The following is a 56,349-nucleotide window of genomic DNA, read 5'->3' as shown; positions in this document are numbered from 1 at the left end:
GGCCGCGATGGCGATCATGACCTTGCTCGACGCCCAGCTCGGGTTCGGGTTCTCGGCGGGGCTCATCGACCTGTTGCTGAACGCCAGCAAGTCGAACACCCAGAACCTGTGGGCGGTGCTCACGCTAGGGGTGATTTATGCCGTCATTTACTACTTCGTATTCAGCTTCCTGATCAAGCGGCTGAACATCCTCACCCCCGGGAGGGAGCCGGAGCCCGACGTGGACTCCGGCGAACCCTCGAAAATCACTTAGAGGCGCTGCCACAGAGCCGGCACGTTCGACGGCTCCCAGCCCGGAAGGGACGTGTGGGCCTGGATGCACCGGTAACTGGCTCCGCCGTACGTCACCGTGGAGCCGACCGCGTACGCGGTGTACGGCGCCCAGGTGCCGCCGGGGGGCGAGCCGGTCGGCGAGCTCGTCGGCGAGCTGGTCGGACCGCCGGTGCTGACCAGCGACAGGCCGTAGGTCTGCAGGATCTCGTTGACCGGCTGGTGGTAGGTGGTCCCGCCGGAGCTGCAGTTGCCCGAGCCGCCCGAGGTGACGCCCTGCGCCTGGCTGCCGGAGAAGAACGAACCACCCGAGTCGCCCGGCTCGGCGCAGACCGAGGTGCGGGTGACGCCGGAGACGGTGCCCTGCGGGTAGGTGACGCTGGTGCCGTGCTGGCCGATCGTGCCGCAGTGGTACTGCGTGGTCGAGCCGGAACGGCAGATCGAGGAGCCCACGGCCGCCTGCGTCGAGCCGGTGATCGTGATCAGGCCGGCGCTGTAGGCGTTGACCAGGCGCGTCGGCGTCCACTGGCTGTTGACCTCGACCCAGGCGTAGTCGTTGCCGGGGAACGAGGAACCGCGGAAGGTGCCCTGCGCGACCTGGTTGGAGCCCCTGGTCGTCGCGCCCGTCGAGCCGCAGTGGCCCGCCGTCACGAAGCCGCCCTGGCTGCCCGCGCGCTGCACCGGGAAGCCGACCGAGCAGCGGCTGCCGCTGCCGATGTAGTACGCGTCGCCGCCGCGCACGTCGTAGAACGGCACCGGCCGCTCGGTGGTGGACTGGACCAGCACCTTGCCGGCGTCGACGCCGCTGGCGTCGATGAACAGCTGGGTACGGCCGACGTCACGGGTGAGCACGACGACCTTGTTGGCCCGCACGTCCACGAACCACGAGGCGACGCCGCGCGGCAGCCTCAGCGAGTCGAGCCTGGCCTTGACGCCCTCCAGCGTGGTGAGCGGGTCGGCGACCAGGATCGGGGTGCCGCCCAGATCGCGGATGGCCGGCAACTGGGCCGCGTCGGTGGTGGCGATGGACAGCGTGGCCGTCGGTCCGGAGACCCACAGACCCGCGAACGACGCGCCGAGCTTGCCCGCGTACAGCGACTCGACCTGGGCCGCCGCGGCCTCGTTGACGAGCCGTACCTCGGCCTGGTCGGCGGTGATGCCCAGGTCACGGCTGACCGCCTCGACCAGCTTGGGGTCGGGGTCGGAGACGGCGCCGTGTTCCTGCTGGGCCTGGGTGTAAGGGTTGGGCGGTTCCGCGGTGGCCTGTGCCACCGCCGGAATCGCGGCGAGGACGAGGGCGAGGGTGACGCCCATCCCCGCGGCTTGCTTGCGGAGCATGTAGATCTCTCCTCGAATCGGGGGGTGCGCCGCAAACGTAACGAGAACGATCCCTCCGGCGGCCATATCACCTCACTCCCCACACCGTCTTATGGAGGGACGTCCGCCCAGGTCAGGCCCACTTTTCCGGGCCTGGGGCGCGGGCATAACACTTGACCAGAACCTGGTGCTATGCCTTGACAATCGGGGAAGGACTCCGGCATCCCCCTTCGGATTTCATCGAGGGGTTCTGGCATGAGCACAGCGGCCGTCGAAGGCGGCAAGTCGTTCCGGTCGTCGGCCTTCGCCGTGCTGCAGCGCATCGGCCGCTCGCTGATGCTGCCCATCGCCGTGCTGCCCGCGGCCGGTCTGCTGCTGCGCTTCGGCCAGCCCGACATGCTCGGCTCCAACGGGCCCGAGCCCGGCGGCCTGGCCGACGTCCCCGGCTTCGCCTGGTCGGCCAATGTCGCCGAGATCTTCGCGGCGGCCGGTGGAGCGCTCTTCGACAACCTGCCGATCCTGTTCGCGATCGGCGTGGCCATCGGCTTCGCCAAGAAGGCCGACGGCTCGACCGCGCTGGCCGCCCTCGTCGGCTACCTCGTCTTCGACCAGGTCACACGGCGCATGTTCTTCAACTCCGACGCCGCCTCTATCAAGCAGAAGGTCACGCTCACCCTCCAGGACGGCAGCACCGTCATCAACCAGGCCGCCTCCAGCCAGCCCACCGGCGTGCTCGGCGGCATCGCCATCGGCCTGCTCGCCGCCGTGTTGTGGCAGCGCTACTACCGCATCAAGCTGCCCACCTGGCTGGCCTTCTTCGGCGGGCGCCGCTTCGTGCCCATCGTCACCGCCGTGGCCGCCATGGCGCTCGCCGTGATCATCGGCCTCATCTGGCCGCCCATCGGCGAGGGACTGACCAGCTTCGGCGACTGGCTGGCGACCAACTCGGTCATCGGCGCGGGCGTCTACGGCGTGGCCAACCGGCTGCTGATCCCGCTCGGGCTGCACCACTTCATCAACTCGATCGTGTGGACCGTCATCCCCGAATGCACCGTCAACGGGGTGCACGCCGCCGGAGACCTCAAGTGCTACGCCATCGGGCAGCAGGGCGCGGGCATCTTCATGACCGGCTTCTTCCCCGTGCTCATGTTCGCCGTGCCCGCCGCGGCGCTGGCCATCTGGCGGGCCGCGCCCAAGCACCGGCGAGCCGCCGTGGGCAGCATCATGATCGGCGGCGCGCTGACCGCGTTCGTCACCGGCATCACCGAGCCGATCGAGTTCGCGTTCATCTTCGTCGCGCCGGTGCTGTTCATCGTGCACGCGCTGCTGACCGGGGTGTCGATGGCGCTGATGGCCTTCCTCGACACCAGGCTCGGCTTCAGCTTCTCCGCCGGCGGCATCGACATGCTGCTCAACGCGACCAAGTCCAACACGCAGGGATTGTTCCTGATCATCGTGATCGGGCTGGTGTACTTCGCCGTGTACTACGCGATCTTCAGCTTCCTGATCAGGAGGCTGAACATCATGACGCCCGGGCGCGAACCGGAAGAGGACCCGGAATCGTCCGCCGCCCAGAAGCCCGCCTGATTTCCGGGCATCCGCCCGCTCGCGGCCGACGACCTTAATGCCCGGCTCCTGAGGGATCTTCGTCACGTAACCGTCCCAACCCGCCGCGATCTCGGCTCCCACGTATCCGGCGAGGGCGGCCGAATCCTCTTAGCTGGTGACCGTCTCGAACGAGGAGGCACCTTGTCTTTCCCCCTTCCGCAGCACCTTGTGTGGACCCCCGCCGAGCCCGCCCCCGACGAGCGCCGGCTCAGGCACTTCGGGCAGGCCCTGGCCGAGGTCCTGGCCGGCCGCCGCCCGCCGGCGAGCCTCGCCGACCGGCTCAGCGACCGCGCCTACCGGGAGCTCGTGCGCGCCGGACGCATGCTCAGAACCGACCGGCCGCCCTTCGTGGGGGCGCCGCACGTGCAGGAGCCCCGGGACGGGGCGGTGGAGATGTGCGTGCTGGTGCACTGCGGCACCAGAAGCCACGCGCTTGCCGTACGGCTGGAGCGTCGCGGGGTCCAGTGGGTGTGCACGGACTTCGAGACCGCCTGAGGAACGGCGCTCAGGCCGGTTCCCCGGGCAGGGCGATCCGAGACCGTCGCCGAACCGATCCGGCGTGCGGCCCGCCCGCTCCCTCAGCGAACGCTCCGGTCCTCGGCGCGCGGCGGGTAGGCGAACGTCTGCGTACCCGCCCAGTCCTCCCCCACGACGCGATAGTCGTGCGAGACCTCGCTCACCGCGTGCCCTCGACCGACGTCCACCGTGTCGGCGACCGACCACACCCCGTCGACCTGGTGTTCCACGACGTAGAGGAACTCGTTGAACCCCGACGACGACACGCACGTATTGACCACGGTCAGCGAGCCGCGCCCCGCCGTCAGCCGCTGCGGGATGGCGACGACCTGGTCCCTCCACTTGTAGACCCCGTCCTCGACCAGCGGGCGCCACTCCGCGGCCTTCACGCCGTCGACGGTGATGACGGCGTGCTGCAGCCCGACGGCCGCGTCGAGCCGCCGGGTCAGCCGCACGCCGGTATGGGCGGGGTCGACGGTCACCGTGAAGCGGCTCGACCCTCCTCGCGGGAAGGCCCGGCCGTCGTCGGTGACGATCTGGGACTGGTCGGCGATCGTGTCGAGGGCTCTGATCTCCTGCGGCTCAGGCCGCCACACGAGAACGACGACGACTCCCAGCGTCACGAAGGCGGCCGCTCCGGCGAACAGCGCCACGCGCCGCCAGCGCCTCGTCTCGTCCGCGGGAGCCGGCGGGACGGGCTCGGAGACGGGCCCGGCCGCTGGGAGCTGGAACCCGGGCGGCGGGAACTGATGCCCGGCCGCCTGGAGTTGGTGCCCGGCCGCTGGGAGCTGGTACCCGGTCGCTGGGAGCTGGTGGACGCGCACTCGCTCCCAGGCCCGCTCCCACGCCGGAAGCTGGAGGTCGGGAACATGGCAGCCCCGCAGGAACGCCACCATGACGGCCTTCTTCGGAAAGCGTCGCCCGGCCAGCATGTCGGCGCAGGTGGTGCGCGGCAGGCGTGCGCCGTCGAGCTTGCCGGCCCGCGCCTCCAGCTCGCGCAGCGACACATCGGCCCGTGCGAACTGCTCGGCCAGCAGCTTCACGAGGTCCTCGTGGCGGGCGACCGACTCCAGCGCCTTGGAGATGTCTGGATGCCGTCCGCCGCCCGGGGCCTCACTCATCGTCTCATCCCTCTCCTGACCTGGCCGTTCAGCCTCGACAGTGTACAAGCGATCACTGAGCGTGTCCGGGATCGGCCGGAGATCGTCCGGGACTGGCCCAGTGTGGCCGCGGCCCTGTTGGACACGCTTCCGACCGGCTTACCTGATGCTCACCGACGGTGATCGGACGACCACGATCCACCGCACGAACCGAGCACAGGAGTCACCATGAACGCACCCGCCAAGCTCGCCGCGACGCTCACCACCGCCCTCGTGGCCGCGGGCTCGCTCCTGCTGGTAGCCCAGCCGGCCAGCGCCGACCCCGACTGGCCCTTCCCCAACGACTGCGACAGGAAGAACTACAGCAAGTACATGAGCTGGGGATGGCGGCAGGGCCGCGTCGACTTCACCTACGACCACACCGACAACGGCATCAACAACTACTACCGGAGCACCTGGCGGGACACCGGCGAGAAGGTCGGCAACGGCTGGGCCAGCTGCATCAACATCCACCAGGGCTGAGGAGCGCGCGAATGAACCCGCGAATCCTCATGATCGCGCCGTTGCTCGGGCTCGCCCTGTCCGTGCCCGCGCCGGCGACGGCCGACCCGCTCGGGCCCTGCTACGTGCTGACCATGGCGATCGGCGAACGGGAGGGCGCCCGGTCGATCTGCCCGCCGGCCACCTGGAGGCACTGGCACCAGGTGCACGTCACCTGCAGCTTCGCGGGCAGCACCTGGACCGAGTCAGGACCCATGGTCGGCGGCACCAGCGTGTCGGAGGTGCTGTGCGGCGACCGTGAGCTGCGACGCCGGGCCTGGAACACCCAGGGACCCGACGAATAGGGTCCGGGCACACGGGAACGGCCCGCCGGGGGAACTCCCCCGGCGGGCCGTTCTTCACGCGTCAGCGGCTACGCGGCGTGCTTCGGGTCGCCGTGGCAGCGCTTGTACTTCTTGCCCGACCCGCACGGGCAGGGCGCGTTGCGCTCGACGTTGCCGTACGCGGCCCGCTGCTCGGGCGTGGTCTGCACGCGCGTGTGCTCCACCTCGCCCGACTCGCCCGGCGCGCTGTAGTCGAGCTGGGCGGGACGGTCGGGACCGCGCAGCCCGCGAGCGATGATGCTCCGGGTCTCGGCGATCTCGGCCGACTCCTCCTCGACGATGGGCGACTCCTGCACCTCGACCTCGAGGTTGAACAGGAACCCGACCGTGTCCTCCTTGATGCCCTCGAGCATCGCCGAGAACATCTCGAAGCCCTCACGCTGGTACTCGATCTGCGGGTCCTTCTGCGCGTAGGCCCGCATGCCGATGCCCTCGCGCAGGTAGTCCATCTCGTAGAGGTGCTCGCGCCACTTGCGGTCGAGCACGGAGAGGATGACCCGGCGCTCCAGCTCGCGGACGGTCTCGGCGCCCAGCTCGGCCTCGCGGGCCTCGTAGGCGCGGAAGGCGTCGTCCTTGACCTTCTCGGCGAGAAGCTCGGCGGTGACGTCTTCGCGGCCGCCCGCGGCCTCGACGACGTCGTCGACGGTGATCTGGATCGGGAAGAGCTCCGCGAAGGCCTTCCACAGCTTGTCGAGGTCCCACTCCTCGGCGAAGCCCTCGGAGGTGGCGCCGGCCACGTAGCCGTCGATCACCTCGCCGATGAAGCCGCGGATCTGGTCGTGCAGGTCGGCGCCCTCGAGGACGCGCCGGCGCTCGGCGTAGATGACCTTGCGCTGGCGGTTCATGACCTCGTCGTACTTCAGAACTTCCTTGCGGATCTCGAAGTTCTGCTGCTCGACCTGGTGCTGGGCGGAGGCGACGGCCTTGGTGACGATGCCCGACTCGATGGGCTGGTCGTCGGGGATGTTCATGCGGATCATGATCGCCTCGACGCGGGGCGAGTTGAACAGGCGCATGAGGTCGTCGCCGAGCGACAGGTAGAAGCGCGACTCGCCCGGGTCACCCTGACGGCCGGAACGGCCGCGGAGCTGGTTGTCGATGCGGCGCGACTCGTGGCGCTCGGTGCCCAGGACGTAGAGGCCGCCGATCGCGACGACCTCCTCGTGCTCGGCCTGAACCGCGGCCTCCGCCTTGGTCAGCGCTTCGTCCCAGGCCCTCTCGTACTCCTCCGGCGTCTCGATCGGGTCAAGCCCACGGGACTTGAGCTCCAGGTCGGCGCGGAAGTCGGCGCTGCCGCCGAGCATGATGTCGGTGCCTCGACCGGCCATGTTGGTGGCGACGGTGATGGCGCCCTTGCGTCCGGCCTCGGCGACGATCGCCGCCTCACGGGCGTGGTTCTTGGCGTTGAGCACCTCGTGCGGGACGCCGCGGCGCTTGAGCATCTTCGACAGGCGCTCGGACTTCTCGACGCTCGTGGTGCCGACCAGGCAGGGCTGGCCGTTGCCGTAGCGCTCGACCAGGTCCTCGACGACGGCCATGAACTTGGCGTCCTCGGTGCGGTAGATCAGGTCGGGCTGGTCCTTGCGGATCATCGGCTTGTTGGTCGGGATGGGGACCACACCGATCTTGTACGTCTGGTGGAACTCGTTCGCCTCGGTCACGGCGGTGCCGGTCATGCCGGCGAGCTTGTCGTAGAGACGGAAGTAGTTCTGCAGGGTGACGGTGGCGAGAGTCTGGTTCTCGTCCTTGATCGCCACGCCTTCCTTGGCCTCGATGGCCTGGTGCATGCCCTCGTTGTAGCGGCGGCCGTGGAGGATGCGCCCGGTGAACTCGTCGACGATGAGGACCTCGCCGTTGGTGACGATGTAGTCCTTGTCCTTCTTGAACAGCTCCTTGGCCTTCAGGGCGTTGTTCAGGAAGCCGACGAGGTGGGTGTTCTCGGGCTTGTAGAGGTTGTCGATGCCCAGCCAGTCCTCGATCTTGGCCACACCGGCCTCGAGGATGCCGACCGTGCGCTTCTTCTCGTCGACGACGTAGTCGCCCGTCGACTCCTCGCCCGGGTTCTTCGCCTCGACGCCGCGGCGGAGGCGGGGAACCAGCTTGGCGAACTCGGCGTACCACTTGCCGGACTGCTCGCCGGGACCGGAGATGATCAGCGGGGTCCGCGCCTCGTCGATGAGGATGGAGTCGACCTCGTCGACGATCGCGTAGACGTGCCCGCGCTGCACGCACTCCTCGAGCGACCACGCCATGTTGTCGCGCAGGTAGTCGAAGCCGAACTCGTTGTTCGTGCCGTAGGTGACGTCGGCGGCGTACTGCTTGCGCCGCTCGTCGGGCGCCTGACCCGAAAGGATCATGCCGACTTCGAGACCGAGGAATCGGTAGATGCGGCCCATCTTCTCGGCGCCCACCTGGACCAGGTAGTCGTTGACCGTGATGACGTGTACGCCGCGGCCGGTCAGCGCGTTGAGGTAGGCGGGCAGGACACAGGTCAGGGTCTTGCCCTCACCGGTCTTCATCTCCGAGATGTTGCCCATGTGGAGGTTGGCGCCTCCCATGATCTGCACGTCGTACGGGCGCTGGTGCAGCACGCGACGGGCCGCCTCGCGCACGGTGGCGAACGCCTCGGGCAGCAGGTCGTCGAGGGACTCACCGTCGGCATAACGCTGCTTGAACTCGTCGGTCATCGCCCGGAGTTCGGCGTCGGACATGCCCTTGAAGTCGTCCTCGATGGAGTTGACCTGATCGGCGATCCGCTTCAGCTTGCGCAGGGTCTTGCCTTCGCCGGCGCGAAGGATTCTGTCCAGAATGGCTGCCACTTTATGTAAAGCTCCTCGCAGGTCTACCCCGGCGCGACCGCCAGGTGGAGAGGCCGAGACATACTTCCCCAGTGCCATCGTAGGCGGTTCAGCCACCAGACACAGCCACCGCGACGAGCGGTCCGCCGACCCGTTCTGCGAGAATGCCTTTCACAGCACTCGTAGGGGTAAAGGAGAAAAGGCCATGGCGGGCGAACAGAACCTCGGCAGCCACGGCGGCAGGGCGTCTTCGTGGCTCGCGGTCACCGTCATGTTCGCCGGAGTGGTCGTTGGCGGCTTCGGGTTGACCATGGCCAACTGGCTGGTCGTCTGGATCGGCGTCGGCATCATCGTCGTGGGCGGCATTCTGGCTCTGGTCTTCGACATCATGTCCGATGTCGTGATCGACGCGCCCCGGGCGGGCATGTCCGCGGACGACCATCGCTGAGCGATCGTTAACAACTGACGGAGCGGGCATCGCCGGTGACCACGGCGGTGCCCTTTCTGTCGGTGGCCCCCGCTACGCTTCGCGGACATGACGGAGTCGACGGTCGAGCTGACGGCTGACGAGGCGCGCCGCCTGGTCCTCAGCGCCCAGGGGTTCATCGGAGCCGATGCCCGGCGCGGCGGCGCCCACACCATGTTGCGCCGCCTCGGGGCGATCCAGCTCGACACCGTCTCCGTGCTGGCCCGCTCCCACGAGCTGGTCGCCTACTCCCGCTTGGGCGCGGTCGGCAGAGCGGCCGTCGAGCGCTCCTACTGGGACTCCCCTGCCCGCAGCTTCGAATACTGGTGCCACGCCGCCTGCATCCTGCCGATCGAGCACTGGCCCCTGTACGGCTTCCGCCGCCGCGCCTTCCGCGAGCGCGGGGCGCGCTGGCACAAGGTGCCCGACGGGGTCGAGAAGCTGCTCGACCAGGTGCGTGACAGCGGGCCCATCACCACCTCCGACGTGGGCGGCGCCAAGAACGGCGGGCCGTGGTGGGACTGGTCGGACTCCAAGATCGGGCTGGAGTGGCTGCTCGACATCGGCGAGCTGGTGTGCACCCGCCGGGTGGGCTGGCGCCGGGTCTACGACCTGGCCGAGCGGGTGGTTCCCGCCGAGGCGCTGGCGCAGGAGCTGACCGACGCCGAGTGCATCGTGCGGCTGGCGCGGATCGCCGGGCGTTCGCTGGGGGTGGCGACGCGGGGTGACCTGGTCGACTTCCTGCGCGTGCGGAACCAGTACGCTGCGCTGCTTGACGAGGCGCTGCTGAGCGGCGCGGCGGGCCTGGTGCCCGCGCACGTGACGGGCTGGCCGGAAGCCCGCCGCCCGGCGAAGAGCGTGGCGGCGAAGGGCGGCGCGGTGAAGGGCGTGGCTGCGAAGGGTGTGGCGGCGGAGGGCATGGCGGCGACGGGCGGGGCACTGAAGGGCGTGGCGGCGAAGGGCGTGGCGGCGGCGATGCCGAACGCGTGGGTGGATCCGGCGCTCCTGGAGTCCGAGGTGCGCGGACGGCACCGCTCCACGCTGGTGTCCCCCTTCGACTCCCTCATCTGGCACCGTGGCCGCACCTCACGCGTGTTCGGCTTCGACTACGTCCTGGAGCTCTACGTCCCCAAGGCCAAGCGGGTCCACGGCTACTTCACCATGCCCGTGCTCTCCGGCGGCCGCCTGATCGCCCGCGTCGACCCCGCCCGCGAGGGCACCACCTTCGTCGCCCGCCAGATCGGCCTCGAGCCGGGGATCAGCCCGGCTCGGGCCGTCGAGGGCGTCAGGGCCGCGTTGTGGGAGGCGGCCTCGTGGGTGGGGTGCGACTCGGTGCGGGTCGAGCGCGTCGACCCGCCTCAGCTGGCGGCGGAACTGGCGAGAGAGCCTCAGTAGATCTTGGTGAGCTTCCACCAGTTGAGGTTGAACCCGCCCGTCACCGCGTACACCCCGAACTGGTGGGTGCCGGCCGGCAGGTCGACCTCACGCGAGATCGTCCGGTAGCTCGCCCAGCTGCCCGTGTTCGGCACGCTGACGTTCCCGAGCGGTGTGGCGCCCGCCCCGATGTCGAGCGAGATCGTCGCCCCGTTGCCGGGCGACGACACCCGGTACTCCACCAGGTAGCGCCCGGCCGACGGGATGGTGACGCCGCCGAAGGCGATCCAGTCGGTGCTGTCGAACGAGCCGACGTTCTGCCCGCCCCCGGTGTCGGGTGTGGGCTCGGTGATGACGCCCTTCATGGCCGTGTAGCCCTCGGCCTGGAAGGTGCGGGTGTGGCAGCCGCCGGGCGCGAGCTCGCAGATGTCGGCCCTGCTGGTGGCGACCTTGAGGTCGTCGTACCAGATGTAGGAGTCGTTGGCGGGCGCGAAGGTGGTGGTGGCGCCGCCGAAGAAGGACGAGAAGTAGGCCCGGTCGATCAGGTCGCCGTTGCGCACGAAGCGCAGCCCGGTGACCTGGGCGGCGGAGACGCCGTTGTAGAAGATCTCGATCTCGCCGTCGGCGTTGGCGTTGCCGTTCGTGACGGTGTTGACCTTGAGCCGCTGGACGATGTTGAACCACTGCCCGCGCGGATAGAGGATGTCGGCACCGTCGCGCTTGAGCACGGCGTAGTCGCCGTATTGCCCGGCGTGACCCATGTGGTAGTAGTAGATCGCCGCCTGGCCGTTGTTGCGCCGCCAGATCATGCGCGAGCTGAACCCGTTGTAGCCGTCGCAGACCTGGCCGCCCGAGCATGACGCCCCGCCGGCCAGTCCGAGTCCGAGCTTGCCCGCGAACTCCGTGGTGCCCCAGCTGAAGTCGCTGCTGTAGCGCGCCCAGTACGACAGGTAGTACTCCCGGGCGGGGGTCAGGGCGAGCGGCGCCTGCGCGCCGGAGTCGGCGGGGCCGATCTTGCCCTTCGGGTAGAAGACGCGCAGTGATTTGCCGCCCGAGTGGCTGAAGTTGTAGCCGTCGATCCAGGTGCGGGTGCTCATGCCCTCTTCCCACGGCGCGTTCCAGCCGTCGGAGGCCCAGGCGGCCAGGGTGTAGGCGGTGCCCCTTTCCGGCCGTTCGAAGGTGTTGACGCGTGGCACGGCCAGGGCGGCCGTGCCGGGGATGAGGGTGAATAAGGAGACGAGTGCGGCGAGGACCTTTCCTCTCATGGGCTGGCTCCTGTCTCAGAGGTCGAGGACGAGCGTGCGTCCCCAGGGGTGACGCCGGGCTTCGGTGAAGCCCAGCGCGGCGTAGAAGGCCAGAGCCCTGCCGTTGGTCTCGGCGACGCCGAGGTGCAGGCCGGGCGCGTGCCGTTCGCGCAGTGACGTGGTGAGGGCGGACATGAGGCGGTGGCCCCAGCCCTGTCCCTGCAGCCGCGCCGCGAGCTTGATGTGCGCCTGGGCCGGGTGGCTGGTGAACCAGGGCTCGCGCACGTCCGGGTGGTCGTGGATCGCATCGACGTACCGGTGGTCGAGGGTGCCGTCGCCGGGGTCGGGGCGGCGAGGGTGGCGGGCGCGCAGCACCGGCCACCAGTGCTCGCGTGTCCAGTCGAGGAACGCGGGCGTGGAGGCGGTGCCGACGACGTAGCCGGCGACGCCGCGGGGGTCGGCGACGACGAAGCACAGGCCGGGCTCGGAGACCGCGTACGGCCCGGCGTAGAGGTGACCGGGCAGGTCGGGGTCGTGGAAGCGTGGTGCCTCCGCCCGGCCCGCCCCGTCGACCTCGTGGCACACCCGGTAGATCCCTGCCAGGTCGGAGGGGTGGTAGGGCCGCAGGTGCGCCGTCATGGGGTGCTCCTAGGAGATGGTGACGGCGACGGTGACCTTGTCGCCAGACCGGACGAATGACACTGATTCGCCATTCAGGGTGACATTACGGATTCCAGGGGCGTGGACGGACACCGAGTACCGCCCCGCCGTCCCTCTCGGCACGGTCAGCCGCAGGTCGGAGCCCGCGTAGGCGACGGAGGCCCGCTCGATCGGCTGCGAGACCGTGACCCATTCGACGCCGTCCACGGTCACCGACGAGCGCCGCATCAGGTCCACCCCGACCGGGGAGCCGCCCGAGGTGCGCCTCAGCAGCGCGTACCCGGAGTCGAAGAGCACGTCGTCGCGAAGCCCGCCGGCCAGGTCGACCTGGACGTGCCCGTCGGCGACGCGACGGGCGTCGTCCACGGCCGCCCGGTCGGCCCGCGACCGGGTCTCGATCAGCGTGGTGAAGCGGGTGCGCGCCTGTCCTTCCCGCCTGGCCAGCAGGAACGGGATCGGCTGCCCGGTGGTGGCCTCCCCCGGCCCGCTGGTGTGCAGGACCCCGGTCGAGACCGGCTCCAGCGACCGCAGCGACAGCACGGCCGTGTCGGAGGTCCACCGCGCCTGCCACCTGCCGTCGGCCGCCGTGCCCTCGGCGACGCGCTTGAGCCGGTGGTAGCCGAAGTCGGTGTCGGCCGGGTCGAGCACGCAGTCGCCGCACGGCGGCGGCGTCATCGCGGGCCCGCTCACCTCCAGCGTGCCCTGACCGTGCCACGACTGGTCGTAGCGGTGGGCGGTGCTGCCCGTGGCGTCGAACACGTCGAGGGTGTAGCGGTCGGTCATGAGGTCGGCGCGGCGGATCGCCACGTCGCCGTCCTTGGCCCCGGCGTCGACGACCCGCAGCCCGGGCGTGACGCCGAAGAACGTCAGCGACCCGCGCATGGCCCGGTCCTGGCTGCGGCCGTCGACGACGACCGTGTTGTGCGAGACAGTCTCGCGGTACCAGTTGTTGGTCAGGTCGGCGTTGTCGGAGCCGTAGACCATGCCCAGGTCGGTCGACTGCAGCCCGCCGCCGGTCACGTCGAGGTGCAGCTTGTCGGCATGGCCGTGGCTGCCGCCCGGGATGCCGTGGTCCAGCCGGAGCGCGTCGGCCTGGAAGGGGTCCACCGCCGAGCCGTACAGCAGGGCGACGTCATCGAAGAAGCCGGCGGCCCGGTCGGCCGCGAGGGTCACGCGTGCCGCGACGGCCTCGCGCGGCACGGCGGACTCGATGGCCAGGGCCTTCCAGCTGCCGGCGAAGGACCTGGTGACGGGGGTGGTGACCGAGCCGTCCTTGGTCACGAACGAGAGCTGGACGGTGCCGAGCCCCTGGGCGCGCGCTCGCAGCGCCACGGTCCCGACCAGGCCGCCGGTCACGGGGATATCGCTGCTCCAGCGTCCCCTGGCGGCCATCGCCGCCGAGTCGCCGCGGTGGGCGAGCGGGGAGATCGCGGTGTGGCCGCCGCGGGTCCAGCCCGCGCCGCCGTCCTCGAACCCGCCGTCGCGGGCCAGGTCGGCGGGCCACAGGTCCACCCGCTCGAAGGCGCCGTCGACCGCGAGCCGTACGGCACGCGTGCGCGTGGGCACGTCGAGGGTGACGTCGGCCCCGCCGTCGGCCGAGCCGACCGGCTTGCCCCGGGCGTCGAGGAAGGTCAGCTTGACCGTGCCGGTTCCCAGCGTCGTCAGCCGCAGGTGGGCCAGCCTGGTGCCGTCGACAGGGAAGACCTGGGTGGCCCGTCCCTTGACGGCGTGGCCGTCCCACGTGCCCTCCAGCTTCCAGAAGGCGGGCCGCTGCGCGGAGTCGAGCGCGGCCTCCTCGAGGTCTCCGTTGGGGACGAGGTTGGCCGGTTCCCCGCCGCGCAGCACCGTCTCGCCGAGTCCGCGGAAGGTGGTGCTGCGCTGCCTGGTTCCGGGGCCCTTGGGGATCTCGTCGGCGCCGAAGCGCAGCGCCCAGCGGTCGATCCGCGGCGTGCCGAGGTTGTGGTAGGCCAGGCCGAGCCCGGCGGCGAAGTCGGGGTCGCCGTAGGCGGCGTAGGCCCACTCGGCGAACATCGTGAAGTTCGGCCCGAACCTGCGTCCCCACGTGCCGCCGTCGCCCGCGGCGGGAACGGTCTGGTCGGGGTGGAGGTAGGGCAGGAGCGTGGTGTACATCGACTTGAAGCGCGGGTCGTTGCGGTAGTCGCGCTCGCGCGCCGAGATGGCGACCTGCGTGAGCGCCTGGAGCGCGTACACGTGGTAGCTGGCCGATCCCTCCCACCACCAGCCGTCGCTCACGATCGCCTTGTCGAGCAGGAACTCGGTGTCGGCCAGGGCCGCCGAGCGCAGCGTCTCGTCGTCGATCGCCGCGCCCGCCCCGTGCACCGCCGCCGCCGTCCAGGCCTGGAAGTTGGAGGTCGCCATGGGGCTGGAGATCAGCAGTTCGGCCAGCGGGCGCAGCAGGTTGCCCTCGACGTCGACCCGCTCGGCCTCGGTGAGGGTGTCGCGCACCAGGTCGTAGGCGTCGATCAGGCCGATGGCCGCGACCGCCTCGTCGAGCGACTGGTAGTGGATGCGCCCGTAGAGGGAGTTGAGCGGCACCGCCAGGAACCGGTCGGCGTAGTAGCGCAGGATGTCGCGGGCCTTGGCGGCGTACTCGGCCTTGCCGGTCATGCGGTAGGCGAGTGCGAGGTCGGAGGCGGCCTGGGCGGCGTTGTTGTGCCAGATCTCCACCCACGCGCTGTTGTACGGCTCGCCGCCGTAGGTCTTGCCGTCCAGCGGGCAGCGGTGCGCGGCCGGGCTGGAGTAGTCGAAGGTCAGCATGGTGTTGGTGCCGGGGCACTTGAAGTTGCCGCTCCAGCCGCCGTGGAAGACGGTCTGGTCCAGCGGCCTGGCCAGCCAGGCGTCGGCCTCGGCCCTGACGGTGGCGTCGAACGCCTTGGCCGCCCACGGCTGCCCGGCGATCCGCTCGCGCAGGGCGTCGAGCTCGGCGGGCGTCGCGTAGACGCGCGGCTCGCCGCCCTTCGCGGTGGCCTGCTCGACGGTGAGCGTGGCCCGCTGGGCGAGGGAGGCGTCGCCGCCGGGTGTCGCCGTCAGGACGGTGGAGGCCGGGGTTTTCACGGTGACCAGGGCGGACTCTCCTGGCTTGAGCTCGCCGGTCACCGCAGGGGTGACCGTGCCCTGGTCCACGGCGAGCCGCAGCGAGTCGGCCACGGCGCGCCGGTTGGTGACCGTGACGAGGAAGGTCGCCTCGCTCCCCTGGGCGGCCCGCTTCGTGGCGGCTTCCGGGTAGAGCCAGGCCGAGCCGGGTGTCACCCGCACGTCGTCGACCCACATGGTGCCGGTGGAGGTCTGGACGGTGTTGATGATCTGGACCCTGGTGGTCAGCGGCGGCACCTTGAAGGTGCCCTCCAGCGTGGTCCAGTCGCGGGTGCCGGTGAGGATGCCGCCGAGCAGGCCGGAGCCGGTGTAGACGGTCGTTCCCGCGCCGTTGACGTAGCTGAAGTTGAGCGAGACGCGGGCCGCGCCGGGGAAGTCGGTGTAGTCGGCCATGGTGATCGCGTCGAGCTTGACCTGGGCCGAGATGCGCACGATCGGGGTGGTGGCCTGGTTGAGGGGGACGGTGACGAAGCCGCCGATCTTCTTGGTCGGTGAGCCGTCGATCCGCATCGAGCGGCTCCCCTCGGCGGCCACGGTGGTGTCGATGGCGTAGGTGGAGCTCTGCCACGGGGTGCACCAGGCGGGCGCCGGGCAGGCCTCGGTGGAGGGGGTGGTGGTCTCGAAGCCGGGGTTGGCCACGAGGTTGACCCCGGCGGTGGCGGTCGCGGCGGACGCCGGGGTCGCGTGCACGGGAGCGGCGGCCACCAGCAGCGCGGCCAGGACGGCGATCGGGCGCCTCATGCCGCCGCCAGCCACGCGTCGCGGTGGCGGGCGACGAACTCGTCGTCCACGAGCTGCGGGTAGGCGGCGATGACGCGGTCGAGCTCGGCGGCCTGGCCGGGCGAGAGCCCTTCCGCCGGGTCCAGGAGCCTGACCTCGGCCAGCAGGCCCTGGCGGCGCAGGATCTCGTGCACGCCCGCGATGCAGCCCGCGAAGCCGTTGGCCACGTCGAAGACGGCGCCGTTGGCGTCGGTGAGCTGGGCGGCCAGGGTGAGCAGCGAGTTGTCGACGCGTCCTGTCCGCACCGCCTCGTGGGCCAGCCTCAGCAGTTCCACCGCGCGGCGAGTCCACACGGCCGTCTGGCCGAGCAGCCCGCCGACGATGCGCTTGGTGACGTCGCCCACGGAGTACTCCGTGAGCAGGTCGACCAGGATGTTGTCGTCGTTGCCCGTGTAGAGGGCGATCTCGTCGGCCCGTCCCGACTCGCACACCGCGCGGACCACGTCGAGGGTGCGGTAGCGGTCGAACGGGGCGATCTTCACCGCGCGCAGGGCGGGCAGCTGGGCGACCTCGCGCCAGAAGTCCACGCCGAGCACCCGGCCGCCGACGGCCGGCTGCAGGTAGAAGCCGCACAGCGGCAGCACCTCTCCGACCTCGGCCAGGTGGGCGACCAGCTCGCGGTCGGACAGGCGGTCCAGTCCGCGCAGGATGACCATGGCCAGGTCGTAGCCGAGAGAGGCGGCCAGCTCCGCCTCGCGCACGGCCTGTGCCGTACCGCCCGCCACGCCCGCGACCAGCACGGGGGCGCGACCGGCCGCCTCGTCGGCGGCCAGGGCGAGCACGGGTTCCAGCAGCCCCGCGTCGCGGATGCCGAACTGGGTGGTGTGCACGCCGACGGCGAGCCCGCCCGCTCCGGCGTCGAGGTAGTAGCGGGTCAGCGCCCGCTGGCGGCGCTCGTCGAGCGTGCCGCCGGGGGTGATGACGAGGGGGTGTGCGGGGATGATGACGCCTTCGAGCAGGGTGCGTTCCGCGGGGGGTGCCAGGATGGCCGGCATCAGTAGCGTCCTTCTCGTTCCTGGAAGTGGGTGTCCTTGCCGTGGACGGCCGCCCCTGACCGCACCCAGTCGGCGGTCAGGTCGAGCAGCCGGTGCAGCGGGACGGTGGGATGGCCGAAGAGCGCGGCGCAGCGTGCGGCGTTGGACAGCAGCGCCGTGGGTTCCTCGGTGCCGGTGAAGCGGGCCTCGGTGCCGAGCCGGGCGGCGAGCTGCCGGGCCAGCCAGCGCACCGAGGCGGTCTCCGGTCCTGCCACGTTGAGCACGTACGGCGGGGCCGCGCAGTGCTCGAACAGCCGGAGGGTCGTGGTGTTCACGTCGCCCTGCCAGACGACGTTGACGTTGCCGGTGGCCAGGTCGACGGGGTCTCCCCGGTGCACGGCGGTGGCCAGCTCCAGCAGCACCCCGTAGCGCGCTTCGACCGCGTAGTTGAGACGGACGATCGCGGCGGGGGTGCCGTTGGCCCTGGAGAAGTGCTCGATGATCCGTTCGCGGCCCAGGCAGGAGGCGGCGTACTCGCCGACAGGGCCGGGCGGGGTGTCCTCGTCGGCGCCGCCGCTGGTGACCGGGACCAGCGGGTAGACGTTGCCGGTGGAGAAGGCCACGACGCGGCTGTGCGGGAAGCGCTCCATGACCCGGCCTGGCAGGTAGGCGTTGAGCGCCCAGGTGCCGTGCTCGTCCCCCGAGGTGCCGAACTTGCGGCCGGCGAGGTAGACGATGCGGGAGGCGTCGGGCAGGCGATGCAGGCCGGTCATCAGGTCGGCGCGCTCGACGAGCACTCCTGCCCGCTTCAGGTAGAGGTCGGTGTCGTCCGGCAGCCCGCGGGCGACGCCGATGACCCGGGCCCGGCTGCCCGCCAGGTCGAGCGCCCTCCTGGCCATCACCGCGAGCTCGGGGCCGATCTTGCCGCCCACGCCGAGGAGCATGATGTCGCCCTCTCCACGTGCCAGGCTCTCGACGACCTCGGGCGAGGGGGTGGACAGGGAGTCGCGCAGCTCGGCGACGGCGTTCATCGCACGCGCTCCCTCATCAGCGCGCGGAAGGCCGGGAGCGCCTCGTCGAGCGCCGGCGCCTGCGGGTACCAGGCGGCCTCCCACTCCAGGCTGACCCAGCCGTCGTAGCCGATCCGCTCCAGCTCGGCCATGAACCCCTCCAGCGGCACCGCGCCCGTTCCGGGCACCACGGGCGCCAGTTCGCCGGTGGAGGCCACGTCCTTGACCTGCGCGTGCCGTAACCAGGGGCGCAGCAGGTCGGCGGTCTCGGCGAGCGGCTCCCCCGCCCGCCACGGGTTGACCACGTCCCACAACGCCCCCACCGACGGCGAGGCGACCCGGTCGAGCACGCCGGCGACCGCCCGCCCGGTGAGGAAGGCGTCGTGCGTCTCCAGCAGCACCGTGACCCCGGCCTCCTCGGCCGCGGGGACGCAGGCGGCGAGCCGTGCCGCCGCCCTGTCGGCCACGCCGGGATCGCCCGGCTCGCCGCCGAAGACCCGGACGAAGGAGGCGCCCACCTGGTCGGCCAGCTCGATGTGGCGGGCCAGCGACTCCTCCACGCCGTCGTCGGGGATGCCCGCCTGGACGTAGGTCGCCAGGCACACGACCCGCACGCCCGCTTCGGCCAGCCGGGAGCCGACGCGCCTGGCCGTGCGGTCGGAGGCGTCCGGGGGCAGCAGCTCCCCTGTCGCGCAGCGCAGCTCGACGCCCGCCAAGCCGTACGCGATGACCTGCTCGACCGGGGCGCCCGGGCAGCCGAGCGTGCTGAAGGCGGCCCTCATGACCCCGCCTCGTAGATCGCCAGCACGGTGGAGACCACCTGCCTGCCGTACTCTCCGCTGACGGCCGGAGGCGTGCCGGTCCTGCACGACTCGACGAAGGCGGCGAGCTGCGCCGCGAACGCGTCGGCGGTCTCCTCGTCGGGGTCGGCGAGCCGGGCCTCCGTCCCGCCGTCCCTGCTGACCCACAGGCCCTCGGTGGCCGACCAGCGCAGCGAGCCGTCCTCGCAGAGCACGAGCGTTTCGTCCATGTACGGCACGGCGGCCGTGGTGAAGGTGAAGCCCGCCTTGACCCCGCTCGACAGCTCGGCCACGCCGATGGCGTCGGTCTCGATCTCCAGCCCGCCCCGGTGCCACACGTGGGCGTGGACGGTCTCGATCTCGCCGCCGCCCAGCCATTGGATGCGGTCCAGGCCGTGGGTGCCGACGTTCATCACGATCCCGCCCCCGGCCAGCGCCGGGTCGAAGAACCAGGCGGGGCGCGAGTCGCGGCTGTAGCGCGCGGAGCGCCGGTGGGTGATGGCCCTGACGGGGCCGAGCTCGCCGGAGGAGACGACCTTCTCGGCCATCCTGGCGGTCTCGCTGAAGCGCATGACGTGGCCCACGGCGAGCGTCACGCCGGCCGTACGGCAGGCCTCGATCATGGCCGTGCAGTCCTCGACCGAGGTCCCCATGGGCTTTTCGACCAGCACGTGCACGCCCGCCGCCGCCACGTCCAGGGTCTGCTGGGCGTGCAGCGTGTGCGGCGAGGTCACGATGACGCCGTCCAGCCGCTCCGCCGCGAGCATCTCGCGATGCCCCGGGTAGGCGGCCGCCCCCGCGTCGGCGGCCATGGCTTCGGCCGCGTCGGTCCGGATGTCGCAGACCGCCGCCACCTCGACCTGGGGCAGCGTGCGGGCCGCCTTGACGTGGAGGGCGGCGACGATGCCGGAACCGATGATCCCGAGCCGGAAAGGCTCGTTGGTGTGCACTGAAAGATCTCCTTAAATCAGCCTTTGAGGCCGGCGGCCATCGCCCCGCGCACGAAATAGCGCTGGGCGATGAGGAAGAGCACGAGAATCGGCAGCAGCGACATCAAGGCCGCCGCCGTGACGAGCTGGTCGTTGCCGACGAACTGGCCGCGCAGGCCCATCACCCCGATCGGCAGGGTGAGCTTGTCGGGCGAGGTGAGGTAGACGGTCGGCTCCAGGACCGCACCCCACGAGCTCATGAAGGTGAACACGGTCAGCGTGGCCAGGGCCGGCTTGACCAGCGGCAGGTGGATCCGCGTGAACACGCGCCACGGACCCGCGCCGTCGATGGTCGCGGCCTCCTCGAACTCCTTGGGCACGGCCAGGAAGCTCTGCCGCATCAGGAAGATCCCGAACGGCGTGGCCAGCCAGAACGGCACGATCAGCGGCAGGAACGTGTCGAGCCAGCCGAACTCGCGGAACAGGATGAACGACGGGATGATCGTGACGACGGTCGGCAACATCATGGTCGCCAGCGCGGCGGTCAGGAGCGCGCCGCGGGCGGGCAGCTTCATCCTGGCCAGCGCGTGGCCGACCATCGCGCTGCTCAGCACGTTGCCGAAGGCGGCCAGCGAGGCGATCAGCAGGCTGTTGAGCGCGTAGATCCCGAACGGCGCCCGCTCCCAGACCTGCGTCCAGTTCGACCACTCGAACGGGTCGGGAAGCAAGCCCGGCGGCACGGCGATGTAGTCGGCGTAGGTCTTGAGCGAGTTGAACAACGAGGCGAGGAACGGCAGCAGCATGACCGCGGCCCCCGCGACGAGCACCAGGTAGGCCAGGCGCTTAGGCATAGTGCACCCACCGCCTCTGCAACCACATCTGGACGAGCGTGAAGAGCAGGATGATCGCGAACAGCACCCAGGCGATCGCCGCCGCGTAGCCGAGCTGGAAGAACTGGAAGCCCTGCCGGTACATGTAGAGCACGGTCAGCTCGCTGGCCCCGCTCGGTCCGCCGTCGGTCATGACGTAGACCTGCTCGAAGGCCTGCAGCGTGGTGATCGTGGACAGCACCAGCACCAGGAAGGTCGTGCCGGAGACGCCCGGCACGGTGATGTGGCGGAAGCGGTGCCAGGCGTTGCCGCCGTCGACCATGGCCGCCTCGTAACGTTCCTGCGGGATCGCCTGGAGGGCGGCCAGGAAGAGCACCATCATGTAGCCGACGCCCTTCCACACGGCCACCGCGGCCAGGGTTGGGATGACCAGCGCCGGGCTGTTCAGCCAGGCCTGTGGGTCGATCCCGAACCAGCCGAGCACGGTGTTGGCCGAGCCCGTGCGCGGGTTGAAGACCGAGTCGGCGACGTAGGCGATGACCACCCACGAGGAGACCACCGGGACGAAGTACGCACCGCGCAGCAGCGGGATGAAGCGGATCTTCTGGTTCAGCGCCACGGCCAGCACGAGCGCCAGCACCGTCTGGGCGGGCACGTACAGCAGGGCGAACACCCCGGTGTTGCCCAGGCTGGACCAGAAGGCCTCGTCACCCAGCAGCCGCGTGTAGTTGGCCAGCCCGACCCACTTCGGGTCGGACACCGTGTCGTAGTCGGTGAAGCTGAGGTAGGCCAGCGCGAGCACCGGCCAGGCCGTCAGCAGGATCAGATGGGCGAGGTACGGCGAGGCGAACAGGGTGGCCCACAACCGGTCCCTGAGGCTAGCCACCGGGGGTGAACCGGTCGATCGCCGCCTGGGCGTCGGCCTGGGCGGTCTTGAGCGCGGCGTCCACCGGCACCTCCTTCGACAGGGCCGAGGTGATCGGCTTGGCCAGCGCGCCGGTGTATTCGCTCCACACCGGGTTCAGCCCGAGGTCGTCGGCGACGGCCAGCGCGTCGAGGAAGACCTGGCGGCCCGCGGGAGGCTTGCCCGGCTCCAGGAAGGCGGGCGAGGCGGCGACCTTCTTGTTGATCGGCATGGCCTCGCCGATCTGGGTCCAGGCGGTCTGCGGGCCCTCGCCGCTGAAGAACTCGATCCACTTCCAGGCGGCCTTGGCCTGCGGGTCGGCGGAGGCGCTGTTGATCACCCAGGAGTTGATGTTGGCGATCTCTCCCCGCTTGCCGCCGGGCCCCTTGGGCATCGGCGCCACGCCGAAGTCGACGTCGCCCTGGGCGGCGGTCTGGATGCGGGCGTAGATGCCCAGCTGCATGGCCACGACGCCGCTGGGGAAGAGCGTCTGGGAGCCGCCGAGCGCGTCGGTCGTCACCACGTCGGGCGAGACCTTCTCCTCGTGCATGGCCTTGAGCATCCAGTTCAGGCCGTCGCGGGCCGGCTGGCTGTCGACGACGACCTTGCCGCCGTCGTCGAGGATGTCGCCGCCGAACGCCTTGACCAGCGGCCACCAGCTCTCGGTGAAGCTCTTGGAGTAGCTGCGGAAGCCGTACACGTCGGGCTTGCCGTCGCCGTTGGTGTCCTTGGTCAGCTTCTTCGCCGCGGACATCAGGTCGTCGTAGGTCCACTCGCCGGTCGGCTCGGTCAGGCCCGCCTGCTTGAACATCGTCTTGTTGTAGAAGAGCACGGCCGTCTGGGCGCCCTGCGGGAAGCCGAAGAGCCTGCCCTGGGGGTCGGACTTCCTGATCAGGTCGATGCCGTAGTAGTCGTCGGCGTTGAGGCTCTTGGCCAGGTCGTTCAGGTCGCGCAGGCTCTTGCGGCCGGCGTACTCCTGGACGAGCGCGCCGTCCGACAGCCAGACGTCGGGGGCCTTGCGGCCGGCCAGCTGGGTGCGGAGCCGGGTGTAGAACTCGTCGTAGGCCGCCGACTCGATCTTGACGTCGACGGTGGGGTTGGCCTTCATGAAGTCGGCCACCAGCTTGCGCATCGTGCCGTCGGCGGGGCCTCCCGCCTCGGCGTAGTAGCCGAGGGTGATGGTGGTCCTGCCGTCGCTCTCGGCGGCCGGGCCGGTGCCGCAGGCGGCCATGGCCAGGAGGGCGACCAGGGCGGCGGGGGTCCTTGCTCGCATGGGGGGTGATCCTTTCCGTTCAGTGCTGGGAGGCGACCGTCGCGCCGCAGGAGGCGCGGACGATCAGGCGGGGCTGCAGCTCGATCCGGTGCGGGGGCACGGTGGGCCCGGCGGTCAGGCGCCGCAGCAGCAGTTCGGCCGCCAGCGCCCCGAGCTCGCCCTTCGGCGGCGCCACCGCGGTGAGCGGCGGGTCGCCCAGTTCGGCCACCTCGTCGTCGTAGGTGACCAGGGCCAGGTCGTCGGGCACGCGCATGCCGAGCCTGCGCGCGCTGGCCAGCAGGGTCGCGGCGTCCCGGTCGCCGTGGCAGAACACGGCGGTGACCTGGTTGTCGCGGCAGGTGCGGGCGAACTCGAAGATGCCGTCGGGGGCCCACTCCTCGTGGGCGACGATCGCCTCGGGGATCCGGGTGGTGCCCAGGCCGCGCACGGCCCGCTCGTAGCCGTCCGTGATGATCTTCCCGGTGCCGGTCCTGACCCTGCCCAGGTGGCCGATCCGGGTGTGCCCGAGCCGCACCAGGTGCCGCATCGCGGCGTAGACGCCGCCCGCGTGGTTGGTGACCACGTAGGAGGTCGGGTCGTCGGGATCCGGGCTCGGCGGGCGGCGCTCGGCCAGGACGTACGGCACGGGCAGCTCGCGCAGGGAGTCGACGTGGGCCTGCGCGTCGTCCATGACGTGCAGGTTCGGCACCAGGATCAGCCCCTGGGCACCGCTGTCGAGCAGCCTGGCGACGCGCTCGCCCTCCAGGTCTGGGCGATACTCCGAGCTGGCCAGGATGACGCCCGCGCCCGCCGCCGCCAGCACCCGCTCGATGCCCTCGATCACTCGCGGGTAGTAGTACGAGGTCGAGGGCACCAGGACCCCGACGAGATGCCCGCTGCCCGCGCCGCGAGCGGGGATGGCCGTCACGTAGGTGCCCGAACCCTGGCGGCGGTCCACGACACCCTCCGCCACCAGGATGCCCACCGCGCGCCGGACCGTGTTGAGCCCCACGGCGTAGGTCTCGGCCAGGTGCGGTTCGGTGGGCAGGCGCATGCCGACCGGCCAGCGGCCGGAGGCGATCTCCTCGCGGAGGCGTTCGGCCACCAGGGCAGATTTCATTCCCTTGGGGAATGAATTTCTGTCATCAGCGCTCGTCATGGCCGGAATCATGCTTTATGAATTAGGCGGCGTCAATAGGGGTTTTTCATGCTTCACTGGAAAGATGAACGCTATTGAAAAGGCAGGAATTCATTCCTTATTGGTGGAGAAGATCGACTGTTACGTCGTGGATCTGCCTGCCGTACGGGACTTCTCGATCGCCGGCGGGGTGGTCACGCGCGGCGGCGGCACGCACCCCAGGGTGCTCGTCCGCGTCCGCGCGGGCGGCCTCAGCGGCTGGGGCGCCGCCACCCCCGCGCCCACGTGGACCTACGAGACCACCGAGAGCATCACCTCGACGATCACCCGCTACCTGGCGCCGGCGCTGATCGGCCATCCCGTGTGGGACCTCGACGGGGCGGTGCGCCTGTTCGACCAGGTGATCAGGGCGGGCCTGACGATGGGCATGCCGCTGGCCAGGTCGGCGCTCGACCTGGCCCTGCACGACCTGCTCGGACGCGCGCTCGGGTTGTCGGTCGGCCACTTGTGGGGCCAGCGGCGGGTCGGCGAGATCCCCCTGTGCTGGATCGCCTCCGACGACGTCGCCGAAGGGCTGGAGGCCGGCTACCGCGCCTTCAAGGTCAAGGTCGGGCTCGGCTCGCTGGAGGCCGACGTGCGGCGCGTCGAAGCGGTGCGCGCGGCCGCGCCGGACGCCACCCTCTGGGTCGACGCCAACCAGGCCTACACCTTCGGCAACGCGCTACGGCTCGCGCGAGCCCTCGAACCGCTGGGCGTCGCCGTGCTGGAACAGCCCCTGCGCGCCAACGACCCGATCGGCCACGCCGAGCTGCGCCGCCGCAGCCCCATCCCCGTCGCCCTGGACGAAAGCCTCGTGCACCCCACCGACCTGGCGAGCTTCGCCCGGCTCGGCGCGCTGGACATCGCCGTCGCCAAGGTGCAGCGCAGCGGCGGGCTCCACCTGTCGCGGCGGCTGTGCACGCTGGCCGAGGACTTCGGGCTCTCGCTCATCGGCTCCGGGCTCACCGACTGCGACCTCGGGCTGGCCGCCTCGCTCCACCTCTTCGCGGCCTTCGGCATGACCTTCCCCGCCGACCTCAACGGCCGCCAGTTCGTGGTCTCCCGGCACGTGCTCGGACCCGGCGTGGACGTCTCGGGCGGCGTGGCCCGCGTGCCCACCGGACCGGGGCTGGGGGTGGAGATCGACGAGGACTACGTGCGCGGGCACCTGGTGACATGAGACCGCCCCGGGGAGCCCGATCCTCCGACCCGGGCTCCACCGGCGGCCTCCGTGTCGTCAGGTGATCTCGAGCATCCGCTCCCGCACGGCATAGACCACAGCCTCCATGCGGGAGTGCAGCTGCAGCTTGTCGAGGATGTTGCGCACGTGGTTCTTCACGGTGTTCTCGGAGATGAACAGCTGCTTGGCGATCTCGCGGTTGTTCATGCCCTTGGCCACCAGCCTCAGCACTTCCATCTCCCGCTCGGTGAGCCGGGGGACGGGCAGCTGGGGCGGGCGTTCGGCCTCCTTGCGGCTCATGCTCGCGAACTCGTTGATGAGCTTGGCGGCCATGGCCGGATTGATGAGCGACTGCCCCTCGTGCACGCCGCGCACGGCGTCGGGGACCTCGTCGAGCTGGACGTCCTTGAGGAGGTAGCCGGTCGCTCCGGCCTTGATGGCCTCGAAGAGATCTTCCTCCTCGTCGCTGACGGTCAGCATGATGATGCGCGTGCTCGGGACGGAGGACTTGATGCCCCTCGTCGCCTCGATGCCGCTCCTGCGCGGCATGCGGACGTCCATCAGGACCACGTCGGGCAGGAGCCGGTCGGCCATCTCGACCGCCTCGAGCCCGTCGCTCGCCTCCCCGACCACCTCGATGTCGTGCTCGGTGGTCAGGGTCATGGCGAGCCCGTGCCGGATCATCTGGTGGTCATCCACGATGAGCACGCGGATGGGATCGCGATTCGTTTCCGTCACGCGACCGCCTCCGAAGGTCGCGCCTGCTGAGCCGCAGGGCAGACAGGGCGATGGGGGCCATGCTGCCCGCTGCGCTTGCTCACGTCTCCTCCTCGTGGGGGGCCAGAGCCGTTGAACCGCCATAATGGCACGGGTTTCGCGGTCCTTGGGTGGTCGAGAAGATCTGCTGACCGGCGATCAGGGCTCGACGAGCCGCAACACACCGTAGTTGTAGCCGCGCCGCCGGTAGACGACGCTCGGCTGGCCGCTCTCCTTGTCTCGGAACAGATAGAAGTCGTGGCCTACAAGCTCCATCTCCAGCAGAGCCTGGTCGATCGTCACCGGCTCGGCGTTGTGGAACTTCTCGCGGACGATGAGCGGCCCGTCGCCGTCCATCTCGATGGGTACGAGGTCGTCGTATTGCTTGGGATCCGGGAGGGTGTCATCCTCGTCCTCCTCGGCGACGGCCTGCTCCGGCACGACCTTCGCGGGCTGCGGAGGCAGCTCGGCGAGGGCGGCGGTCAGCTCTCCCACAGAGGGGGTGGCGTGGTTGCCGTGGTGGACCTTGCGGCGGTCGGCCAGCCTGCGCAGGCGGCCTTCCAGCTTGTCGAGGGCGAGATCGAGTGCTGCGAAGCGATCGTCGGCCGACGCCTCCGCCCTGATGGCGGGACCACGGGAGTGGATCGTCAGCTCTACCCGCTCGCGCTGGTCGATGATGCGTGGGTTGCGTTCCTTGGATACCTCCACGTCGACTCGGATCAGCTTGTTGTTCAGCCGCTCGATCCTGGCCAGCTTGGTCGTCACGTGGTCTCGGAACCGATCACTCACTCCGGTGTGCCGGCCCTTGACGATGATGTCCATGCAACAACCCCCTACCTCTAGCGAGTGCGATAGAGCGCCCGGCTTCCTGATGGCCGTGCGAGGCTCGTCCGTCTCTCCTTCACCGTTACCCTCTTCCGGCTCACCATCACCAGGTAAATCGACGGCACCCGTCCGGCCGACCTGGTCTTCGACCCCACATTCGCCTGCTGAGGATTTCGCAGCTCTGTGCCACTACCGACCTTCTCTCCTGGTCGGGGGACATCTGGACCCCCGGGGAGGCAGGACTTACCCCTAAGCCGCACCGTGATCAGTCGACAAAGAGTCGCCTTACGTGGACCGTTTTGCCTGCGGCTGGCATCGGCTAGCGGAGCTGGGACTTCTCCCAGCTCTGCGCAACCACGGACCCGAACGGGTGCCATGTCAGAACGCTATCTGTAACGGCGGGGAATGTCAGCCGGAGGACGGACCAAAGGATCACTTTGCGTGATTTTCCCAAGGATGTCGCACTTCACCGGGGGCACTGTTTGAGCGTGCTGCATCCCTTATGTGTGCGCCACTCACATCCGGTGAGCTGGGTGGCAGAGGCAGGCGGGATACACAGGTGTGACCCGCCGGTGAGGGCGAAGAGTTTGATCTTCTTTTACCCAGAGTGACCGTGAGAAAAATCATGATCTTCGGCGTGTCGCGGCAAGCGTCACCGCCAGCCGTACGTCCGCCCCAGCCGCGCGCAACGCCCTGGCCGCCTCGGCCAGGCTCGCGCCCGTCGTCACCACGTCGTCGACGAGCACCACCGCGCCCGCGACGGGACGGGTGGCGCGCAACGAGCCCGCCAGGTTGGCCGCGCGGCTCCCGGCCGCCAGACCCGCCTGGTCGGCGACCCGGCGGGTCTGGGTGAGCGCCTGCCTGGCCCCCACCTGCCAGCCACGCGCCCGCAGGGCCAGGGCCGCGTGTACGGCAAGCGCCGCGACGGGGTCGTGCCCCCGCCCCCGCACGGCCCGCCGAGCGCTCGGAACGGGCACCAGGGTCAGGGACGGCGGCGGGACGGCGACAAGCAGGCGAGGATGCGACGCCGAGGCCCCGGGCACCCGGGAGCCGGTCGGCGAGACTCCGAACTTCCGGCGGCCAGGCGGCGAGGGCTCGGCTCCGGGTTTCCCGGGGTCGGGCGGCAGGGCGCTGGGAAGGGCGTGGGTCAGGACGTAGGCCAGGGCCTGGCCGAGGGGCTGGGTGAGGGCGCTGCGGCCGCGTTCCTTGCAGGCCAGGACCGCCTGCCGTAGCGGCCCCTCGTAGGCGCCGGCCGACCAGCACTCGGGCAGCCCCTCGGGCGCCGGGTCAGGAACCCTCCTGGCGGGCTCAGGAGCCAGGCACAGGCCGCACAACGCCTCCCCCGGCACACGACACCCCAGGCAGCGCTGCGGGGTCAGGAAATCCACCAGAGCCGCGAGCATGCCCGTCACTGTGCCAGGCGCCGCCGACAGATTTCGCCGGGTCAGGCGGGGAAGGCCGGGTAGATCGAGAGCGGCTCCTGGCCGTCCGCGAGGTTGTCGAGCTTCTGGTTGCTCACGTTGAGCGTCAGGACGGAGCTCTTGCTTCCCACAAGCAGGCGCGGCCCCTGGACGGCGATGGACTCCGCGTTCTTGACCTGGATCTCCGGCTTGGGACTGCCGCCGATCAGGCTGACGCGGTAGATGACCGCGTCGGTCAGCAGGAACAGGCTCTCCCCGCCGACCTCCCAGGCGATGTCGCGGAACTCCTCGGGGTCCTTCTCCTTGGCCTCGTCGAGCTTCTGGAGGTTGCCCACTTCCGTCGGGCTGACCGCGCCCACCTGGAGCGACTGCCGTCCGACGACGTCCCTGACGATGAGCGCGACGCGCACGCCGTCGCGGGCGAAGGCGAACTTGTGGACGGTCGAGCCCTTGAGCAGCGGCGCCGGGATCTCCTGCCGCTGCTGCGAGACGGGGTCGAAGCGCAGGAACATCGAACGCGAGTTGTCGTAGGTCCACAGCGTGCCGTCGCTGCGCCACACGGGAGCCCGCAGGTCGGCCTGCGGGATGACCGGGCGCCAGGTGCCGTTCTCCTGCATCCAGACGCCGTCGGAGGCGAGCACGGCGAAGTGCTGGCGGTCGGGCGAGATCGCGAGGTTGGAGGCGGCGGCTCCCTGCGGGGCGGGCTCGCCGATCGCCTGGAAGTCCTTGCCCGGCTCCGTCTCCTGGTAGACCTGGCCGGCGCTGAGGTAGTAGGCGGGCCAGTTCGACGACTGCGGCGCGTTGTACTCCGCGGCCCTGACCACGAGCGACGCGCTGCCGAAGAAGGGTTCGCCGTTGTGGAGCACCTCGATGTCGAGGCCGCGCGCGAACTCCTTGAGGGTGAAGCCGAGCTGGTCGCTGAGCTCGCTGGTGCGCAGGGTGCCGGGGCTGAAGCCGCCGACGAGGTTGACGGCCACCCGGTCGCCGCGCAGTTCCACGTAGCCGACCCTGGCGCCCACGGGCAAGGAGCTGTTGACGGCCTTGCCGAGCGCGTCGCTGGGGCCCTTGAGCAGGCGGCTGACGTAGCTCTCCGCGAGGTTCTGGTCGACCTTGCGCCGCACCTTCACCAGGTCGCCGACCATGCGGCTGCCGTCGGGCGAGACGTAGAAGAGCCGGGCGTTCTTGTAGGAGCGCTCGACGTCGGCGGCGGTCAGCAACATCCTGGGGTGGTCGAAGCCGGAGACGCGGTACCCGTCCTGGCCGACCCTCTTGAGGGTGATGCGGTGGCTGACGGGCAGCGGGTCGGTCAGCTGGACCGAGCGCCCGTCGGGCTTGATCTCGGCGATCTGGTTGCCGGTGAGCGTGACGGTGGTCTCGGCGTCGTTCGGCTTGGCCTCGGGGTCGGGCACCGCCTTGACCCAGTCGAGCACCGCGATCGAGCCGTCGGGCTTCCACTCCTTGCGGGCCTCCGCCGTGAGGTACTTCCACAACGTCTTGTCGATGCCCTCGTCGTCGAAGACGGCCATGGCGGCCTGCATGCCCTCGACGACCTGCTTGGAGTCCCACGTGGGCTGCGGCGAGGAAGGGATGAGCTGGTGGAACGGCTCGCCGAGGGTGTCGCCGTGGTCGGACAACACGGGCGCGGTCGGGGCGCTGCTCAGGGAGATGACCGAGCAGCCGGAGGCCCCGGTGGAGGCCACACAGGCCGCCACCACGAGCGTGGCCAGTCGCTTACTCACCATGGAACTCCCCCGTGGCCGGTGCGAGGACCGGCGTGATGTGCCCGCGCCAGGCGCGCCGGATCTGGATCTCCGGCGGCTCCAGGGACAGCGGCGAACCCTTCAGCTCGACGCTGGCGTCGCGTGGCAGCGTGAGACGGAACTGCGATCCCTCGCCCGGCTGCCCCCACGCCTGCAGCCAGCCCCCGTGCAGCGCGGCGTCCTCGCGGGAGATGGCCAGGCCCAGCCCGGTGCCGCCGATGGTGCGCGCCCGCGAGGGGTCGGCGCGCCAGAAGCGGTCGAAGACCATCTGCTCCTCGCCCGTCTTGAGCCCGACCCCGTGATCGCGTACGGCCACGGCCACGGCGTCGCGGTCCTGGCCGACGGTGACGACGATGTCCTTGCCCTCGCCGTGCTCGATGGCGTTGAAGAGCAGGTTGCGCAGGATACGCTCGACCCTGCGGCTGTCGATCTCCGTCATGCACGGCTCGTTGGGCAGGCGCAGGTCGAAGCGGGTGACGTGGCGCTCGGCCAGCGACTCGGAGTCGGCCACCGCGCGCAGCACCACGTCGCGCAGGTCGGTGGGCTCCAGGTCGAGGGTGGCGGCGCCCGCGTCGTAGCGGCTGATCTCCAGGAGGTCGGCCAGCATCGACTCGAAACGTTCCAGCTGCGCCTGCATCAGCTCGGCCGAGCGCGCGACCATCGGGTCGAAGTCTTCGCGGGCGTCGTGGATGAGGTCGGCGGCCATGCGCACGGTGGTCAGAGGGGTGCGCAGCTCGTGGGAGACGTCGGAGACGAACTGCCGCTGCACCTGCGACAGCTCCTCCAGCTGGTGGATCTTGAGCGCCAGGTTGGCGGCCATCTCGTTGAACGAGGTCGCCAGGCGGGCCAGGTCGTCCTCGCCGCGGACCTTCAGCCGTTCGTCGAGCTTGCCCGCGGCCAGCCGTTCGGCGGCCTGGCGCGCGAGCCGTACCGGGGTGACGACCTGGCGGGTGACCAGGGAGGCGATGGCGGCCAGGAGCAGCACCAGGCCGGCGCCGACCAGGACGAGGACCTGGCGCACGTTGGCCAGGGTGGCCTCCTCCTCCATGAGCGGGAAGAAGTGGTAGACCTGGTAGTCGTGGTCGATCACCACGCCGGTGACGAGCGCGACCTGCGGCTTGCTCGACGCCCTGAAGGAGATCAGCCCGGTGAACTCCCGCCGGTAGGCGTCGCCGTACCTTCCCTTGTCGCGCAGGTCTTCCAGGTCGTGGATGAGCTGCTGCGGGATGGCGTCCTCGGGGATGCCTCCGGAGGCCCGGCCGCCGCCGGGGAGGTTCTCGGCGCGGATGTAGACCTCGTAGCGGCGGTCGCTTCCGGCGGGGGGCTTGAGGTTGTCGAAGGCGCGGTCGAGGTCGGGCGAGACGAGGTCTCCCGCCTTGGGCGTCTCGTCGGCGCCGGAGCCGGACGAGATCGCGTCCCTGATCATCACGGTGTCGCTGATCGCGTCGGCGATCGCGGAGGCCTTGCGCTGGTTGATGACCGAGGTGCTGATCGACTGGAACAGGAAGACGCCCAGCACGGCGACCATGGTCATCGAGATCACCAGCGTGCTGGTGACCACCTGCAGTTGGAGGGAACGCCGCCACATGCGGCGCACCCGTCCCGCGGCACGCCGTGCCCGCCTGCGGACACCTCCAAGTATTTGGCGAAATGTCCGTCTGCGAGCCGCGGGTTTCCGTGAGGGGGGCATTCCGGCGGCCTCTTAGGCGGGACCGGCCTTGTAACCGACGCCACGGACGGTCACCACGATCTCGGGGTGCTCCGGGTCCTTCTCGATCTTCGCGCGCAGACGCTGCACGTGCACGTTGACCAGGCGGGTGTCGGCGGCGTGCCGGTAACCCCAGACCTGCTCGAGCAGCACCTCGCGGGTGAAGACCTGGCGCGGCTTGCGGGCGAGGGCGACCAGCAGGTCGAACTCGAGCGGCGTGAGGTTGATGGTCTCCTCGCCCCGCTTGACCGAGTGGCCGGCCACGTCGATGGTGATGTCGCCGATCTGGAGGATCTCCGGGGTCGGCTCGTCCGTGCGGCGCAGGCGGGCGCGCACCCGGGCGATGAGCTCCTTCGGCTTGAAGGGCTTGACGATGTAGTCGTCGGCTCCCGACTCGAGGCCGAGCACCACGTCGATGGTGTCGCTCTTGGCGGTGAGCATGACGATCGGCACGCCCGACTCGGCCCGGATCCGGCGGCACACGTCGATGCCGTCGGCGCCGGGGAGCATCAGGTCCAGCAGGACCAGATCCGGACGGGTGTCGCGGAACGCATCCAGGGCCTTGTCACCGTCGGAGACAAAGGAGGGCTCGAAACCTTCTCCCCGCAACACGATGCCGAGCATCTCGGCGAGAGCGGCGTCGTCGTCGACGACAAGCACGCGACCTTTCATGGCCCCTCATTCGTTCTACGCATTGTGGGACATACTGTCAGATTGCTGAGAGGTTACCCTTGCCCAGCTCGTGGATGTGACGTGAGACCGTCAAAAGTCAAATTTTACGCTTGATGGTTCTCCCCCGATCTCAGTCTGCGGTAACCGACCGTCATTAGGCCATCCCCAGGGTGTGGCTTGCCCCGAAACGCCCCGTTATTGAGCATGCGAGCAACCGCAATGCAAGCCACGCATGCCAGGATTGACCTATGTCTGAAGGTCACGAGAGGCCCCCTGGCTGGGCGACCGACCAGCCGCCGCCCTACGGGGCCCCCGCGGCCTCCCCCTGGGCCGCCCCCGGTCAACAACCGGGCCAGCAGCCCGGCCCGCAGTCGGGCCAGCAGCCGGCGCCGCCCGTGCCGCCCATGCCGTACGGCGACGCACCGCCTCCCGCGGGGCCCGCCCCTTACGGCCAGCAGCAGCCGTATTACGGTCACCAGCCGCAGCCGTACGGCCCTCCCGGCCACCAGGGCGGCTACCAGCACCCGCACGCCCCGGCGATGCGGCCCGGCATCATCCCGCTGCGCCCGCTGTCCCTGGGCGACGTGCTCGACGGCTCGATCAAGCTGATCCGCTCCAACCCGAAGGCCGTGCTCGGCCTGTCGGCGATCACCGCCCTGCTGGTGGCCATCCCCGTGGCGATCAGCCAGGCGCTCCTGCTCGGCCCCATGGGCAGTGTGTTGACCAACCCGTACGCCGACCCGCAGGAGCTGGAGAGCAGCATCAACTCCGGCTTCCTGTCCAGCTACGGCGGAAGCATCCTGTCCTACCTCATCGGCTTCATCGCCGTCACGCTGCTGACCGGGGTGCTCACCCGCATCCTCGGCCGCGCGGTCTTCGGCGGGCGCATCACCGCGGGCGAGGCGTGGTCGCTGCTGAAGGGCCGCTGGCCCGCGCTGTTCGGCGTCGTGGGCCTGATGACCCTGCTGACCATCGCGCCCCTGGTGGTGCTGGTGCCGCTCTTCTTCGTCATGGGCGGAGCCGGCATGAGTGACGGGACCTTCCTCGGCTTCATGTTCCTGGCGCTGGTCATCTACGCCCCCTACGCCCTGTTCGTCATGACCCGCTTCTCCTTCGCCACCCCTGCGGTGGTCCTGGAGCAGCGCGGGCCGGTCGACGCGATGAGGCGCTCGTGGCAGCTGGTGAGCGGCGACTTCTGGCGCGTGCTCGGCATCCTGCTCGCCACCATGCTGCTGGCCGGCATCGTCAGCGCGATCATCGGCTTCCCGTTCACCCTGATCGGCACCTTCGTCGGCATGCTCGGCGGCAACACCACCGGCTCCCTGATCGTGTCGGCGATCATGATCACTCTGGGCACCATGATCGGCGGGATGATCTCCTACCCCATCCAGGCAGGCGTCTCGGGGCTGCTCTACACCGACCGGCGCATGCGGAGCGAGGCCTTCGACCTGGTGCTGCAGACCGCCGCGATCGAGCAGCAGCGGCAGGGCTGGGTGCACGCCTCCGCCGACGACCTCTGGCACCCGTCGAACTCCGCCCGCCAGTGACCCCGATAGGCCGCGACGAGGCCGCCGGCGAAGCGGCGCGAGAGCTGGGCAAGCCCGAATACCAGCAGGAGCCCCTGATCGACGAGCTGTGGCGGCGGCTCAAGCAGTTCCTGGGCGACATGATGAACCCCGAGGTGCCCGGCGGGTCCGGCCTCGGGGTGCTGAGCGCGGTGCTCATCGTGGCGATCCTCGCGGCCGTCGTGGCGCTGGTGGTCTGGCGGCTGCGTCACACCTCGCGGCGCGCGGCCTCAGGGGCGGACGTGCTGTTCGGCGAGCGGGCGCTCAACGCGGCCGACCACCGGAGCAACGCCGAACGCTTCGCCTCGGAGGGGCACTGGGCCGACGCCGTGCGCGAACGGCTGCGCGCCATCGCCCGCGACCTCGAGGAGCGGGCGCTCGTCGACGGCCTGCCCGGCCGTACCGCCGACGAGCTCGCCGCCGAGGCGGGGCGGGCGCTGCCGGAGTTCGCGGGGGAGCTGACGCAGGCGGCCCGGATCTTCGACGACGTGACTTATGGGGATGTGCCCGGCACGCCCCAGGCGTACGGCGTGATCGCCGACCTCGACGACCGGCTCCGCCGCGCCCGCCCGGCCCCCTTGGCCGCCACACCGGCCCACAACGGGCAGCAGGGAGGCGCGTCATGAGCCTCGCCCGGGGGATGAGCCCCGCCGCGCCCGCCACCCGCGCCATGAGCACCGCCGTACCCGCCGCCTGCGCCGCTCGCGCCCTGCACCGCGCAGGAGGACGCCGGTGACGACCTCAACCTCCCCCACCACGCGCGGCATCTGGCGTTCCCTGCGGGCCCCGCTGCTGGTCGGCGTACTCCTCCTCGTCGCGGCCACGATCGGTGTGCTGCTGTCCGGCGGCGCACGCGAGGCCCGCTACCTCGACCCCGACGACACCTCGCTGTCCGGCGGCAAGGCCCTGGCGCAGCTGCTGCGCGCCCGAGGCGTCACCGTCGACCGGGTCGACTCGGTCGACGCGGCGATGCGCCTGGGCGGCGACCGGCTGATCCTGGTGACCGGCAACGTCTACCACGACGACTTGAACCGGCTCAGCGGCGACCTGCTGATCGACGCCGCCAGCGTCTACCTGGAGGACCTCGCCTCCGAGGTGCGGCGCGGCCTCGACGGCGCCCGCGTGCGCAGCCGCGAGCCCGAGTGCGACCTGCCCGCCGCGCGCGCCGCGGGCAGCGTCTTCCTCGGCGGCAGCCCGCTCAGCGGGCCCAGCAGGTCCGTCGGCTGCTACCCGTCGCCCGACGGCGCGACCCTGCTCACCTACGCCGTCTCCGGCCGCAATGTGACCGTTGTGGGCGACATGCAGTTCATGACCAACATGCGCCTCGACGAGGACGGCAACGCGGCGCTGGCGCTCAACCTGGCCGGCTCCAAGAGCGCGGTCACCTGGCTGGTCAACCCGCCTTCCGAGGAGGGCGGCGCCGTGGGCGGCGACAAGTCGATCTACGATCTCATGTCGCCGAACGTGGGCTGGGGCGTCGTGATGGCGCTCATCGCCCTGCTGGTGACCATCGTGTGGCGCGCCAGGAGACTGGGGCCCGTCGTCGTGGAGAAGCTCCCGGTCGTCGTGCGCGCGGCCGAGAGCGTCGAGGGGCACGGCGGCCTCTACCGGGCCCGCCGCGCGCGTGACCGTGCCTCCGCGGCGCTGCGGGCGGGCACGCTGGCCCGCGTGGTGCCCAGGCTGGGGCTCACCGTCGATTCCGGGGCCGACGCGGTCGTCTCCGCGATAGCCGTACGGACCGGTCAGGACCCGCATCTGGTCGGCGCCGCCCTGTACGGCCCGCCGCCGGCCGACGACGGCGCTCTTGTCGGACTGGCCGGATACCTTGACCAACTGGAAAGGCAGATCAGTGAACGGTGATCGGAGGAGCTCTCCGCGAGAGTGCGAGCCTGGGAAGTCGCGGCCATGAACACTGAGCGAAGGAGCTCTCCGCGAGAGAGCGAGCTTGCGATGCCAACGAGTGGAGAGCGGTCGCGACCATGAACACCGAGCGAAGGAGCTCTCCGCGAGAGAGCGAGCTTGCGATGCCAACGAGTGGAGAGCGGTCGCGACCATGAACACTGAGGAGACGACGCGAATCGCCGGGCGTGGTGACGCGTCGCGTGAGGCGCTCGGGGCGTTGCGTGCAGAGGTGGCCAAGGCCGTCGTCGGCCAGGACGCCGTTGTGACCGGTCTGGTCATCGCCCTGTTGTGCCGTGGTCACGTGCTCCTGGAGGGTGTGCCGGGCGTGGCCAAGACGCTCATGGTCCGCACCCTGGCCGCGGCGCTGTCGCTCGACTTCAAGCGGGTGCAGTTCACCCCCGACCTGATGCCGGGCGACGTCACCGGGTCGCTGATCTACGACGCGAAGTCGTCGGAGTTCGAGTTCAGGCAGGGCCCGGTCTTCACCAACCTGCTGCTCGCCGACGAGATCAACCGCACGCCTCCGAAGACCCAGGCGGCGCTGCTGGAGGCGATGGAGGAGCGGCAGGTCAGCGTCGAGGGCGACCCGCGCGCCCTGCCCGACCCGTTCGTGGTCTGCGCCACGCAGAACCCCGTCGAGTACGAAGGCACCTACCAGCTGCCCGAGGCCCAGCTCGACCGGTTCCTGCTCAAGCTCACCGTGCCGCTGCCGCCGCGCGAGCACGAGATCGCGGTGCTGGAGCGCCACGCGCACGGGTTCGACCCGCGCGACCTTTCGGAGATCAGGCCGGTGGCCACGGCCGAGGACCTGGCCGTCGCCCGCGAGTCCGTGGCCTCGACGCACGTGGCCCCCGAGGTGCTCGGCTACGTGGTCGACGTCTGCCGTGCCACCCGGCAGTCGCCCTCGTTCCAGCTCGGCGTCTCCCCCCGTGGCGCGACGGCGTTGCTGGCCGCCTCGCGGGCGTGGGCGTGGTTGTCGGGTCGCACCTACGTGACGCCCGACGACGTCAAGGCGCTGGCCCGTCCCGCGCTGCGCCACCGCGTGCAGCTGCGGCCCGAGGCCGAGCTCGAGGGCGCGACCGCCGACGGGCTGCTAGACGGCATCCTGTCCTCGGTCCCCGTGCCCCGGTGATCGCATGGCTCTGACCGGACGTGCGGCGCTCGTCGCGGCGCTGGGCATCGTGGTGGTGCTCATCGCCCCCGACCCGGTTCTCGCCGTGGCTGGGGTCTGCCTGCTGCTGGCGGCCGCCATCGTGCTCGACCTGGCGCTGGCGGGCGCCGTGCGCCCGCTCGTCTTCCACCGCTCGGGCGAGACGGTCGTACGGCTCGGCCAGACCGCCACGGTCGACCTCGTCGTCGAGAACCCGGGCAAGAGGCGCGTCCGCGGTGTCCTGCGTGACGCCTGGGCTCCCTCGGCCGGGGCGTGGCCCAGGTCCCAGGCGATCGACGTGCCGCCGGGCGAGCGGCGGCGATACTCCGTCGTGCTCACCCCGGTCCGCCGGGGTGACCGGCGGTCGGAGGCGGTCACCGTCAGGTCGCTGGGGCCGCTGGGCTTGGCGGCGCGGCAGGGCGGCCACTCGTCGTCGTGGTCGGTGCGGGTGCTGCCGCCGTTCCTGTCGCGCAAGCACCTGCCCTCCCGGCTGGCCAGGCTGCGCGAGCTCGACGGCCAGCATCCGGCGCTCGTGCGGGGGCAGGGCACCGAGTTCGACTCGTTGCGTGAGTACGTCGCCGGTGACGACGTGCGGTCGATCGACTGGCGTGCCACGGCGCGGCGCAACGACGTGGTGGTGCGCACGTGGCGGCCGGAGCGTGACCGGCGGGTGCTGATCGTGCTCGACACGGGTCGCACCTCGGCCGGACGGGTGGGCGCCGCGCCCATCCCGCTGGCGGGCGCCCGGCCCGCGCCCACGGGGCTGGCGTCGTTGTCGGACGACACGACGGCGCACAAGGGCGATCCCGGCCGCGGCGCGACGGGCGGTGCCGCAGGAGGCCCCGGCGACGCCCCTGGCGGTCCCGGTGGGGCCGCGGGTGGTCCCGGTGGGGCCACGGGAAGTGCCCTGCCCGGCGCCGGTGGCGGGATGCTGATCGATCCCGATCTGCTGCCCGCTCCCGGCTGGCCCAGGCTCGACTGGTCGATGGACGCCGCGCTGCTGCTGGCCGCGCTGGCCGCGCGTGCCGGTGACCGGGTCGACTTCCTCGCCTACGACCGCTCGGTCCGCGCCTGGTTGTCGGGCGCGTCGAAGACCGAGCTGCTGCCCTCGCTCGTCAACGTGATGGCGCCCATCGAGGCCGAGCTCATCGAGGCCGACGGTCCCGGGATGGTCGCCGCCGTGTTGTCGCGCGCCAAGCACCGGTGCCTCGTCGTGCTGCTGACCGACCTCAACTCCGCCTCCCTGGAGGAGGGTCTGATGCCGGTGCTCGGGCAGCTCTCCTCGCGGCATCTGCTGCTGGTCGCGGCGGTCTCCGATCCGCGGGTGACGGCGATGGCGGGGCTGCACGGGTCGGCCGAGCAGGTCTACGACGCGGCCGCCGCCGAGCGGGCCATGGCCGGCCGTCGCCGGGTCACCGCCCGGCTGCGGCGTCACGGGGTCGAGGTGGTCGACGCCGTGCCGGAGGAGTTCGCGCCGGCCCTGGCCGACGCCTACCTCGCGCTCAAGTCCCAGGGACGGCTGTAGGGCCGCGCCGGAACCCCCGGGGGCGTGGGGCAGGGCGCCGACCGAGCCCAAGGCCGTGTGGGAGGACCCGCGCAAGCCCAAGGCCGGGTCGCAGGGCCCGCGCAAGCCCAAGGCTGGGCGGGGGCCCGTTCAGGCCGTGGGTGCGACGTCCGGGGCGCGCTCCATGTCGCCGCTCTCCCTGGCGAGCAGGGCACGGCGGCCGAACACCACGACGTAGGCCAGGAAGACCACCTCGGCCACAACGCCGATGGCGATGCGCGCCCAGGTCGGCAGGCCCGAGGGCGTGACGAGGGCTTCGATGAGCCCGGAGACGAACAGCACCACGACCAGCCCGAGCGCGACGGCGATGACGGCGCGGCCCTGTTCGGCGAGGGCCTCCAGGCGGCGGCGTGGCCCCGGGTCGATGACGGTCCAGCCGAGCCGCATGCCCACGCCCGCGGCCAGGAAGACGGCGGTGAGTTCGAGCAGGCCGTGCGGGGTGATGAGCCCGAAGAAGATGTCGAGCTTGCCGCGCGAGGCCATGAGCCCGCCGGAGACGGCGACGTTGGCGGCGTTGGTCCAGAGGAAGTACGGGACGGGCAGCCCCATGAAGATCGCCGAGATGATCATGAGCATGGACGCCCAGGCGTTGTTGACCCACACCCGGCCGGCGAAGGAGGCCGCGGGGTTCTCGGAGTAGTAGTCGGCGAAGTCGTGCTCGACGAGCTGGGTGATCTCCTCGTCGGTCGCGATGGCCGCCTGCACCTCGGGGTTGCCGGCGATCCAGGCGCCCATGACCCAGGAGACGATCACGAAGGCCAGCGTGGCGCCGAGCCACCACCAGCGGGCCCGGTAGGCGACGACGGGGAAGGAGACGGTGAAGAACCTGGCCAGTTGCCGCCACGCGGGCGTGTGCGCGCCCGTCACGGCGGAGCGGGCGCGCGCCACCAGCGCGGACAGGCGCCCGACGAGCAGAGCGTCGGCGCGCCCCGAGCGCACGATCGACAGATGAGTGGAGACCCGCTGGTAGAGGTCGACGAGCTCGTCGACCTCCGCGCCCGACAGCTTGCCGCGTCTGGAGACGAGGTGCTCGAGGCGGTCCCAGGCCGGGCGATGCACGGCGACGAAAGCATCGATATCCACCCAGTCATTGTGACGCAATAGGCTCGGGACATGTCCGAGGTAGTCACCGGCGACGCCGTCGTCGTGGAGGTGCGGGTCGCGCAGATGCCCACGAGGGCGCTGGCGATCGTCATCGACCTGGTCGTCCAGTGGACGGTGCTGATCGGGGTGTTCTTCCTGCTGACGCTCTTCGCGTTCGTCAGCGATCCCGCCCTGTTCGCGGCGGCGAACATCCTGCTGGTCCTGCTGGTCACGATCGGCTATCCGGTGGCCTTCGAGACGTTGAGCCGCGGGCGCAGCCTGGGCAAGCTCGCACTCGGACTGCGGGTCGTCGGCGACGACGGCGGCCCCGTGCGCTTCCGCCAGGCGCTGTTCCGCGGCCTGGCGGGGTTCGTGGAGTTCTGGATGTTGTGGGGCGCTCCCGCGCTGATCTCGGCGCTGGTCTCGGAGCGGGGCAAGCGGCTCGGCGACGTGTTCGCCGGCACCATCGTGATCTCGGAGCGGGGTCCGCGGCCCGAGACCACCATGGCGCGGATGCCGCCGCAGCTCGCTCCGTGGGCGCGCACGCTGGAGTTGTCGCAGCTGCCCGACGAGGTCGCGGCCGCGGCCAGGCAGTATCTGGTGCGCTGGCACCAGCTCAGCCCCCAGGTGCAGCACGAGATGGGGATGCGGATCGCCGCCCAGGTGGCCGCCAGCGTCTCGCCGCCGCCTCTGCCCGGTGTACCGCCGCACGCCTACCTCAGCGCCGTCCTCGCCGAGCGCCGCTCCAGGACCGAGGTACGGCTGGCACGGCAGGCAGGTGTCTCCCCCGGTTACGGGCAGGGCCACCCGATGGCCGCCCCGCCGTACCAGCAGCCGGGTTTCCCGCCGCCACCGCCGCCGGGGGCCGTGGCGCCCCCGCCGCCGGGGAGGCACCCGGGGTTCGCGGCTCCCGCCGTGCCGTACCACCAGGACCGGCGCGACGAGCGGCCCCCGGCCACTCCTGGGGGGTTCGCCCCGCCGGTCTGAGCGGGCTAGAAGCCGTACTGCGTCTGCGCGTTGAGCACCCGGAGCCTGATCCTGGCCGCCGGCGCCGTGCGCTTGTCGGTGAGCTTGAGCACGTCGAGGCCGCGCTGGATCTCGCTGCTGAAGACGAACCCGTTGTAGTAGTAGGCCGACCAGGAGCCCGCCACGTCGCGCGGCTTGAACGGCCCGCGGTCGAAGTAGCCGATCTCGACGGGCTTGCGCGAGTCGGTGAAGTCCCAGACCGAGACGCCGCCCTGGTACCAGGCCTGGACCATGACGTCGCGGCCCTTGACCGGGACGAGCGAGCCGTTGTGCGCGACGCAGTTCTCCCCGGCCTTCTGGTGGCGCGGGATCTTGTAGTAGCTGCGGAACACGAGCGTGCGGTCGACGATGTCGAAGACGGCGTCGGCGCCGCGCTTGGGGCCGACGGACTTGGTGCAGGTGGCCGCGAGGCCGCCGCCGAGCTCGTCGGTGAAGACGACCTTGGTGCCCGCGTTGTTGAAGGTCGCCGAATGCCAGAAGGCGAAGTTGTCGTCGGTGACGGTGTCGATCACCTTCGGGTGCTCGCGGTCGGCGATGTCGAGCAGCACGCCGTCGCCCATGCAGGCGCCGGCGGCCAGGTCCTTCTTCGGATAGACGGTGATGTCGTGGCATCCGGAGGTGCCCAGCAGCAGGCCGTCCTGCGATTCGTTGCCGCCGTCGGGGAAGAGCACGGGGGTGGAGACGACCTTGGCGGTCCTGGGGCTCTTCAGCGGCACCTTGACGATGGAGATCTTGTCGTGCGGCGGCTTGCACTCGGGGAACAGGTCGGCCGGGTCGTAGGAGGAGACGTAGAGGTAGACCGCGGCGCCCTTCTTGTCCGGCACGAGCGTGTGGGTGTGGGAGCCGCAGGCGGTCTCGACGGCTTTGAGGTAGCGCGGCCGGCGTTTGTCCTTGATGTCGAAGATGCGGATGCCCTCCCACGACTTCCTGCTGGTGGGCGTGCCGAAGTCGCTCTTGCAGGAGTCGTTGCTGCGCGGCTCGTCGACCGACAGGAACAGCAGGTCGCCGTGGACCGAGACGTCGTTCTGGGCGCCGGGGCAGAGCACCTGGCTGACGATCGACGGCTTGGCCGGGTCGCCGACGTCGTAGATCGTGAAGCCGTTGTAGTTGCCGACGAAGGCGTAGCGCCCCTGGAAGGCCATGTCCGTGGCGTAGGCCGTGGAGTCGTCGAACGGCGCCTTCTTCGGCACGTTGGCCACGAGCTTGACGTTGGCGCTCGCCGTTCCCCCGCCCTCCGCGGCCTGGACGGGAGAGGCGAAGAGCGCGAAGCAGGAGAGCAGGACCAGCGCGGCCCGGCTAGTTCGTGACGCCACGTGGAGACCTCCGGATGAGGGTCGAGACCGAGCCCACCTTGTCAGGAGATAACCGTATTCACCGGCATATAAAGCAAAGCGGCATGAATACCGTTCGCGGCGTTACGATGCGCACCTGACCCCCGGCGGAGGAGAACCCGTTGCGCGTGGCGCTCATCACCCTGACCGGCGCGGCCGTGCTGGCGCTGACCGGCTGCAGCTCGACTCCCGAGCAGCGGCCGCGGGCCGATTCCACCGCGCCCGTCATCGCCCCCGGCCGTCCTGGCGAGCAGGCCACGACGCTCAGCCCTCAGCAGGCCGAGCAGGCGGTGCCGACCCCCACGGTCAACGCGGCGGACGTCACCTTCATGAGCGACATGATCCTCCACCACCGGCAGGCGCTCGACATGAGCGTTCTGGCGCCCACCAGGGCGGCCAACGCCAAGGTCAAGGCCATCGCCTCACGGATCAAGGACTCCCAGGCGCCGGAGATCCAGTACATGACCTCGTGGCTTCAGGAGCAGGGCCAGAAGGCGCCCGACCACCACGCCGGCCACGCGGGCATGCCGGGCATGGCCACGCCCGAGCAGATGGAGCAGCTCAAGGCCGCCTCGGGAGCCGCGTTCGACAGCCTGTTCCTGGAGCTGATGATCAGGCATCACCAGGGGGCGGTGGAGATGGCCGAGAAGGAGGTCGTCAACGGCTCGCACCGGGTGGTGCTGGAGCTGGCCAACGACGTGGGCGCCACGCAGTCCGCCGAGATCGGGCGCATGAGGCGCATCCAGGCCGAGCTCTGATCCGGTACGGCTGGGCCGTACCGGATCAGGGTCGTGCGCCGGTGATCAGTGCCCGCCTCCGGGACGGCCGTTGCCGCGCTCGCGGTAACGCTCCTGGGTCTGGGCGTTCAGCAGGTCGGTCTTGACGCTGCCGGCCTGGTTGACGCGCGGGTCGTTGACCTTGAACACGTCGAAGCCGCGAGCGATCTCGCTGCCGAAGATGTAGCCGTTGTAGTAGTAGGTGGACCAGTAGCCGGCCAGCGTGAGCTGGCTGTCGTTGAACGGCGCGCGGTCGAAGTAGGCGATCTCCACCGGGTTGGCCGAGTCGGTGAAGTCGAACACCGACAGGCCGCCCTGGTACCAGGCCTGGACCATGACGTCCCGGTTCTTGACCGGGATGAGCGAGCCGTTGTGCGCCACGCAGTTCTCCGTCAGGGTCTGCAGGCGCGAGATCTTGAAGTAGCTCTTGAAGACGAGCTGGTTGCTCTCGATGTCGAAGATGGCGTCGGCGCCGCGGGTCGGGCCTTCGGTGGCGGTGCAGCGCGGCGAGGTGCCGCCGCCGAGCTCGTCGGTGAAGATCACCTTGGTGCCGTCGTTGTTGAACGTCGCCGAGTGCCAGAAGGCGAAGTTGGCGTCGGTCACCTGCTCGATGACCCTCGGCTGCTCGCGGTTGGAGATGTCCAGCAGCACGCCGTCGCCCATGCAGGCGCCCGCGGCCAGGTCGAGGGCGGCGTAGACGGTGATGTCGTGGCATCCGCTGGTGCTGGCGGCGCCGGGGTATCCGGTGCCGTCGGGGAAGATCGCCGGAGTGCTGACCACCGCGGCCGCGCCCGGATCGGCGATCGGGACCTTCACCACGGAGATCTTGTCGTGGGGCGGCTGGCAGTCGGGGAAGTTGACCGACGGGAAGTAGGAGGAGACGTAGACGTAGAACGCCTCACCGGTCTTGTCGGGGACCATCGTGTGGGTGTGGGACCCGCAGTTGGTCTCGACGGACTTGATGTAGCGCGGGTTGGCCTTGTCGCTGACGTCGAAGATGCGCAGGCCCTCCCAGGATTCCTTGATCCGGGCGGACTGGGGCACCGCCTGGCAGGAGTCGTTGCTCAGGGAGTCGTCGACCGAGGTGACCAGGAGGTTGCCCAGGATGGTCACGTCCATCTGGCCGCCGGGGCAGCTGACCGAGCTGACGAGCCGGGGCCGCTGGGGGTGCTTGATGTCGTAGATGGCGAAGCCGGTGAAGTTGCCGACGTAGGCGTAGTCGCCCTGGAAGGCGATGTCGCTGTTGATCCTCGCGCCGGCGGGCAGGTCGAGATGGGCTTGGAGGGTGATGTTGTCGCTCTTGACGAAGTCTTCGGGAGCGGCGTTCGCGGGAGTGGCCGCTCCTGCGACGACCAGACCCACGATGAGCAGGATGCGGCTTGATAAGCCACGGAGGGACATGGATGTCTCCCTTTCACTCCGTTGTGTACGGAAGTGACCAGGATTATCCATAAGATTGCACGTTCAACCAAGGGGTCGGCGACCCCGGTTACGAGCCCAGCCGCCAGGAGTGCAGGTAGTCCTCCTGGACCGGCGTGAGCGAGTCGATGGCCGCGCCGGCCGCGGCCAGTTTCAGCCTGGCCACCTCGACGTCGATCTCCCCCGGCACGTCGTAGACGCCGGGCTCCAGCCGCTCGTGCTCCCTGACCAGCCACGCCACCGCGAGCGCCTGGGCCGAGAAGGACATGTCCATCACGGCCGCCGGATGGCCCTCGGCCGCGGTGAGGTTGACCAGGCGGCCCTCGGCGAGCAGCAGCAGCCGGCGCCCGGAGGGCAGGACGTACTCGTCGGTGTTGGGCCGCACGCCGTGGTGCACCTCGACGGCCAGCTCCTCCAGCGCCCGCACGTCGATCTCGACGTCGAAGTGCCCGGCGTTGGCCAGGATGGCGCCGTCCTTCATGACCTCCAGGTGCTCGCGGCGGATCACGTCGCGGTTGCCGGTGACGGTGACGAACACGTCGCCGGTCCTGGCGGCCTCCTCCATGGGCTTGACCTCGTAGCCGTGCAGCATCGCGTCGAGCGCCTTGACCGGGTCGATCTCGGTGACCAGGACCCTGGCCCCCAGGCCCTTGGCCCGCTCGGCCACTCCCCTGCCGCAGTAGCCGAAGCCGGCGACCACGACGACGCGACCGGCGAGCATGGCGTTGGTCGCCCGCATGATGCCGTCGAAGGTCGACTGGCCGGTGCCGTAGCGGTTGTCGAACATGCGCTTGGTCCGGGTGTCGTTCACCGCGACCACCGGGAAGCTCAGCTCCCGCTCCGCCGCCATCTGACGCAGGCGGATGATGCCCGTCGTGGTCTCCTCGCAGCCGCCGCGCACGCCGTCGAGCAGGTCTCTGCGCTCGGTGTGCAGGGTGTTGACCAGGTCGCAGCCGTCGTCGAGGACGATGTCGGGCGCGATGTCGAGCGCCTGGTTGATGTGGCGGTAGTAGGTGGCCCTGTCGACCCCGGCCTTGGCGTGGACCGCGATGCCGTACTCCTCCAGGGCCTGGGCCACGTCGTCCTGGGTCGACAGCGGATTCGAGGCCGCCAGCGCGATCTGCGCGCCCCCGGCCCGCAGCGCGCCCATCAGGACCGCCGTCTCCGCCGTCACGTGCAGGCAGGCGGCGATCCTCAGGCCCTCGAACGGCCGCTCGTCGCCGAAGCCGGACCCGATCGCGGTCAGCACCGGCATCGATCTGGCCGCCCAGCCGATTCTCGCCTCGCCTGTCACCCGGTCTCCCTCTGGTACGGAAAAGCGCCCGCCGGGAGTCGGACCCCCGGCGGGCACCTCGCAGAACTCAGTAGCGGTAGTGGTCCGACTTGTACGGACCCTCGACCGCGACGCCGATGTACTCGGCCTGCTCCTTGGTCAGCTCGGTGAGCTTGACGCCCAGGGCGTCGAGGTGCAGACGCGCGACCTTCTCGTCGAGGTGCTTGGGCAGCACGTAGACGCCGATCGGGTACTCGTCGGTCTTGGCGAACAGCTCGATCTGCGCGATCACCTGGTTGGTGAAGGAGTTCGACATGACGAACGACGGGTGGCCGGTGGCGCAGCCCAGGTTCATCAGACGGCCCTCGGCCAGGACGATGATCTGGTGGCCGTCGGGGAAGGCCCAGGTGTGAACCTGGGGCTTGACCTCGGACTTCTCGATGCCGGGCACGCGGGCCAGGCCCGCCATGTCGATCTCGTTGTCGAAGTGGCCGATGTTGGAGACGATCGCGTTGTGCTTCATCCTGGCCATGTGGTCGGCCGTGATGATGTTGAAGTTGCCGGTCGTCGTCACGAAGATGTCGGCGTAGGAGACGACCTCCTCCAGGGTGGTGACCTGGAAGCCGTCCATGGCGGCCTGCAGCGCGCAGATCGGGTCGATCTCGGTGACGATGACGCGGGCGCCCTGGCCGCGCAGCGCGTCGGCGCAGCCCTTGCCGACGTCGCCGTAACCGCAGACCACGGCGACCTTGCCGCCGATGAGCACGTCGGTGGCGCGGTTGAGGCCGTCGATGACGGAGTGGCGGCAGCCGTACTTGTTGTCGAACTTCGACTTGGTGACCGAGTCGTTGACGTTGATCGCCGGGAAGAGCAGCGAGCCCGCCTTGAACATCTCGTACAGGCGGTGCACGCCGGTGGTGGTCTCCTCGGTGACGCCCTTGATCTGCCCGGCGATCTTCGTCCACGTCTGGTCGGGGCCGACGGTGCGCTTGAGCAGGTCGATGATGACGTGCCACTCCTCCGGGTCGGAGTCGGTGGCGGACGGCACGGCGCCGGCCTTTTCGTACTCCGCGCCCTTGTGGACCAGGAGCGTGGCGTCGCCGCCGTCGTCGAGGATCATGTTGGGGCCGTCACCGCCGGGCCAGTTGAGCGCCTGCTCGGTGCACCACCAGTACTCCTCCAGCGTCTCGCCCTTCCAGGCGAAGACCGGCACGCCCTGCGGGTTCTCGACGGTGCCCTCGGGCCCGACGACGACCGCGGCGGCGGCGTGGTCCTGGGTGGAGAAGATGTTGCACGACACCCAGCGCACCTCGGCGCCGAGCGCGACCAGCGTCTCGATGAGGACGGCGGTCTGGATGGTCATGTGCAGCGAGCCCATGATCTTGGCGCCGCGGAGGGGCTGGGACTCCGCGTACTCGCGACGGACCGCCATCAGGCCGGGCATCTCGTGCTCGGCGAGCCGGATCTCCTTGCGGCCGAAGTCGGCCAAGGACAGGTCGGCGACCTTGAAGTCCATCTGATTCCCCTCTACGTATGTCGTCGCGGACGAGTTTAGGCCGCTCCAGGCCGGGTCGCATCTTGAGGGCGGGGAATCTTCCATAAGAATGTAAGAATGCGTATCACCGAGGCCGCGAAGCGTCTGGGCATGTCCCCGCGCATGCTCCGATACCGCGAAGCGCTGGGCCTGCTACCACCGGTCAGGGAGCGGGGCGCGCACCGCAGGTTCGGCGAGGAGGAGCTGGCGGCGGTGGCCCAGGGGGTGGAGCTGGAGAAGCGGTTCGACGTCTCGCCGGCCGAGCTGGCCTTCGCCCTGCGCGTGCTCAGCGAGCCCTCCGTGGCGCAGGCCGTACGAGACCTGGGTCTGCGGATCGGGCGGCTGCAGGCACCCCGCCGGGCGCTGGATTTCGAGAAGGAGAAGGCGCTGCGGCTGCTAACGCAGAACCGGGGTCAGGCGTCCAACAGAACGTGAAAGAGATTCTGTTAGCCGTGGCGCTCGTGTTCCCGCAGGCGTCCGGCCACCCGGTGAAGGTCTATTTCCCGACCGACGGCAACTACCCGCCCCAGCTCGCCGCCGCCAAGCGCACCTCGCCCGACCTGGGGCTGGCGCGTTTCGTCGTGCAGCAGTTCATCGCCGGCCCGACCAAGGCCGAGCGGCGCAGGGGCATGTTCTCGAACTTCAAGCTCATCGGCCCCTCCGACTGCGGGGGCGACTTCCAGATCACGATCAAGCAGGAGACCGCGCGCGTGCGCTTCTGCCGTACCGCTTACGGTCCCGGACATCTGGGCGACGCGGTCATCATTTACGCGCTCAAGGCGAATCTGACGCAGTTCTCGTCGATCAAGAAGGCGGTTCTCGCCGACAAGGACAACCGCTGCTTGTTCTCGCAGGCCGACGTTTCTGTCTGTTGAATCACTATTATCCGGTGAATGCAGTCCCTCACGGAGCACGATCCACCCCAGATCGGGCCCTACCTGCTCCGTGCGCGACTGGGCGACGACCAGGACGCGGGCTACCTCGCGCTCGCGCCTGACGGCAGCAAGGTCACGCTGAGGGTCCTGCGGGAGGGCGCCGGGTTCGTCCAGGAGGTCGAGGCCGCGACGCAGGACGACCCCGGCTGGGTGGCCAGGGTGCTCGACGCCGACGTCGAGGGCTCGCTGCCGTACATCGTCAGCGCGTTCGGGCAGAGCCACGACCCGGCGACCACGTCGCGGCTCGTCGGCGCGGCCACGGCGCTGGCCAAGGGGCTGGCCGCGATCCACCGGGCGGGGCTCGGCGAGCCCGCTGAGGAACCCGCCGACGTCCTCGCCTGGGGCCGCGCCGTCCACCTCGCCGCCACCGGCGAGCACGCCGCCGCCGCGCCGGACCTGACGCTCCTGCCCGAGCACCTGCGCGACCCGGTGCGGGCCGCGCTGGCCAAGAAGCCGGCCGCCCGCCCGAGCGCGGCCGACCTGCTGGTACGGCTCAGCGGCGGCGACCCCGCGCCCGCCCCGCGACGCTTCAGGCGCACCCAGCTCCCCCTGCTGGCGGGTTCGGCCGCCGCGCTGACCGCCGCCGTGCTGGTGGTCACCACCCTGCCGCCCGGCACGGCGGGCGGCGTGCAGGTCGCGCCGCCGCCCGCCACCCCCACCGCCGCGCCCCCGCCGGTCGACCACCAGTCCAAGCCGCGCTCCGCCTTCCCCGCCGAGGCGATCACGCCGACCACCCGCGTCTACTACAACTTCAGCCGCGCCAAGCACCAGGCCCGGATGGCCGAGCTGGTCGTGGAGGGTTTCCGGCTCACCTCGCTCACGCTGTCGCGCAGCGAGCGCTACACCGCCGTGTGGACCAGGGCCCCCGGGCCGCAGCAGCGGTTCTTCACCGGGCTCAGCTCCACCGCCACCAGCCGGTTCCTGGCCGAGAGCATGAAGCAGGGCTACCGGATCAAGCTGATCGCCGGGACCGGCTCGTGGCGGCGCGCCAGGTACTCCGGCGTCATGATCAGGCAGCGCGAGCCGTACAACCTGTGCTCCTGGCGGCTGACCGAGAAGCAGTTCGTCGCGCGCAACCGCGCGATCAGGGCGCGGGGCGACCACACGCTGCGCTGGGTCAACGTCTACGGCCCGGCGAACGACCGGAGGTACGCGGCGGTGTGGGAGCCGGACGAGGGCGGCGCGGAGTGGACCACGACCGTCGACCAGAGCTGGGCCACGGTGCGCCGCTGGCAGCGCGCCCATCCCGACCACCGGCCGCTCACCGTCGCCGCCAGCCCCGACCGGCGCTACACCGTCGTGTGGCGCAAGGCCGAGGCCAGGACCTTCCTGTATGGCGACGCGGCCCGCGTCAGGTCCGCCCCGCGCGGGTATCGCCCGGTCTCGGTGCAGGTCGCCGGCACGGCCGCGCGGCCGTACTTCACGGCGCTCTGGGCGCGGTGACCCGCGGTCGTCCCCGGCGGAGATCACGAGCCCGGGCGATCGTCAGCGGAGCTCGTAGATCGCGGTGGTGCCGCTGATCTCGTGGCCGACCACCAGCAGCGGGCGGCGGGTGGGGCTGTCGTGGGCCGGGACGAACAGCACGCCCTCGGGGCCGAGGTCACCGGCCGTCCCGGCCTCGACGTCGCCGGAGAAGTCACGCGAGTTGACGTAGGCGGCCAGGCTCGCGCGGCTCGGGTCGGTCACGTCGTAGGCGACGATTCCGCCGACCCGCTCCAGCCCGGCGAAGGCGTAGGTGCGCCCCTTGACGGTGCCGACGGTGACGCCCTCGGGCTCGGGGCCCTTGCTGTCGCTGCGGGTGTCGAAGTCGTTGGCCTCGTGGTCGGCGTTGAAGTTGGCCGGGTACCTCTCTGCGATCAGCCGCTCCAGCTGGTCGCCCGAGTCCCACACGAGCTCGCCGGAGGCGGCGCGCACGGAGATCGACCGGCCGCCGAAGACCCGCAGCTCGGTGTAGGCGCCGGCAGCGTCCTTGGGCGAGTCGGCGGCGACGGTCAGGCGGCCGAGCTCGGGGTCCTTCTGGAGCGCGGCGGCGTCGGGGAAGGCGGTGGGCGACAGCTTGAGGCTCTTGACCCGGGCCTCGTCGGAGTGGCAGTCCCAGTCGCGGCTGTCACCCTCGTTGGCGGTCACCAGGAAGGTACGGCCCCGCGAGCGGAAGTGGGCGATCGAGTCGGGCATGTACATGCCCTTGACCGGGTGGGTGCGGATGTCGGCCTTGCCGTCGCGGTCGGACGCGTCCAGGCCGGCGCCCTCCACCGAGTGGTCCTTGAGGCCGAGCGGGACGATGCCGCGCACCTTCGCGCTGCGCAGGTCGACGACGGCCAGCGCGTTGTTCTCCTGGAGGGTCACCCAGGCGGTGTCGCCCTCGACGGTGACGTACTCGGGTTCGAGGTCGTTGGCGGCGGCGGCGCCGGGGCCGCTGATGCGCACGCCCTGGGCGCGCAGTTCGTCCTCGCGGCCGTTCCAGGCCTGGAAGCCCGCGCTGCGCACGGTGCCCTTCCGCACGTCGATGACGCTGACCGAGCCCTCGGGGTCGTTCTCCTGGCCCGCGCAGTACGACTCGGGCTCGCCCTCGTTGGCGACGACGACCTGCCTGCCGTCCGGGGTGAAGGTCAGCATGTCGGGCAGCGCACCGACGGTGACCTGGCGCAGCTTGCGGCCGGTCCGGGCGTCGAAGAACGCCACGCTGCCGGGGTCGGTCTTGGCTGTGCCCTGCTGCGCGACCGCGACGAGCCCGCCGTGGACCGCGACGCTGTTGGCGCCGGGTGTGGTCAGGGTGGCGACCTTGCGCGGCGCGCGGGGGTCGCGGATGTCGAGCACGTCCACGGTGCCCGCCTCGGCGTTGATGACGAACACCCGGCGGGTGGCCGGGTCGTAGGCGGGGATCTCCTGGGCGCCGACGCCGACGGATCCGGCGGTGTAGCGGCCGAGGAAGGTCGGCTCGATGCCCTTGGGAGAGGCGGCGTTCGCGGTGTTCGCCGTGACGAGCGTCGTGGACAGTGCCAGGCCGCAGGCGGCCAGGCGGAGGATCGTGGTGGTGCGCATGTGGCGAAGTATCACGATGCGTCATGACTGGTCGCTGTCGGGCAGATGGCCGGGGGATGAACCGTCACCGGGACCTGGTGAAAGGCCCCACTAGGCTGTGCCCATGCCGGACATCAGGGTCCTCATCGCCGACGACCAGGCGCTCATCAGGGCGGGGGTCCGGCTGGTCGTGGAGCAGAGCGAGGGCATCGAGGTCGTGGGCGAGGCCGCCGACGGCGTCGAGGCGCTCGACCTGGCCCGCCGCCTGCGGCCCGACGTGGTGCTCATGGACATCACGATGCCCAGGCTCGACGGCCTGCGCGCCGCCCGTCACCTGCTGGCCGACGCCGACCCGCCCAGGATCCTGATGCTCACCACCTTCGACACCGACGAGAACCTCCACGCCTCGCTCCGGCTCGGGGTCCACGGCTTCGTGCTCAAGTCGTCGGCGCCGGAGCGGCTGATCGACGCGATCAGGGTGGCGGCCTCGGGCGACGCCCTCATCGACCCGGCCGCGACCATGCGGCTGATCAGCACCTTCGCCGCCCAGGAGGAGGGTGCGGCCAGTCCCGAGCTGCAGGCGCTCACCGGGAGGGAGCGGGAGGTGCTGATGCTGATGGCACGCGGCCTGTCCAACAAGGAGATCGCCGAGCAGGTCGTGCTGGGCGAGGCCACGATCCGCACCCACGTGGCCCAGGTGCTGCACAAGCTGGGGCTGCGCAACCGCACCCAGGCCGTCGTCTTCGCCTACGAGACGGGGATCATCCGTCCGGGGCACGCGTGACGACCGCCCTGGGCCGGCGCTGGCGGCCCAGCCGCCTCGACGTGTTCCTGTCCCTGTCGGTCACCGCCGCCGGCCTGGTCGAGTCGTACGGCAGGCGCGGCGCCTCGCCCGGCGAGATCGGCAGCCCGCACCTGTTCGCCGCCGGGACCCTGGTCGCCGGCGCCCTGCTCCTGCTGCGCAACCGGTTCCCCATCACGGCCCTGCTCGTCCTGATCGCGGTCGGCGAGGCCGTCGTCCAGCTGTCGTCGGGCACCGCCTACTACGCCGCCTGGCACCTGTACTCCATGCTCATCCTCGTCCACTCGATCGCCGCCTCCTACGACCTGCGCAGCCGTCACGGCATCGCGGGCCTGGGCTGCGTCATCGGCGCCTACGTCTTCCTCCAGACGCTGGAGATCACCGATGTGCCCGAGATGCTCATCACCGCGATCTTCCTCGGCGTCGCGTACGGCAGCGGCATCCTGCTGCGCCGCCAGACCGCCCAGACCACCCGGCTGGCCGCCCTCACCGCCCGGCTGGAGGTGGAGCGCGAGGAACAGGCCAGGCGGGCGGTCGCCGAGGAACGGGCACGCATCGCGCGGGAACTGCACGACGTCATCTCGCACAACGTGAGCGTCATGACCCTGCACGCGGGCGGGGTGCGCATGATGCTCGGCGAGGAGGCGACGAGAGAACGCGAACTGCTCCAGGTCGTCGAGCAGGCCGGACGCGAGGCGGTCGGCGAGCTGGCCCTCATGCTCGGCATGCTGCGCGAGGCCGAGGACCCCGACGGCTCCCGCCCGGGACTGGACCGGCTCGACGATCTCGTGGCCCAGATGGAGGAGTCCGGCGTGCGCGTCGGGCTGACGGTCTCCGGTTCCCGCCGTGCCGTACCCTCCGACGTGGACCTGGCGGCCTACCGGGTGGTCCAGGAGAGCCTCACGAACGTGCTCAAGCACGCCGGCGCCTCCCGGGTCGAGCTCACCGTCACCTACGCCCCCGGGCAGGTGACCGTCGAGCTCACCGACGACGGCAGAGGGCCGGTCGCGACCGGCCGAGCCGGCGGCTTCGGCCAGATCGGCATGCGCGAGCGCGTCACCCTCCACGGCGGCACGCTCACCACGGGCGCCGCGCCGGGCGGCGGCTACCGGGTGCTGGCGTGCTTCCCGTCGGCCGCCGCGACCGGCTGAAGGATCACGCCGTTCCACTCCTGCTGGCTCATCCGCAGCATGCGCAGCCCCATCACCCCCGAGCCGGCCAGGAAGAGCAGCCCGCCCACGACGGTCCCGACGGGGAAGATCGGCGCCGTGAACACACCCGCCAGCATCGCGACGGGCGCCCACCACGGCACCTGGCGATCAGCGGCCAGCACCAGCCCGAGCAGCAGCAGCGCCACCAGCCCGACGAAGCCGGGAATCTGGAACCCGAACGTCGCCCCAGGATCGGCCAGCGCCTCGTCCGCGAGCTTGGCGCCCGCGGCGGGCGGCATGGCACGTTCCAAGGTGCTGTAGACGAAGTCGCCGAGCATGAGGGCGGAGAAGTTCACCACACCGAGCAGCGCGACGCCGCCCAGGATGTGGCCGAGCAGGACATGGCGGCGCCTGACCAGGTGGACCATGCCGATGATCCCGGGGACGAGCAGCACCCAGCTCCAGTGCAGGAGCGTGGCGCTGACCGAGACCTGCTCGGGGAAACGGCCGTAAACACCGGTGGTGTCACCGCCGCCCTGGCGCAACGCCGGGTCGACGATCACTCCGGCGATGTAAAGCACGGGGGTGACGAGAAGCGAGGAACCGGCCGCGAGCCTTCTGAGCCGGTGGGGGTCTGACATGGGACGTCCTTCCGATGAGAGTGCGACGACCCTCGCAGCCGCCCCTGCCGTACGGCCTCAGCCGACCGGCGGAAAACCGTCACCCGCGCGGCTGAAGTGAGCACGCCTACTCAAGACCGGGCCGCCTCCCAGGGGAACCGTCGGAAAACCGGTTCCCCGCGCAGGAACCCGACCGGTACGGTGCGACTGCCGGAGAGACCGGCACCTGTCGGCGACGGAGAGGAGGTGAGCGCGATGTCGAGCTCGACCATCGTGCCGCCCGTCCGCCGCACCCGCGGCTGACGACCCGGGCGGCTCCACTTCACGCATCTGGAGCTTCTCGATGACCGAAACCACCCGCCCGCCGCTGACCGCCGGCGAGCGAGCACAACTGACCGGATGGCTCGACCTGCAGCGTTCGTTCGTCCGGATGAAATGCGAAGGACTCAGCGACGAAGACGCCCACCGCGCGCTCCTGCCCACGTCACCGTTGATGACGGTGGCCGGGGTGGTGGCCCACCTGCGATGGGTCGAGTACTCATGGTTCCACCAGGGCCTGCTCGGCGTCCCCGACACCGGCCAGACGCCATGGACCGAGGACGGGCACCCCGACGCGGAGATGCTCGTCGACGACGTGCCCCTGGCGCGGCTGCTCGACGACTACGACGCCGAGTGCGCCCGCTCCAACGCGGCGATCGCCGACCTGCCGCTGGACGCCGTCGAACGCGGCCGGCCCGAGGAGCGGGCGGCGTCGTTGCGGTACGTGCTGTGCCACATGATCGAGGAAACCGCCCGCCACGTCGGGCACCTGGACATCATCCGGGAGCTGCTCGACGGAGGGACGGGGTATCAGCGGATGAACTGATCACGCCCGGACCCGCATCACGCCTGGCGGGCGCCGATCCCCCCGCTTCCCGAGGTCGACACCTGGCTGAAGTGGAGGAAGGCGTGCTCCCGCGTCTGCTGTCCGAGGTAGAGCCGGTACCAGCGGTTGTCCCCGTTGGACCAGCCGCCACGCACCCAGCAGCGCGGGTTGATGCGGGTCCCCGTGTAGCAGATGTCGGTGACGTTGGGACGCTGGCCGGGACAGCCTTGCTCTCGCTTTCGTCGGGACCGATGTATTGCTTTTCGCTTATATAAGCACCATCCGTTATAATCTCCGGCGTGCACGCGTTCGACATCCTCGGCGACCCGGTGCGCCGCCGCATCCTGGAGCTGCTCGCCGACGGCGAGCAGACCTCCGGGGCGATCACGGACGTCATCCGGGCCGAGTTCGCCATCTCCCAACCGGCCGTCTCCCAGCACCTGCGTGTGCTGCGCGACAACGGGTTCGCGTCGGTGCGAGCCGAAGGCACCCGGCGGTTCTACGCTGTCGAACCCGGGCCGCTGAGCGAGGTCGACGCGTGGCTGGACCGGTTCCGCCGGTTCTGGGAACAACACCTCGACGCCCTGGGCACCGAACTGGCCCGCGGCAAGCGGGGACGCCGCGACGGAGGCAAGACATGAAGGACGTGCTGGACGAGCTGGCCGCCGTGCGCCGGACGATGGGCAGCGGCCACGTACCCGCCGGCGAGGCGTACACCGTGGAACTCCGGCGCCGATACGACGCGGACGTCGACGACGTCTGGGACGCCATCACCGACCCCGAACGGCTGGCCCGCTGGTTGAACTCGGTCTCCGGAGACCTACGGCCCGGCGGGAGGTTCGAGCTGGGAAGCGGCGAGCACGGCGACATCCTCCAATGCGAGCCGCCACGGCTGCTCAAGGTGTCCTGGCTCTTCGGACCCGAGGCCGACGAATGGCCCGGCACAAGCGAGGTGGAAGTCCGCCTGACACCCGGCCCCGCCGGAGCCACCGAGCTCGAACTGATCCACGCAGCGTTCATCGAGGAGCCCTCCTTCCCCACCTACGGCCCAGGCGCCGGCGGCGTCGGCTGGGACCTCGCGCTCCTCACCCTGGCCCGGCTCCTGGCCGGCGACGAGATCGCCGGCCACGAGAAGTTCGAGCAGTCGCCGGAAGGACGCGAGTTCAGCCGTCGCAGCGCCGCAGCCTGGGGCCAGGCCCACCTCGCCGCCGGCGGCGACCCAGAGCACGTCGCGGCCGCGGTCGAGGCGACCACCAGCTTCTACGCCCCCGACGAGTCGTCAGGAATGCGCCCATGAAATACACCGTCTCCATCGAGATCGCCCAGCCGCGGGAGAAGGTGGCCCAACTGCTCGCCGACCCGGCCCAGCTGCCGTACTGGCTGCGAGGCCTCGTGGTGCACCAGCCGCTGAGCGGGGAGCACGGGCAACTCGGCACCAAGTCGCGGGTCGTGCTGCGGACGGGGCAGCAGACGATGGAGGCCGTCGAGACCATCACCCGCCGGGAGCCCGCGGACCTGCGCGAGATCCCGAAGTCGAGCGTCGTCCACTTCGAACGCGAGATCGTCGGCGGGGGCATGTGGAGCGCCGCACGCGAACGGCTGACCGAGCTCGGCCCTGCGGCGACGCTGTGGGAGAGCGAGAACGAGTACCGGTTCAGCGGGGTGGTGATGAAGCTGGTGGGGCTTCTCATGCCCGGCGCCTTCCGCAAGCAGTCGCTTCAGCACATGCAGGACTTCAAGGCGTTCGCCGAGCAGGGGAAGGACGTCCGCGAGACTGCGGGCTGATCGCGCAACACCCGGCGATCCGAGTTCCGCTCACCCAGCGGAAGCCTTACCCATGCGGTGAAAGAGAGCACGCCCGAGAACCCCGGACGGGGTGTCGATGGCCCCCAGGCCATCGACCCCGGGGGGGGGGGGGGGGGGGGGGGGGCCCCCCCCCCGAGAAACAGCCCCCGCCCCGCCGGCGCCGCACGCGCCCGCCCCCCGCGGCCCCACCGGGTGGC

51 protein-coding genes (1 of these 51 only partly in view) are annotated in these 56,349 nt (G+C 70.6%); 24 read left to right on the top strand and 27 right to left on the bottom strand.

Annotated elements, in window-relative coordinates; translation table 11 throughout:
* On the top strand, positions 1-253 hold the 3' end of the coding sequence (locus ACIBH1_RS03525; protein WP_397311962.1) for a PTS transporter subunit EIIC. 1,061 nt of this gene lie to the left of the window's left edge; the window shows 253 of its 1,314 coding nt (coding positions 1,062-1,314); the start codon falls outside the window, past its left edge; the stop codon is at positions 251-253.
* Here ACIBH1_RS03525 and ACIBH1_RS03520 read toward each other — a convergent pair.
* Positions 250-1,608: a carbohydrate-binding protein gene (locus tag ACIBH1_RS03520; protein ID WP_397311961.1), complete on the bottom strand. Its 1,359-nt coding sequence runs from the start codon at positions 1,606-1,608 to the stop codon at positions 250-252. The genes ACIBH1_RS03525 and ACIBH1_RS03520 overlap by 4 nt on opposite strands.
* A 234-nt stretch (positions 1,609-1,842) precedes the next feature.
* Between ACIBH1_RS03520 and ACIBH1_RS03515 the strand changes: the two genes are divergently transcribed.
* Positions 1,843-3,174 carry a PTS transporter subunit EIIC gene (locus tag ACIBH1_RS03515; protein WP_397311960.1) on the top strand — a complete coding sequence of 444 codons (1,332 nt, stop codon included), beginning with the start codon at positions 1,843-1,845 and terminating at the stop codon, positions 3,172-3,174.
* A 162-nt stretch (positions 3,175-3,336) separates the two neighbouring features.
* Positions 3,337-3,690 (top strand): Rv3235 family protein, encoded by a 354-nt coding sequence (locus ACIBH1_RS03510; RefSeq protein WP_397311959.1) that lies wholly within the window; start codon positions 3,337-3,339, stop codon positions 3,688-3,690.
* A gap of 83 nt (positions 3,691-3,773) precedes the next feature.
* Here ACIBH1_RS03510 and ACIBH1_RS03505 read toward each other — a convergent pair whose 3' ends face one another.
* Positions 3,774-4,832 (bottom strand): hypothetical protein, encoded by a 1,059-nt coding sequence (locus ACIBH1_RS03505; RefSeq protein ID WP_397311958.1) that lies wholly within the window; start codon positions 4,830-4,832, stop codon positions 3,774-3,776.
* Between the two features lie 207 nt (positions 4,833-5,039).
* Between ACIBH1_RS03505 and ACIBH1_RS03500 the strand changes: the two genes are divergently transcribed.
* Entirely contained in the window at positions 5,040-5,333 is a 294-nt protein-coding gene (locus tag ACIBH1_RS03500) for a hypothetical protein (protein WP_397311957.1), read from the top strand.
* An 11-nt stretch (positions 5,334-5,344) separates the two neighbouring features.
* Positions 5,345-5,656, top strand: coding sequence for a hypothetical protein (locus ACIBH1_RS03495; protein WP_397311956.1), 312 nt, complete (start codon positions 5,345-5,347; stop codon positions 5,654-5,656).
* A 68-nt stretch (positions 5,657-5,724) separates the two neighbouring features.
* On the opposite strand, the gene secA is transcribed toward ACIBH1_RS03495, so the two are convergent.
* Positions 5,725-8,514, bottom strand: a complete 2,790-nt coding sequence (gene secA, locus ACIBH1_RS03490) for a preprotein translocase subunit SecA (RefSeq protein WP_397311955.1) — start codon at positions 8,512-8,514, stop codon at positions 5,725-5,727.
* A 184-nt stretch (positions 8,515-8,698) separates the two neighbouring features.
* Here secA and ACIBH1_RS03485 point away from each other — a divergent pair, with 184 nt between their 5' ends.
* Entirely contained in the window at positions 8,699-8,941 is a 243-nt protein-coding gene (locus tag ACIBH1_RS03485; protein ID WP_397311954.1) for an HGxxPAAW family protein, read from the top strand.
* 87 nt (positions 8,942-9,028) lie between these two features.
* Positions 9,029-10,354, top strand: a complete 1,326-nt coding sequence (locus tag ACIBH1_RS03480) for a winged helix-turn-helix domain-containing protein (protein WP_397311953.1) — start codon at positions 9,029-9,031, stop codon at positions 10,352-10,354.
* On the opposite strand, the gene ACIBH1_RS03475 is transcribed toward ACIBH1_RS03480, so the two are convergent.
* The 11 genes from ACIBH1_RS03475 to ACIBH1_RS03425 are packed head-to-tail and all read right to left on the bottom strand — an operon-like array spanning position 10,348 to position 23,935.
* Complete coding sequence (locus ACIBH1_RS03475) at positions 10,348-11,598, bottom strand: carbohydrate-binding protein (RefSeq protein WP_397311952.1); 1,251 nt, start codon at positions 11,596-11,598, stop codon at positions 10,348-10,350. The two genes, ACIBH1_RS03480 and ACIBH1_RS03475, sit on opposite strands and share 7 nt — an antisense overlap.
* Positions 11,599-11,613: 15 nt before the next feature.
* The gene (locus ACIBH1_RS03470) at positions 11,614-12,216 is read right to left on the bottom strand and encodes a GNAT family N-acetyltransferase (protein WP_397311951.1); all 603 of its coding nucleotides are present in this window, start codon (positions 12,214-12,216) and stop codon (positions 11,614-11,616) included.
* 9 nt (positions 12,217-12,225) lie between these two features.
* Positions 12,226-16,092, bottom strand: coding sequence for an alginate lyase family protein (locus ACIBH1_RS03465; protein WP_397311950.1), 3,867 nt, complete (start codon positions 16,090-16,092; stop codon positions 12,226-12,228).
* Positions 16,089-17,126 (bottom strand): dihydrodipicolinate synthase family protein, encoded by a 1,038-nt coding sequence (locus ACIBH1_RS03460; RefSeq protein WP_397311949.1) that lies wholly within the window; start codon positions 17,124-17,126, stop codon positions 16,089-16,091. The genes ACIBH1_RS03465 and ACIBH1_RS03460 overlap by 4 nt, the downstream gene beginning before the upstream one ends.
* Entirely contained in the window at positions 17,126-18,136 is a 1,011-nt protein-coding gene (locus ACIBH1_RS03455) for an NAD-dependent epimerase/dehydratase family protein (RefSeq protein ID WP_397311948.1), read from the bottom strand. The genes ACIBH1_RS03460 and ACIBH1_RS03455 overlap by 1 nt, the downstream gene beginning before the upstream one ends.
* The gene (locus ACIBH1_RS03450) at positions 18,133-18,897 is read right to left on the bottom strand and encodes a sugar phosphate isomerase/epimerase family protein (protein WP_397311947.1); all 765 of its coding nucleotides are present in this window, start codon (positions 18,895-18,897) and stop codon (positions 18,133-18,135) included. Before ACIBH1_RS03450 ends, ACIBH1_RS03455 begins: the two co-directional genes overlap by 4 nt.
* Positions 18,894-19,865, bottom strand: coding sequence for a Gfo/Idh/MocA family protein (locus ACIBH1_RS03445; protein WP_397311946.1), 972 nt, complete (start codon positions 19,863-19,865; stop codon positions 18,894-18,896). Before ACIBH1_RS03445 ends, ACIBH1_RS03450 begins: the two co-directional genes overlap by 4 nt.
* Positions 19,866-19,882: 17 nt before the next feature.
* On the bottom strand, positions 19,883-20,695 hold the full coding sequence (locus tag ACIBH1_RS03440) for a carbohydrate ABC transporter permease (RefSeq protein ID WP_397311945.1): 813 nt from the start codon (positions 20,693-20,695) through the stop codon (positions 19,883-19,885).
* A complete protein-coding gene (locus ACIBH1_RS03435; RefSeq protein ID WP_397311944.1) occupies positions 20,688-21,560 on the bottom strand; it encodes a carbohydrate ABC transporter permease in 873 nt (290 codons plus the stop codon). Before ACIBH1_RS03435 ends, ACIBH1_RS03440 begins: the two co-directional genes overlap by 8 nt.
* Positions 21,553-22,851 carry an ABC transporter substrate-binding protein gene (locus tag ACIBH1_RS03430; RefSeq protein WP_397311943.1) on the bottom strand — a complete coding sequence of 433 codons (1,299 nt, stop codon included), beginning with the start codon at positions 22,849-22,851 and terminating at the stop codon, positions 21,553-21,555. The genes ACIBH1_RS03435 and ACIBH1_RS03430 overlap by 8 nt, the downstream gene beginning before the upstream one ends.
* Before the next feature lie 19 nt (positions 22,852-22,870).
* Complete coding sequence (locus ACIBH1_RS03425) at positions 22,871-23,935, bottom strand: substrate-binding domain-containing protein (RefSeq protein ID WP_397311942.1); 1,065 nt, start codon at positions 23,933-23,935, stop codon at positions 22,871-22,873.
* 157 nt (positions 23,936-24,092) lie between these two features.
* Here ACIBH1_RS03425 and ACIBH1_RS03420 point away from each other — a divergent pair, with 157 nt between their 5' ends.
* Positions 24,093-25,187: a mandelate racemase/muconate lactonizing enzyme family protein gene (locus ACIBH1_RS03420; RefSeq protein ID WP_397311941.1), complete on the top strand. Its 1,095-nt coding sequence runs from the start codon at positions 24,093-24,095 to the stop codon at positions 25,185-25,187.
* Between the two features lie 57 nt (positions 25,188-25,244).
* On the opposite strand, the gene ACIBH1_RS03415 is transcribed toward ACIBH1_RS03420, so the two are convergent.
* The 6 genes from ACIBH1_RS03415 to mtrA all read right to left on the bottom strand — a co-directional run bounded on the left by ACIBH1_RS03415 (position 25,245) and on the right by mtrA (position 32,329).
* Positions 25,245-25,871 (bottom strand): LuxR C-terminal-related transcriptional regulator, encoded by a 627-nt coding sequence (locus tag ACIBH1_RS03415; RefSeq protein WP_246378950.1) that lies wholly within the window; start codon positions 25,869-25,871, stop codon positions 25,245-25,247.
* A 231-nt stretch (positions 25,872-26,102) separates the two neighbouring features.
* On the bottom strand, positions 26,103-26,765 hold the full coding sequence (gene hpf / locus ACIBH1_RS03410) for a ribosome hibernation-promoting factor, HPF/YfiA family (protein ID WP_397311940.1): 663 nt from the start codon (positions 26,763-26,765) through the stop codon (positions 26,103-26,105).
* Positions 26,766-27,391: 626 nt separating this feature from the next.
* The gene (locus tag ACIBH1_RS03405; RefSeq protein WP_397311939.1) at positions 27,392-28,171 is read right to left on the bottom strand and encodes a ComF family protein; all 780 of its coding nucleotides are present in this window, start codon (positions 28,169-28,171) and stop codon (positions 27,392-27,394) included.
* A gap of 41 nt (positions 28,172-28,212) precedes the next feature.
* Positions 28,213-29,928, bottom strand: coding sequence for an LpqB family beta-propeller domain-containing protein (locus ACIBH1_RS03400; RefSeq protein WP_397311938.1), 1,716 nt, complete (start codon positions 29,926-29,928; stop codon positions 28,213-28,215).
* Positions 29,921-31,537 carry an MtrAB system histidine kinase MtrB gene (gene mtrB / locus ACIBH1_RS03395; protein WP_397311937.1) on the bottom strand — a complete coding sequence of 539 codons (1,617 nt, stop codon included), beginning with the start codon at positions 31,535-31,537 and terminating at the stop codon, positions 29,921-29,923. Before mtrB ends, ACIBH1_RS03400 begins: the two co-directional genes overlap by 8 nt.
* A 114-nt stretch (positions 31,538-31,651) precedes the next feature.
* Complete coding sequence (gene mtrA, locus ACIBH1_RS03390) at positions 31,652-32,329, bottom strand: MtrAB system response regulator MtrA (RefSeq protein WP_357916809.1); 678 nt, start codon at positions 32,327-32,329, stop codon at positions 31,652-31,654.
* Positions 32,330-32,577: 248 nt separating this feature from the next.
* On the opposite strand from mtrA, the gene ACIBH1_RS03385 reads away from it, so the two are divergent.
* The 5 genes from ACIBH1_RS03385 to ACIBH1_RS03365 all read left to right on the top strand — a co-directional run bounded on the left by ACIBH1_RS03385 (position 32,578) and on the right by ACIBH1_RS03365 (position 38,471).
* A complete protein-coding gene (locus ACIBH1_RS03385; protein ID WP_397311936.1) occupies positions 32,578-33,876 on the top strand; it encodes a glycerophosphoryl diester phosphodiesterase membrane domain-containing protein in 1,299 nt (432 codons plus the stop codon).
* A complete protein-coding gene (locus ACIBH1_RS03380; RefSeq protein ID WP_397311935.1) occupies positions 33,873-34,520 on the top strand; it encodes a DUF4129 domain-containing protein in 648 nt (215 codons plus the stop codon). The genes ACIBH1_RS03385 and ACIBH1_RS03380 overlap by 4 nt, the downstream gene beginning before the upstream one ends.
* A 106-nt stretch (positions 34,521-34,626) precedes the next feature.
* Entirely contained in the window at positions 34,627-35,754 is a 1,128-nt protein-coding gene (locus ACIBH1_RS03375) for a DUF4350 domain-containing protein (RefSeq protein ID WP_397311934.1), read from the top strand.
* A 193-nt stretch (positions 35,755-35,947) separates the two neighbouring features.
* Positions 35,948-36,928: an AAA family ATPase gene (locus ACIBH1_RS03370; protein ID WP_397311933.1), complete on the top strand. Its 981-nt coding sequence runs from the start codon at positions 35,948-35,950 to the stop codon at positions 36,926-36,928.
* Positions 36,929-36,932: 4 nt separating this feature from the next.
* Positions 36,933-38,471 (top strand): DUF58 domain-containing protein, encoded by a 1,539-nt coding sequence (locus ACIBH1_RS03365; protein ID WP_397311932.1) that lies wholly within the window; start codon positions 36,933-36,935, stop codon positions 38,469-38,471.
* 129 nt (positions 38,472-38,600) lie between these two features.
* Here ACIBH1_RS03365 and ACIBH1_RS03360 read toward each other — a convergent pair whose 3' ends face one another.
* Positions 38,601-39,593 (bottom strand): stage II sporulation protein M, encoded by a 993-nt coding sequence (locus ACIBH1_RS03360; RefSeq protein WP_397311931.1) that lies wholly within the window; start codon positions 39,591-39,593, stop codon positions 38,601-38,603.
* A gap of 30 nt (positions 39,594-39,623) precedes the next feature.
* On the opposite strand from ACIBH1_RS03360, the gene ACIBH1_RS03355 reads away from it, so the two are divergent.
* Complete coding sequence (locus ACIBH1_RS03355; RefSeq protein WP_397311930.1) at positions 39,624-40,580, top strand: RDD family protein; 957 nt, start codon at positions 39,624-39,626, stop codon at positions 40,578-40,580.
* Positions 40,581-40,585: 5 nt separating this feature from the next.
* Here ACIBH1_RS03355 and ACIBH1_RS03350 read toward each other — a convergent pair whose 3' ends face one another.
* Positions 40,586-41,932 (bottom strand): LVIVD repeat-containing protein, encoded by a 1,347-nt coding sequence (locus ACIBH1_RS03350; protein ID WP_397311929.1) that lies wholly within the window; start codon positions 41,930-41,932, stop codon positions 40,586-40,588.
* 146 nt (positions 41,933-42,078) lie between these two features.
* On the opposite strand from ACIBH1_RS03350, the gene ACIBH1_RS03345 reads away from it, so the two are divergent.
* Complete coding sequence (locus ACIBH1_RS03345; protein ID WP_397312186.1) at positions 42,079-42,708, top strand: DUF305 domain-containing protein; 630 nt, start codon at positions 42,079-42,081, stop codon at positions 42,706-42,708.
* 45 nt (positions 42,709-42,753) lie between these two features.
* On the opposite strand, the gene ACIBH1_RS03340 is transcribed toward ACIBH1_RS03345, so the two are convergent.
* The 3 genes from ACIBH1_RS03340 to ahcY all read right to left on the bottom strand — a co-directional run bounded on the left by ACIBH1_RS03340 (position 42,754) and on the right by ahcY (position 46,934).
* Positions 42,754-44,127, bottom strand: coding sequence for an LVIVD repeat-containing protein (locus ACIBH1_RS03340; protein WP_397311928.1), 1,374 nt, complete (start codon positions 44,125-44,127; stop codon positions 42,754-42,756).
* 88 nt (positions 44,128-44,215) lie between these two features.
* Positions 44,216-45,439 (bottom strand): adenosylhomocysteinase, encoded by a 1,224-nt coding sequence (locus tag ACIBH1_RS03335; RefSeq protein WP_397311927.1) that lies wholly within the window; start codon positions 45,437-45,439, stop codon positions 44,216-44,218.
* Positions 45,440-45,506: 67 nt separating this feature from the next.
* Complete coding sequence (ahcY, locus tag ACIBH1_RS03330; protein ID WP_397311926.1) at positions 45,507-46,934, bottom strand: adenosylhomocysteinase; 1,428 nt, start codon at positions 46,932-46,934, stop codon at positions 45,507-45,509.
* A gap of 96 nt (positions 46,935-47,030) precedes the next feature.
* Here ahcY and ACIBH1_RS03325 point away from each other — a divergent pair, with 96 nt between their 5' ends.
* From ACIBH1_RS03325 to ACIBH1_RS03315, 3 genes are read left to right on the top strand one after another with little or no spacing between them, the layout of a single operon-like run.
* Entirely contained in the window at positions 47,031-47,387 is a 357-nt protein-coding gene (locus ACIBH1_RS03325) for a MerR family DNA-binding transcriptional regulator (RefSeq protein WP_181611403.1), read from the top strand.
* 17 nt (positions 47,388-47,404) lie between these two features.
* Positions 47,405-47,827: a hypothetical protein gene (locus tag ACIBH1_RS03320; protein WP_397311925.1), complete on the top strand. Its 423-nt coding sequence runs from the start codon at positions 47,405-47,407 to the stop codon at positions 47,825-47,827.
* A gap of 18 nt (positions 47,828-47,845) precedes the next feature.
* Complete coding sequence (locus tag ACIBH1_RS03315) at positions 47,846-49,330, top strand: hypothetical protein (RefSeq protein ID WP_397311924.1); 1,485 nt, start codon at positions 47,846-47,848, stop codon at positions 49,328-49,330.
* Between the two features lie 42 nt (positions 49,331-49,372).
* On the opposite strand, the gene ACIBH1_RS03310 is transcribed toward ACIBH1_RS03315, so the two are convergent.
* Positions 49,373-50,929: a choice-of-anchor I family protein gene (locus ACIBH1_RS03310; RefSeq protein ID WP_397311923.1), complete on the bottom strand. Its 1,557-nt coding sequence runs from the start codon at positions 50,927-50,929 to the stop codon at positions 49,373-49,375.
* A gap of 103 nt (positions 50,930-51,032) precedes the next feature.
* On the opposite strand from ACIBH1_RS03310, the gene ACIBH1_RS03305 reads away from it, so the two are divergent.
* Together ACIBH1_RS03305 and ACIBH1_RS03300 are read left to right on the top strand one after the other, a co-directional pair.
* The gene (locus tag ACIBH1_RS03305; protein WP_397311922.1) at positions 51,033-51,692 is read left to right on the top strand and encodes a response regulator; all 660 of its coding nucleotides are present in this window, start codon (positions 51,033-51,035) and stop codon (positions 51,690-51,692) included.
* Positions 51,689-52,861, top strand: a complete 1,173-nt coding sequence (locus ACIBH1_RS03300; protein WP_397311921.1) for a sensor histidine kinase — start codon at positions 51,689-51,691, stop codon at positions 52,859-52,861. The genes ACIBH1_RS03305 and ACIBH1_RS03300 overlap by 4 nt, the downstream gene beginning before the upstream one ends.
* Here the strand turns inward: ACIBH1_RS03300 and ACIBH1_RS03295 are convergent.
* Positions 52,816-53,502 (bottom strand): hypothetical protein, encoded by a 687-nt coding sequence (locus ACIBH1_RS03295; RefSeq protein ID WP_397311920.1) that lies wholly within the window; start codon positions 53,500-53,502, stop codon positions 52,816-52,818. The genes ACIBH1_RS03300 and ACIBH1_RS03295 overlap by 46 nt on opposite strands.
* Positions 53,503-53,824: 322 nt before the next feature.
* Here ACIBH1_RS03295 and ACIBH1_RS03290 point away from each other — a divergent pair, with 322 nt between their 5' ends.
* From ACIBH1_RS03290 to ACIBH1_RS03275, 4 genes are all read left to right on the top strand, one after another.
* On the top strand, positions 53,825-54,346 hold the full coding sequence (locus ACIBH1_RS03290; protein ID WP_397311919.1) for a DinB family protein: 522 nt from the start codon (positions 53,825-53,827) through the stop codon (positions 54,344-54,346).
* A 299-nt stretch (positions 54,347-54,645) separates the two neighbouring features.
* Positions 54,646-54,987 (top strand): ArsR/SmtB family transcription factor, encoded by a 342-nt coding sequence (locus ACIBH1_RS03285; protein WP_397311918.1) that lies wholly within the window; start codon positions 54,646-54,648, stop codon positions 54,985-54,987.
* On the top strand, positions 54,984-55,643 hold the full coding sequence (locus ACIBH1_RS03280) for an SRPBCC domain-containing protein (RefSeq protein WP_397311917.1): 660 nt from the start codon (positions 54,984-54,986) through the stop codon (positions 55,641-55,643). The genes ACIBH1_RS03285 and ACIBH1_RS03280 overlap by 4 nt, the downstream gene beginning before the upstream one ends.
* Positions 55,640-56,131, top strand: coding sequence for an SRPBCC family protein (locus tag ACIBH1_RS03275; RefSeq protein ID WP_397311916.1), 492 nt, complete (start codon positions 55,640-55,642; stop codon positions 56,129-56,131). Before ACIBH1_RS03280 ends, ACIBH1_RS03275 begins: the two co-directional genes overlap by 4 nt.
* Positions 56,132-56,349 lie beyond the last annotated feature (218 nt).

This window comes from Nonomuraea sp. NPDC050663, assembly GCF_044456985.1.
GTDB lineage: Bacteria > Actinomycetota > Actinomycetes > Streptosporangiales > Streptosporangiaceae > Nonomuraea.
The sequence above is the reverse complement of the archived record's forward strand: the minus strand, read 5'-3'. Positions and strand labels throughout refer to the sequence as shown.

Bases quoted from the DNA above. Each gene is read 5' to 3' on its own strand.
- ACIBH1_RS03520 (WP_397311961.1), bottom strand. From the start codon at position 1,608: ATGCTCCGCAAGCAAGCCGCGGGGATGGGCGTCACCCTCGCCCTCGTC.
- ACIBH1_RS03515 (WP_397311960.1), top strand. From the start codon at position 1,843: ATGAGCACAGCGGCCGTCGAAGGCGGCAAGTCGTTCCGGTCGTCGGCC.
- ACIBH1_RS03505 (WP_397311958.1), bottom strand. From the start codon at position 4,832: ATGAGTGAGGCCCCGGGCGGCGGACGGCATCCAGACATCTCCAAGGCG.
- ACIBH1_RS03500 (WP_397311957.1), top strand. From the start codon at position 5,040: ATGAACGCACCCGCCAAGCTCGCCGCGACGCTCACCACCGCCCTCGTG.
- ACIBH1_RS03495 (WP_397311956.1), top strand. From the start codon at position 5,345: ATGAACCCGCGAATCCTCATGATCGCGCCGTTGCTCGGGCTCGCCCTG.
- ACIBH1_RS03485 (WP_397311954.1), top strand. From the start codon at position 8,699: ATGGCGGGCGAACAGAACCTCGGCAGCCACGGCGGCAGGGCGTCTTCG.
- ACIBH1_RS03480 (WP_397311953.1), top strand. From the start codon at position 9,029: ATGACGGAGTCGACGGTCGAGCTGACGGCTGACGAGGCGCGCCGCCTG.
- ACIBH1_RS03475 (WP_397311952.1), bottom strand. From the start codon at position 11,598: ATGAGAGGAAAGGTCCTCGCCGCACTCGTCTCCTTATTCACCCTCATC.
- ACIBH1_RS03470 (WP_397311951.1), bottom strand. From the start codon at position 12,216: ATGACGGCGCACCTGCGGCCCTACCACCCCTCCGACCTGGCAGGGATC.
- ACIBH1_RS03465 (WP_397311950.1), bottom strand. From the start codon at position 16,092: ATGAGGCGCCCGATCGCCGTCCTGGCCGCGCTGCTGGTGGCCGCCGCT.
- ACIBH1_RS03460 (WP_397311949.1), bottom strand. From the start codon at position 17,126: ATGCCGGCCATCCTGGCACCCCCCGCGGAACGCACCCTGCTCGAAGGC.
- ACIBH1_RS03455 (WP_397311948.1), bottom strand. From the start codon at position 18,136: ATGAACGCCGTCGCCGAGCTGCGCGACTCCCTGTCCACCCCCTCGCCC.
- ACIBH1_RS03450 (WP_397311947.1), bottom strand. From the start codon at position 18,897: ATGAGGGCCGCCTTCAGCACGCTCGGCTGCCCGGGCGCCCCGGTCGAG.
- ACIBH1_RS03440 (WP_397311945.1), bottom strand. From the start codon at position 20,695: ATGCCTAAGCGCCTGGCCTACCTGGTGCTCGTCGCGGGGGCCGCGGTC.
- ACIBH1_RS03430 (WP_397311943.1), bottom strand. From the start codon at position 22,851: ATGCGAGCAAGGACCCCCGCCGCCCTGGTCGCCCTCCTGGCCATGGCC.
- ACIBH1_RS03415 (WP_246378950.1), bottom strand. From the start codon at position 25,871: ATGATCCGGCACGGGCTCGCCATGACCCTGACCACCGAGCACGACATC.
- hpf (WP_397311940.1), bottom strand. From the start codon at position 26,765: ATGGACATCATCGTCAAGGGCCGGCACACCGGAGTGAGTGATCGGTTC.
- ACIBH1_RS03405 (WP_397311939.1), bottom strand. From the start codon at position 28,171: ATGCTCGCGGCTCTGGTGGATTTCCTGACCCCGCAGCGCTGCCTGGGG.
- mtrB (WP_397311937.1), bottom strand. From the start codon at position 31,537: ATGTGGCGGCGTTCCCTCCAACTGCAGGTGGTCACCAGCACGCTGGTG.
- mtrA (WP_357916809.1), bottom strand. From the start codon at position 32,329: ATGAAAGGTCGCGTGCTTGTCGTCGACGACGACGCCGCTCTCGCCGAG.
- ACIBH1_RS03385 (WP_397311936.1), top strand. From the start codon at position 32,578: ATGTCTGAAGGTCACGAGAGGCCCCCTGGCTGGGCGACCGACCAGCCG.
- ACIBH1_RS03370 (WP_397311933.1), top strand. From the start codon at position 35,948: ATGAACACTGAGGAGACGACGCGAATCGCCGGGCGTGGTGACGCGTCG.
- ACIBH1_RS03365 (WP_397311932.1), top strand. From the start codon at position 36,933: ATGGCTCTGACCGGACGTGCGGCGCTCGTCGCGGCGCTGGGCATCGTG.
- ACIBH1_RS03355 (WP_397311930.1), top strand. From the start codon at position 39,624: ATGTCCGAGGTAGTCACCGGCGACGCCGTCGTCGTGGAGGTGCGGGTC.
- ACIBH1_RS03340 (WP_397311928.1), bottom strand. From the start codon at position 44,127: ATGTCCCTCCGTGGCTTATCAAGCCGCATCCTGCTCATCGTGGGTCTG.
- ahcY (WP_397311926.1), bottom strand. From the start codon at position 46,934: ATGGACTTCAAGGTCGCCGACCTGTCCTTGGCCGACTTCGGCCGCAAG.
- ACIBH1_RS03325 (WP_181611403.1), top strand. From the start codon at position 47,031: ATGCGTATCACCGAGGCCGCGAAGCGTCTGGGCATGTCCCCGCGCATG.
- ACIBH1_RS03315 (WP_397311924.1), top strand. From the start codon at position 47,846: ATGCAGTCCCTCACGGAGCACGATCCACCCCAGATCGGGCCCTACCTG.
- ACIBH1_RS03310 (WP_397311923.1), bottom strand. From the start codon at position 50,929: ATGCGCACCACCACGATCCTCCGCCTGGCCGCCTGCGGCCTGGCACTG.
- ACIBH1_RS03305 (WP_397311922.1), top strand. From the start codon at position 51,033: ATGCCGGACATCAGGGTCCTCATCGCCGACGACCAGGCGCTCATCAGG.
- ACIBH1_RS03295 (WP_397311920.1), bottom strand. From the start codon at position 53,502: ATGTCAGACCCCCACCGGCTCAGAAGGCTCGCGGCCGGTTCCTCGCTT.
- ACIBH1_RS03290 (WP_397311919.1), top strand. From the start codon at position 53,825: ATGACCGAAACCACCCGCCCGCCGCTGACCGCCGGCGAGCGAGCACAA.
- ACIBH1_RS03280 (WP_397311917.1), top strand. From the start codon at position 54,984: ATGAAGGACGTGCTGGACGAGCTGGCCGCCGTGCGCCGGACGATGGGC.
- ACIBH1_RS03275 (WP_397311916.1), top strand. From the start codon at position 55,640: ATGAAATACACCGTCTCCATCGAGATCGCCCAGCCGCGGGAGAAGGTG.